Raw genomic sequence first — 56,860 nt, forward strand, 5'->3', positions numbered from 1 at the left:
TGCGCTTCCGATCTCTCGTTAGCGGGAGGCGAATTCTACAGCGTTACACGCTGCTGTCAACACCTCTTTTTCTCCGCTTTCGACCGAGAAGATCGAACCGTTGAAAGCGCCAAACAGACCGGCATTTCCAACTCCTTCCAGGCCTCGATAAACTGAAGCGACCCGCTTCGAAACTTACTTAACTCATTGAATCTCAAGGAGTTTTCCGTTTCGACTGCGCCGGAAGTGGTGCGAATTATAGAGACTCAGAATCTGCCGTCAACCCTTAATTTCATAAATCTGTCATATCGGTCAAAAAAGCCCCGAAACGCGAAGGCCGACCTTAAAGGTCGGCCTTCCTTGCACTGCCCTTCTACTTACAAGCTAGGGAATGCAAACTGCGAAGCCTCATGGCTCGCACGCTGTGGCCAGCGCTGAGTGATCGCCTTGCGACGAGTGTAGAAGCGAACACCATCGGGACCATAGGCATGCAGGTCGCCGAACAGCGAACGCTTCCAGCCGCCAAAGCTGTGGTAAGCCACCGGCACCGGCAGTGGAACGTTGACCCCGACCATGCCGACTTCGATCTCGTCGCAGAACAGACGCGCCGCTTCACCGTCACGGGTAAAGATGCAGGTGCCGTTGCCGTATTCGTGATCGTTGATCAGCTGCATCGCCTCTTCCAGGCTGTTCACCCGGACGACGCACAGCACCGGCCCGAAGATCTCTTCTTTATAGATGCGCATTTCAGGCGTGACGTTGTCGAACAGGCAACCACCGAGGAAGAAGCCTTCTTCATGACCGGCAACGCTCAGACCACGACCGTCGACCACCAGGGTCGCGCCCGCCGCCACGCCGTCTTCCACATAACCGCTGACCTTGTCGCGCGCCTGACCGGTGACCAGCGGCCCCATGTCCAGACCACACGAAGTACCGGCACCGATTTTCAGCGCCTTGATCTGAGGAACCAGTTTGGCCACCAGTGCGTCCGCCACCTGATCGCCCACACACACAGCTACCGAAATCGCCATGCAGCGTTCGCCGCAGGAACCGTAAGCCGCGCCCATCAGTGCGCTGACCGCGTTGTCCAGATCTGCATCCGGCATCAGTACCGCATGGTTCTTTGCGCCGCCCAGGGCCTGAACGCGTTTACCGCGCTTGGTGCCTTCGGCATAGATGTATTCGGCAATCGGCGTCGAACCCACGAAGCTGAGCGCTTTGACTTCCGGCGCTTCGATCAGCGCGTCCACCGCAGTCTTGTCACCGTGCACTACGCTCAGCACGCCTTTCGGCAGACCGGCTTCCAGCAGCAGTTGCGCGATCAGCAGGGTCGAGCTCGGATCACGCTCGGACGGCTTGAGGATGAAGCAGTTACCGCAGACGATCGCCAGCGGATACATCCACAGCGGCACCATCGCCGGGAAGTTGAACGGCGTAATGCCGGCCACCACGCCCAGCGGCTGGAAGTCCGACCACGCATCGATGTTCGGGCCGACGTTGCGGCTGTACTCGCCCTTGAGGATTTCCGGCGCTGCGCAGGCGAACTCGACGTTCTCGATACCGCGCTTCAGTTCACCGGCAGCGTCTTCCAGGGTCTTGCCGTGTTCTTCGCTGATCAACTGCGCGATGCGCGCTTCGTTCTGCTCCAGCAATTGCTTGAAACGGAACATCACCTGGGCACGTTTGGCCGGTGGCGTGTTGCGCCAGGCCGGGAACGCAGCCTTGGCGGCATCGATGGCATGCTGGATGGTTTCACGGCTGGCCAGCGGCAGCTTGTGGATAGCTTGACCGGTGGACGGGTTGAACACATCGACCGCGCGACCGTTCTCGGTCACCAGTTCGCCATTGATCAAATGCGGGATAACGCTCATCGGGGAACTCCTGAATTCTTGTGCGCAGACGCCCGCAAGGGGCGCCTGCCATTGGCGTATCTATATAGAAGGAAAAATCAGTCGAGCTTGTTCAGCACTTCGCCGACCGCGTCGAACAGACGATCAAGGTCTTGCGGCTTGCTGTTGAAGGTTGGGCCGAACTGCAGGGTGTCGCCACCGAAGCGCACGTAGAACCCGGCTTTCCACAACGCCATGCCGGCCTCGAACGGGCGCACGATGGCGTCGCCGTCACGGCCCGCAATCTGGATCGCACCGGCCAGGCCGAAGTTACGAATGTCGATGACATTCTTCGCGCCTTTCAGACCATGCAGGGCATTTTCGAAATGCGGTGCGACTTCGGCCACGCTCTGTACCAGGTTTTCCTTTTGCAGCAGGTCGAGTGCCGCAAGACCTGCGGCGCAAGCCACCGGGTGTGCCGAGTAAGTGTAACCGTGCGGGAATTCCACGGCGTATTCCGGGGTCGGCTGGTTCATGAAGGTCTGGTAGATCTCGGAGCTGGCAATCACCGCGCCCATCGGGATCGCGCCGTTGGTGACTTGCTTGGCAATGCACATCAGGTCCGGGGTCACGCCGAAGGTGGTGGCGCCGAACATGGTGCCGGTACGGCCGAAGCCGGTGATCACTTCGTCGAACACCAGCAGGATGTTGTGCTGATCGCAGATTTCACGCAGACGCTTGAGGTAACCCTGTGGTGGAACCAGCACGCCAGCGGAACCCGCCATAGGCTCCACGAACACCGCTGCGATGTTCGACGCATCGTGCAGTTCGATCAGCTTCAGCAGCTCATCGGCCAGGGCGATACCACCCTGCTCCGGCATGCCACGGGAGAAAGCATTGCTCGCCAGCAAAGTGTGCGGCAGGTGATCGACATCCATCATCGCCTGACCGAACAGCTTGCGGTTGCCGTTGACGCCGCCAAGGCTGGTGCCGGCGATGTTCACACCGTGATAGCCACGGGCGCGGCCGATCATCTTGGTCTTGGTCGACTGGCCTTTCAGGCGCCAGTAAGCACGGACCATTTTCACCGCGGTATCGGCGCACTCGGAACCGGAGTCGGTGAAGAACACGTGATTCAGGTTGCCCGGCGTCAGGTCGGTGATTTTCTCCGCCAGCTGGAACGACAGCGGGTGGCCGTACTGGAAGCCCGGCGAGTAATCGAGGGTGCCCAACTGCTTGGCCACCGCTTCCTGGATTTCCTTGCGGGTATGCCCGGCACCGCAGGTCCACAGACCGGACAGCGAGTCGTACACCTTGCGGCCCTTGTCGTCGATCAGCCAGCTGCCTTCGGCACCAACGATCAGGCGCGGGTCGCGCTGGAAGTTGCGGTTGGCGGTGTACGGCATCCAGTGCGCGTCCAGCTTCAGTTGGCTGGCCAGTGGCGACGGCGCGTTTTCAGGCATGTTCATCGGGCAAAACCTCTCAGGGCAATAAGCTTCAGAGCGATAGAAAGCGTTGTTGCAGCTAAATTGCCACGGGGATAAAGTCGGTGAAATTCAACTCTTCTAACCTTCAGTTAGAACTCTGCTAAACAATGAGAACGACAGCATGAGCAGCCGCCGCCCCGATCCGCTGGCCCAGGTCAGTGACTTTGACATTCGCCTGCTGCGAATTTTTCGCAGCGTGGTGGAGTGCGGCGGCTTCTCGGCGGCGGAAACCGTGCTCGGCATCGGTCGCTCGGCGATCAGCCAGCAGATGAGCGATCTGGAACAACGCCTCGGCCTGCGACTGTGCCAACGCGGGCGCGCCGGTTTCTCCCTGACCGAAGAAGGCCGCGAGGTCTATCAGTCGGCTTTGCAGCTGCTGAGTGCATTGGAAAGTTTCCGCACCGAGGTCAACGGCCTGCACCAGCACCTGCGCGGTGAATTGATCATCGGCCTGACCGACAACCTCGTCACCCTGCCCCACATGCGCATCACCCATGCACTGGCGCAGTTGAAGGAGCGCGGGCCGGACGTACAAATCCAGATCCGCATGATCGCCCCCAACGAAGTCGAACAAGGTGTGCTCGACGGTCGCCTGCATGTCGGCGTGGTGCCGCAGGCCAGTGCGTTGTCGGGGCTGGAATACCAGCCGCTGTACAGCGAGCGCTCGCTGCTTTACTGCGCGGTCGGCCATCCGCTGTTTTACGTCGACGATAAACAGCTGGATGACGAACGTCTGAACAGTCAGGACGCCATTGCCCCGACCTTCCGTTTGCCGGCGGAAATCCAGGCGCACTATCAGGCGCTCAATTGCACCGCCAGTGCTTCCGACCGTGAAGGCATGGCGTTCCTGATTCTGACCGGGCGCTACATCGGCTACCTGCCGGATCACTACGCCAGTCTCTGGGTTCAACAAGGTCGCTTGCGCGCGCTCAAGGCCAGTACCCGCTTCTATGATTTGAGCCTGGCCTCGGTCACCCGCAAGGGCCGTCGCCCTCATCTGGTCCTGGAAAGTTTTCTCGAAAGCCTGGCCGCCACTCGCTGAGGACCGGAGTTTTATTTGATCGGGGCTTGTCCCGCGCCGGTGGTTGCGCTATCAACGCAACTGGTTGCACCCCACAGACCAACCCGGAAGTGCCTATGACCTTTGAAGTCCCCGCTCACGGCGGCAAACCTGCCAGCCGCATTCGTCAAAAGAATGAAGAGACCATCATCAAAGCCGCCGAAGACGAGTTCGCCCGTCACGGGTACAAAGGCACGAGCATGAACACCATCGCCACCAAGGCCGGGCTGCCAAAGGCGAATCTGCATTACTACTTCAACAACAAACTCGGGTTGTACGTAGCGGTGCTGAGCAACATTCTTCAATTGTGGGACAGCACCTTCAACTCTCTCACGGCCGAGGACGATCCGGCCGAAGCGCTGACCCGCTACATCCGCGCGAAAATGGAATTCTCCCGTCGCCAGCCGCAAGCGTCGCGGATCTTTGCAATGGAAGTGATCAGCGGCGGCGAATGCCTGACCGAATATTTCAACCAGGATTACCGCGCCTGGTTCCAGGGCCGCGCCGGCGTGTTCCAGGCCTGGATCGACGCGGGCAAAATGGACCCGGTCGACCCGGTGCACCTGATCTTCCTGTTGTGGGGCAGCACCCAGCACTATGCCGACTTCGCCACCCAGATCTGCCGGGTGACCGGTCGCAGCAAATTGACCAAACAGGACATGGAAGACGCCGGCAACAATCTGATCCGCATCATCCTCAAAGGCTGCGGCCTCACTTCTTCTATATAAGTCGCTTTATGTCCTTCACCCTCAGCGGCTTTTGCGAGTTCCGCGAAGAAATCCGCAAAAGCCGTTTCATCACCTTCGCCGCGCCGATCACCAGCCCTGTCGAGGCGCAAGCCTTCATCGAGCAGCACAGCGACTTGAACGCCTCGCACAATTGCTGGGCGTGGAAACTCGGCGATCAGTACCGCAGCAACGACGACGGTGAACCCGGCGGCACTGCCGGGCGGCCGATCCTCGCGGCCATCGAAGCGCAGGACTGCGATCAGGTCGCGGTACTGGTGATCCGCTGGTACGGCGGCATTCAACTGGGCACCGGCGGTCTGGCCCGGGCCTATGGCGGCGGTGCCAACAAATGTCTGCAGGCTGCGCCGAAGATCGAATTGATCAGTCGCGTGCCCGTGCGTTGCGCTTGCGCCTTTGGCGAACTGGCGCTGGTGAAGCTGCGGGTCGCGGATCTGGGCGGATTGGTGGTCGAGGAAAACTTCACCGACAACGGCGTCGAATTGCAACTGGCCGTGGGCGAAGCGCACATCGAGCTGTTGCAAAACCAGTTGGCCGATCTGAGCCGTGGGCGCATCCTGCTGCAACGTTGAAGCCCCGCCATGTTTTAGGGCACAAGCCGATTTGCTTATACCCGTGACTTGCCCACATCCGCTGTGCACCCGGCTGTGGATAACCTGAGCACAGGATGCTGTAACCCTTCTGTCACGTGGCTTTGCGGGATTTGTTCACTTTTCGTCCAATCGCCCATCGCGACAAACAATTTCACGTAAAAACAATCGCTTAGCGTCGTTTATCGCCTTTAGAAGAAAGCCAGGCAGTGCTTATGCCCGGGATTTTGTCTTGCGCACAAATACTGTGGAGCAACCTGTGGATAAGCCGTTCATGGCTGGCGCAGTCGCAGGTTCTGCATGGCTTCGACGAGGTTGCTCGTTTTTTGATCAGCCAGATGCGGGCAAAACTGGAGCCTGATCAAAGGCTTTGCCCCCAAGTGGTGCCGTGCAGGCAACCGAATTCGATTCACAGGCTCTGCGCCAAAGGCTGGCAAACAGCAGCAGCCTGCGTTCCTGACTCAATGGCCAGGAAATTGCTTTATCCACAGGCACAACTCCAAGCGACCCGAGCCTGTCATGTCAAACCCCACGCCCATACCGCGCCTGCAACTGCGCCATATCAGCAAACGTTATCCCGGTTGCCTCGCCAATGACGCCATCGACCTCAGCATCGCTCCCGGTGAAATCCATGCACTGCTCGGTGAAAACGGTGCAGGCAAAAGCACCTTGATGAAGATCATCTACGGCGTCACCCAAGCCGATTCAGGCGAGATGCTCTGGCAGGGCCAACCCGTGAGCATGCGCAACCCGGCCCAGGCGCGGCAGTTGGGCATCGGCATGGTGTTCCAGCATTTCTCGCTGTTCGAGACTCTGAGCGTGGCGCAGAACATCGCACTGGCGATGGGCGCAGCGGCCGGTTCGCCGAAACAGCTGGAGGCGAAAATCCGTGAAGTGTCGCGCCGATATGGCATGGCGCTTGAGCCCCAGCGACTTGTCCACAGCCTGTCGATCGGCGAGCGGCAACGGGTCGAGATTGTTCGTTGCCTGATGCAGGACATTCGCCTGCTGATTCTCGATGAGCCGACCTCGGTGCTCACGCCGCAGGAAGCCGACGAGTTGTTCGTCACCCTGCGCCGACTCGCGGCCGAGGGCTGCAGCATTCTGTTCATCAGCCACAAACTCGGCGAGGTGCGCGCCTTGTGCCACAGCGCCACGGTGCTGCGTGGCGGGCGAGTGGCCGGGCATTGCGTACCGGCCGACTGCACTGATCGGCAACTGGCGCAATTGATGGTGAGTGACGCCGCGACATTGATCGGCGACTTTACCAAGGTCACCGGTGGCGCGGCGTTTCTGCAGGTCAGCGGTCTGAACTGGCACAACCCTGACCCGTTCGGCTGCTCGCTGTGCGACATCGATCTGCAAGTACGCAGCGGTGAAATCGTCGGCATTGCCGGCGTGGCGGGCAACGGTCAGGACGAATTACTGGCCTTGCTCAGCGGCGAACAGACACTGCCCCTCGAATCAGCGGCAACCATCCGTTTCCGAGAACACGCCGTAGCCGATCAGCGCCCGGATACGCGACGCAAACTCGGCCTGGCGTTCGTCCCCGCCGAACGCCTCGGGCATGGCGCAGTGCCGGACATGAGCCTGGCGGACAACGCCCTGCTCACCGCCTTTCAACAAGGCCTGGTCAGCCACGGTTTGATCGAGCGCGGCAAGGTCGAAGCCCTCGCCCAAACGATCATCCAGCGCTTCGGCGTGAAAACCCCGGACACCCAGACCGCCGCCCGCAGCCTGTCCGGCGGCAACCTGCAGAAATTCATCCTCGGCCGGGAAATCCTCCAGCAACCGAAACTGCTGATCGCCGCGCACCCGACCTGGGGCGTGGATGTCGGCGCGGCGGCCACCATTCACCGGGCGCTGATTGCCCTGCGCGATGCCGGGGCGGCGATTCTGGTGATCTCCGAAGACCTCGACGAACTGTTCCAGATCAGCGACCGCCTCGGCGCGCTGTGCGGCGGGCGCCTGTCGGCGTTGCAGGACACGGCGCAAACCCACCTCAGCGACGTCGGCGGCTGGATGGCCGGCCAGTTCGTCCCCCCTCAATCACAACCGGCCACGGTTTAACGGAGTTTTTCCATGTTGCTTTCCCTCGAACCCCGTGGCCGGCAATCGCGCCTGATGCTGTGGTGCTCGCCGGTGCTGGCGGCGGCGCTGACACTGGTCTGCGGATCTTTGCTGTTCGTCGCCCTCGGTCACGACCCGTTGAAAACCCTGCACACGTTGTTGATCGCCCCGATCAGCGACCTGTATGGCGTCTCCGAGCTGCTGGTCAAAACCTTGCCGATCCTGTTGTGTGCGTTGGGGCTGGCGGTGGCCTATCAGGCGCGGATCTGGAACATCGGCGCCGAAGGCCAGTTGCTGCTCGGCGCCCTGGCCGGCAGTGCGCTGGCGGTGAACATCATCGATCTGCAAAGCCGTTGGGCGCTGGTGCTGATCCTTCTTACCGGCACCTTCGCCGGCGCTGCCTGGGCCGGGCTCACCGCCTGGTTGCGCACACGCTTCAACGCCAACGAAATCCTTACGAGCATCATGCTCAATTACATCGCGCTGAACCTGTTGCTGTTCTGCGTACACGGGCCGCTGAAGGATCCGGCCGGATTCAACTTTCCCGAGTCGGCAATGTTCAGCGACGCCAGCCGCCTGCCACTGTTGATGGAGGACGGTCGGGCACACATCGGCGTGTATTTCGCCTTGCTCGCGCTGGTCGCGGTGTGGGTGTTGCTGCAGAAAAGCTTCGTCGGTTTCCAGATCAAGGTGTTGGGGCTGGACAAGCGTGCGGCAGGGTTTGTCGGGTTTCGCGAGAAGCGGCTGATCTGGCTCGCACTGTTGATCAGCGGTGGATTGGCCGGGCTTGCCGGTGTCTGCGAAGTCACCGGGCCGATCGGTCAACTGGTGCCACAGGTCTCGCCGGGCTACGGCTACGCGGCGATCACCGTGGCGTTTCTCGGCAGGCTCAATCCGATCGGCATTCTGTTTTCCAGCCTGTTGATGGCGCTGCTGTACATCGGTGGCGAAAGCGCGCAGATGACGCTGAATCTGCCGCAGGCAATCACTCAGTTGTTCCAGGGAATGATGCTGTTTTTCCTGCTGGCCTGTGACGTGCTGATCCTCTATCGGCCACGTCTTAACCTGCGCTGGGTGCGGCGCACTTCTACCACCGCCGTAACCGCCGGAGCGCTGTGATGGATATCGATCTGCTGAGCAATATTTTCTACGCCATGGTGCGCTGCGGTACGCCACTGCTGTTGGTGGCGCTAGGTGAATTGATTTGCGAGAAGAGCGGCGTACTCAACCTTGGCCAGGAAGGCATGATGCTGTTTGGCGCGGTGATCGGTTTCATCGTCGCGTTCAACAGCGGCAACCTTTGGTTGGGCGTCGTGCTGGCGATGCTCGCCGGGATGCTGCTGTCGTCGCTGTTTGCGCTGGTGGCGCTGGTGTTCAACGCCAATCAGGTGGCCACCGGGCTGGCGCTGACGATTTTCGGCGTCGGCCTGTCGACCTTTGTCGGCGCGGCGTGGGTCGGCAAACCGCTGGCGGGATTCGAGCCGCTGGCGATTCCATTCTTGAGTGAAATCCCGCTGATCGGTCGGATGCTGTTTGCCCAGGATCTGCTGGTGTACCTGTCATTCGCGCTGTTTGCGCTGGTGGCGTGGGTGATCGTGAAAAGCCGTGTCGGGCTGATCATTCAAGCGGTCGGCGAGAACCCCGATGCGGCCAGTGCCATGGGCTTGCCGGTGCTGACCGTGCGCACACTGGCGGTGTTGTTCGGCGGGGCGATGGCCGGACTGGCCGGCGCTTATCTGTCGCTGGCTTACACGCCGATGTGGGCCGAGAACATGACCGCCGGACGCGGCTGGATTGCCTTGGCGCTGGTGGTGTTCGCCAGTTGGCGGGTGTGGCGCTTGCTGCTCGGCGCGTATCTTTTCGGACTCGCCAGCATCCTGCACCTGGTGGCGCAGGGGTTGGGGCTGGCGATTCCTTCGAGTCTGCTGGCGATGTTGCCGTACGCCGCGACGATTCTGGTGCTGGTGTTGTTGTCGCGCGATGCAGTGCGTACACGGCTGTATGCGCCGGTATCACTGGGGCAGCCGTGGCAGGCCGGGCACTAAGCCGTTACGGCTCGCGACAGCGACCGAACCGGCAACGCCTGAGCAATGCCCCACGCCACTTCGAGAATCAGGAATCCCACCACCAACGAGCTGGCGCCGTGGGCCACTGCATACGTCATCCAACCGGCGAACAGAAACCTCGTCACCGCGTCATAGCGCCCATAAACCGGCTGCGGATCACGAATCCGCAGCACCGCCCACATGCACACCACCGAACCGAACAAATTGGCTATCAACAGGTGCGCAGGTTCGAACGGCGGCAGCTCGCCGGGCAGCTCCAGCGCCTGACTGAGCGCCGTCAGCAACCCATGCAACACAGCAAAACTCCACGGCGTGACAAACGCCGCCGTCACGATCAAGTCATACCAGGCGCTGCCGCGCACCACCTGCCGATACTGCGTTGAAGTCCACATCATCCTTGCTCCAAAAATTCAGGGAGCAACCACGGTAAAGCCTGGAGTATGCTCCAGGGTCAAACACTTTCGAGACCTGCAAGATGCGCATCGGTGAGTTGGCCCAGGCCTGCGATGTCAGCCGTGACACGCTGCGTTTTTACGAGGAGCGCGGATTGATCGCGGCGCAACGCAGCGCCAACGGTTATCGCGACTATCCGCCGGAGATGGTGCAACTGGTGCTGTACATCAAGACGGCGCAACGTCTGGGCTTTACCCTTGGCGAGATCGGCAACAGCGTTGGCGCGTTGTGGCACTCGCCAAACCCCGACACCACCGTCACGCAACTGCTGCAAGACAAACTCAAGCTGGTCGAAACCCGCATGGCTGAACTCGGTGAGTTGCGCCAGGAATTGCAACATCGGCTCGGTCAACGTTGTCCATTGAACCCGTGATCTTTCAACTTTCAAGGAAAGCCAATCATGTCCGCACTTAATCCTGCCAAGCACGCATTGATCATCGGCGCCTCCCGGGGCCTGGGCCTGGGACTGGTGAAAACCCTGCTGGCCGACGGCTGGCAAGTCACCGCCACGGTTCGCAATCCTTCCAATGCCGAGGCTCTCGAAGCACTGGGCAACGTGCAAATCGAAAAACTCGACATGGACGACCAGCAAGCGGTGATCGCCCTGAGCCAGAAGCTCAAGGGCGAGACCTTTGACCTGCTGTTCGTCAACGCCGGAGTCAAAGGCCCTGACGTGCAAACTCCGGGCGGCGCGACGCTGGCGGAAGTCGGTCAGTTGTTCTTCACCAACGCGGTGGCACCGATCAATCTGGCCCAGCGCTTTGTCGGGCAGATCCGCGACGGCAGCGGCGTACTGGCGTTCATGAGTTCGGTGCTCGGCAGCGTGACCATGCCCGACGCGCCGGAACTGGCGCTGTACAAGGCCAGCAAAGCGGCGCTGAACTCGATGACCAACAGCTTCGTCACGCAGTTGGGCGAGCAGAAACTCACCGTGCTGTCGCTGCATCCGGGCTGGGTGAAAACCGACATGGGCGGCGAAGGTGCCGACATCGACGTGGAGACCAGCACCCGTGGCCTGGTGGATCAGGTAGATGCGTTCGCCGGCAAGGGCGGCCATCATTTCGTGAACTACAAGGGTGAAACCATTCCCTGGTAATCACTGGACCCTGTGGGGGGCTTGCCCCCGCAGGGTTATCCCGGTGTCTGGTCGGGTTGGGCTTGCCCGTCGCAACATTTTGTTCGAAACTCCGCACATCGCCCCTCGCGGCGACCCTGGATCAGCAGACAGGGCAACACTGAGCTGGCAACCCTGAACCCAACTTTCAGAGGAGCCGGCCGCAATGCCTGCGACCCGTATCTGGTTAAAAAATCCCCTCGCCATTTTCACGGCCAACGGTCTCGATGCCCGTGGCGGTCTGGTGCTGCAAGACGGTGTGATCACCGAAGTGCTCGGCGCCGGCCAGCAGCCATCGACCCCATGCAATCAAGTGTTCGATGCCCGTGAGCACGTGATCCTTCCGGGCCTGATCAACACCCATCACCACTTCTATCAGACCCTGACCCGCGCCTGGGCGCCGGTGGTCAATCAGCCGTTGTTCCCGTGGCTGAAAACCCTGTATCCGGTTTGGGCGCGCCTGACGCCTGAAAAACTTGCCCTCGCCAGCAAAGTCGCACTGGCCGAGTTGCTGTTGTCGGGGTGCACCACCGCTGCCGATCACCATTACCTGTTCCCGGATGGCCTGGAAAACGCCATCGACGTGCAAGTCGAAACCGTGCGTGAACTGGGCATGCGCGCCATGCTCACCCGCGGTTCGATGAGCCTCGGCGAGAAGGACGGCGGCCTGCCTCCGCAGCAGACCGTGCAGGAAGGCCAGGTGATTCTCGACGACAGTCAGCGGCTGATCCACGAGTACCACGAACGTGGCGATGGCGCGCAAATCCAGATCGCACTGGCGCCGTGCTCGCCTTTCTCGGTGACCCCGGAAATCATGTCCGCCAGCGCCGAACTGGCGAACAAACTCGATGTGCGTCTGCACACCCACCTCGCCGAAACCCTCGACGAAGAAGACTTCTGCCTGCAACGCTTCGGCCTGCGCACCGTGGATTATCTGGACAGCGTCGGCTGGCTCGGCCCGCGCACCTGGCTGGCCCACGGCATCCATTTCAACCCCGACGAAATCGCCCGCCTCGGCGCGGCCGGCACCGGCATCTGCCATTGCCCGAGTTCGAACATGCGTCTGGCCTCCGGCATCTGCCCGAGCATCGAACTGACCGATGCCGGCGCACTGTTCGGTCTCGGCGTGGATGGCTCGGCGTCCAACGATGCGTCGAACATGATCCTCGAAGCGCGTCAGGCCCTGTACATCCAGCGCCTGCGTTATGGCGCCGAGAAGATCACCCCGGAACGTGTGCTGGGTTGGGCGACCAAGGGTTCGGCGAGCCTGTTGGGCCGTACCGATATCGGTGAACTGGCGGTGGGCAAGCAGGCGGATCTGGCGTTGTTCAAGCTCGATGAGCTGCGCTTCTCCGGCAGCCATGACCCGATCTCGGCGCTGCTGTTGTGCGGCGCGGATCGTGCGGATCGGGTGATGGTCGGCGGCAAGTGGCGCGTGGTTGACGGGCAGGTTGAAGGGCTGGATCTCAAAGGTCTGATTGCCGATCACAGCCAGGCGGCTCGGCAGTTGATCGCCGGCAACTGATCCAAGCGGAAGTCTCTGATCGTTCCCACGCTCTGCGTGGGAATGCAGCCATGGACGCTCTGCGTCCGACGTTGGGACGCAGAGCGTCCCGGTATGCATTCCCACGCGGAGCGTGGGAACGATCTGTCGGTGCTGGTCGCTCTCAGAGGCCCAGCAGCGACAACATGATGAACGTCGCAAACAACACAAAGTGGGTCATGCCCTCAATGGCATTGGTCTCGCCGTCATTGAGGTTGATCGCACTGACGATCAGCGTGATGAAGATCATCACCGTCTGCACCGGCGTCATCGCCATCTGAAACGGCTGCCCGGTATAAAGCGCCATCGCCTCCATCACCGGCACCGTCAAAATTACCGTCGATAACGAAGCGCCCATCGCAATGTTGACCACCGACTGCATACGATTGGCCAACGCCGCGCGCAACGCCGTCAGAATCTCCGGTGCCGCCGAAATCGCCGCCACCAGAATCGCCGTGATCACCGGCGGTGCGCCCGTGCCTTCCAGGCCCAGATCGAGAGTCTTGGACATCACCTCGGCCAGTGCGCCAATCACCACCACACCGAACACCAGAATGCCGACCGACAGCGCCAGGCTGACCGGTTTCGGCTCCTGTTCCACGGGCTCTTTCCTGCGGCGTTTGTCCGGGTAGCTGTAGCTGAAAAAGTAGCTGTGCGGCCCGACCTGCATGCGCAGGAACAACGCATAAAGCAGCACCATCGCGCCAATGGTGAACGCCGAATAGATTTTCCAGTTAGCCTCGGGGATGAACTCCGGCACCACCATCGACACGCCCATGGCGGTGAGAATCATCACGCTGTAACTGCGGGCCGAATCATCGTTGTAGGACTGCTCGCCATGCTTGATCCCGCCCATCAGCGCGGCGAGGCCGAGGATGCCGTTGATGTCGAGCATCACCGCCGAATAGATCGTGTCGCGCACCAGAGTCGGCGAGGCTTCGTTGCTCATCATGATCGCCAGGATCACCACTTCCACCAGCACGGCGGCGAGGGTCAGGATCATCGTGCCGTACGGGTCGCCGACTTTTTCCGCAAGCAATTCGGCCTGATGGGCGACGCGCATCGAGGCGGCGACGATGAACGCGATCAGCACCAGCCCGGCCGTCAGCGCGACGATCTGGCCGCTGTGCAGCAACCAGTGCTCCAGTGGATACGCGACCAGGGCGGCGATCAGGGCCAGCAGCAGAAAGCTTTCTTGCTTGAGGATGGTGAGCATGGCGGGCCTTTTTACCGAAGAGTGCGAATGAGCTACTGACTGCGGGGCGGCGCTAATGGTTCGTTACACCTTAGCGCACCAGCCGATGGCAGCTTTATCTACGCCTGCACTTTTATTGGCCTTTACGGCCTCTTCGCGAGCAAGCCCGCTCCCACAGGGATCGCGGCGTTTTTGTGGGAGCGGGCTTGCCCGCGATGGGCGCGCCTCGGTTTCAAGCCAGATTGTTGTCCGCTTGGTCAGCCTTTTGCATTGCCCTCCCCACACACAACAAAAGGGAGTACGCGTTCATGCAAAAACGTCCACTGCAAACACTGCTGTCCATCGCCATGGGCCTTGGCCTCAGCCTGAGCGCCAGTGCCGCCGATCCACTGAAAGTCGGCTTCGTCTACATCGGCCCCATCGGCGACCACGGCTGGACGTATCAGCATGAACAGGGGCGCAAGGCGCTGGCGGAAAAACTCGGCACGCAGATCACCACCAACTACGTGGAAAATGTCGCCGAAGGCGCCGACGCCGAGCGGGTGATCCGCAACATGGCCAAGGACAATTACGACCTGATCTTCACCACCTCGTTCGGCTACATGAACCCGACGGTGAAAGTCGCCAAACAGTTTCCCAAGGTGACCTTCGAACACGCCACCGGCTACAAGCAGGACAAGAACCTCGGCACCTACCTGGCGCGTACCTACGAGGGTCGTTACGTCGGTGGCTTCCTCGCGGCGAAGATGACCAAGACCAAAAAGATCGGCTACGTCGCCTCGTTCCCGATCCCGGAAGTGATCCGTGACATCAACGCCATTCAACTGGCCTTGAACAAGTACAACCCCGGCACCGAAATCAAAGTGGTGTGGGTCAACTCGTGGTTCGACCCGGGCAAAGAGGCCGACGCCGCCAACGCGCTGATCGATCAGGGCGTGGACGTGGTGTTCCAGCACACCGACAGCCCGGCGCCGATCCAGGCTGCCGAACGACGTGGTGTGTATGCCGTGGGCTACGCTTCAGACATGGCGCACTTCGGCCCGAAAGCGGTGCTGACCTCGATCGTCAACGACTGGGCGCCGCACTATATTCAGGCGACCCAGAGCGTGATCGACCACAACTGGAAATCCCAGGACTACTGGGGCGGCCTGAAGGAAGGCACAGTCGAACTGCCGATCAGCGATCTGGTGCCGGCACCGGTGAAGGCCGAAGCCGAGCAGATCATCGCTGACATCAAGAGCGGCACCCTGCAACCGTTCACCGGGCCGATCAAGGATCAGGCCGGGGCCGAGAAAATCCCGGCGGGGGTCAGCGCCACCAACGCCGAACTGGCGTCGATGAATTACTACGTCGAAGGCATGAAGGCCGAGATGCCGAAGTAAATTCCAACATCTACCCTGTGATCGTTCCCACGCTCCGCGTGGGAATGCAGCCGGGACGCTCCGCGTCCCTGCCGAAAGCGGACGCGGAGCGTCCATTGAGGCATTCCCACGCAGACGGTTCGACGCCTCGACGTGGGAACGATCCCCCTTATACCTTTCAAGGATTGTGTATGGATCAGCTTCCGATCATCGACATCTCGCCGCTCTACTCCGACGACCAGAACGCCTGGCCGGCCGTCGCCGAACAGATCGACCACGCCTGCCGCGAATGGGGCTTCTTCTACATCAAGGGTCACCCGATTTCTGCGCAGCGCATTGCATCCCTGCTCGATCACGCGCAACGCTTCTTCGCGCTGCCGGAAGCAGAAAAGCTCAGGATCGACATCACCCAGACCCGTCATCACCGCGGCTACGGGGCCATCGCCACCGAACAGCTCGACCCCGACAAACCCAGCGACCTCAAGGAAACCTTCGACATGGGCCTGCACCTGCCGGCCGATCATCCCGAGGTGCTGGCAGCAAAACCCTTGCGTGGCCCCAACCGTCATCCGGCGATTCCCGGCTGGGAAACGTTGATGGAACAGCACTACCTCGACATGCAAGCGCTCGCGCAAACCCTGCTGCGGGCCATGACGTTAGCGCTGGGCATCGAGCGCGACTTCTTCGACACGCGCTTCAACGAGCCGGTCAGCGTGCTGCGGATGATCCACTACCCGCCGCGCCACACCGCCAGTTCCGCCGAACAGCAAGGTGCGGGTGCGCACACCGATTACGGCTGCATCACGCTGCTGTATCAGGACGCGGCCGGCGGCTTGCAGGTGAAAAACGTCAAAGGCCAGTGGATCGACGCACCGCCCATCGACGGCACCTTCGTGGTCAACCTCGGCGACATGATGGCGCGCTGGAGCAACGACCGTTATCGCTCGACCCCGCACCGGGTCATCAGCCCGCTCGGGGTGGATCGCTACTCGATGCCGTTCTTCGCCGAACCACACCCGGACACCCGTATCGAGTGCCTGCCCGGTTGCCAGGACGCACAGCATCCGGCGAAATATCCGACCACCACCTGCGCCGAATTCCTGCTGTCGCGCTTCGCCGATACCTACGCCTATCGACGGGAGCAGGAAGCGGTGTGATGGATCGGTTGGTCAGGTTTTGCCAATTGTTTCGGCGGGCATCTGTAGAATGCTCGCCATTGCACCTGATGAGAAAAGAATATGTACGACTGGCTCAACGCCCTGCCCAAGGCTGAACTGCACCTGCATCTCGAAGGTTCGCTGGAGCCCGAGCTGCTGTTCGCCCTGGCCGAACGCAACAAGATCGCCCTGCCGTGGAGCGACGTCGAAACCCTGCGCAAGGCTTACGCCTTCAACAACCTGCAGGAATTCCTCGACCTGTATTACCAGGGCGCCGACGTGCTGCGCACCTCCCAGGATTTCTACGACCTGACCTGGGCCTACCTGCTGCGCTGCAAAGAACAGAACGTGATTCACACGGAGCCGTTCTTCGATCCGCAGACCCACACCGACCGTGGCATCCCGTTTGAAGTGGTGCTCAACGGCATCGCCGCCGCGCTGAAGGATGGCGAGCAGCAACTGGGCATCACCAGCGGTTTGATCCTGAGCTTCCTGCGCCACCTCAGCGAAGACGAAGCGCAGAAAACCCTCGACCAGGCGCTGCCGTTCCGTGATGCGTTTGTTGCGGTAGGCCTGGACAGTTCCGAAATGGGCCACCCGCCGAGCAAGTTCCAGCGCGTGTTCGACCGTGCCCGTCATGAAGGTTTCCTGACCGTGGCTCACGCTGGCGAAGAAGGCCCGCCGGAGTACATCTGGGAAGCCATCGACCTGCTGAAAATCCAGCGCATCGACCATGGCGTACGTGCTATCGAAGACGAGCGCCTGATGCAGCGGATCATCGATGAGCAGATCCCGCTGACCGTGTGCCCGCTGTCGAACACCAAGCTCTGCGTGTTCGATCACATGTCCCAGCACAACATCCTCGACATGCTCGAGCGTGGCGTGAAAGTCACGGTGAACTCCGATGACCCGGCGTACTTCGGTGGTTACGTGACCGAGAACTTCCATGCGCTGCACACCCACCTGGGCATGACTCAGGATCAGGCCAAGCGTATGGCGCAGAACAGCCTGGATGCGCGCCTGGTAAAACCATAAAGAGCAATACAAAAACTGTGGGAGCGGGCTTGCCCGCGATGAGGCCATCACTTCCAACATCAATGTTGACTGACGGTCCGCCATCGCGGGCAAGCCCGCTCCCACAGGGTGCTGTATTCAGCTGAGCATCTCGGTTTCAGTCAGCTCTTCCAGCGTCTTGCCTCGGGTCTCCATCCCGAACAGCCACACCACTCCCGCCGCAATCGCAAAGCACAACGCCCCCAGCGCAAACACCCCGCCCTGCCCGGTAATCGGAAACACCAGCCCGGTGACCAGCGGCCCAAGCAACGACCCCACGCGCCCGATGGCCGAGGCAAACCCCGAGCCGGTCGCTCGCGCCGAGGTCGGATACAACTCCGGCGTGTAGGTGTAGAGCACCGCCCACATCCCGAACAGAAAAAACTGCATCAACAGACCGGTGCCGATCAGCAGCGCCACGTTACCGCCGAACACTGCGCTCTGCCCGTAAAGAAATGCCATCACCCCACCGCCGAGCAACGTGACGATACACACCGGCTTGCGTCCCCAACGCTCCACCAGCCAGGCCGCCATCAGGAAGCCGGGAATCCCGCCGAGGGAAATCAGCACCGTGTAATATACCGACTGGGTCACGGCAAAACCCGACTGTTGCAGCAACGCACTGAGCCACGAGGTCAGGCCGTAGAAACCGAGCAGTGCGAAAAACCACAGGCTCCAGATCATCGTCGTGCGTTGGCGATAAAGCGGCGACCAAATCTGCTTCAGCGCCGAAAGGAAATGCCCCGGAGGTGTCACGCTCCGTGGCAGGCGAACCGGTTCCGGCAATGCGGCACCGCCGAGCGATGCCTTTACCCGCGCCTCAATGCCGCGCAATACCTTGTCCGCTGCGTCATGCTTGCCGGCCTGTTCCAGCCAGCGCGGCGACTCGGGAATGAAAAAGCGGATCGCCAGCACGAACACCGCCGGCACCGCCAGCACCAGAAAGATGTCGCGCCAGCCGATCAACGGCAGCAGGAAATACGACAGCACACCCGCTGCGACAAAACCCAGCGGCCAGAAACCGTCCATCAGCGCTATGTAGCGCCCCCGACGCTGGGCGGGGATCAACTCCGACAACATCGACTGGGCAATCGGAAACTCCATGCCCATGCCGATTCCCAGAAGGATGCGAAACAGCGTCAGGCTCTCGACCGTCTGCGCCGTGGAACACAGGTAACTGGCCAGCCCCCACAGGACGATGCTCCACTGGAACACCGGTTTGCGACCGAACCGATCCGCCAGTAATCCGGACAGCGACGCCCCCAGCACCATGCCGAAAAAGCTTGAACTGGCCAGCAGACCGGCCTCGGCACTGCTCAGGCCGAACTCGGCTTTGATCGAGCCGAGCAGGAAGGTCATCATCGCCAGATCCATGGAGTCGAAGAAGAACGCCAGGGCAATGATGATGAAGATGATCCGGTGATAACTGCTGACTGGCAGACGCTCCAGTCGATCCGCCGCGCTGAAGTTACCCGTGTCCATGCCACCTCCTCAATCCGAAAAATCTCCGGATCGAGTGTGCGCGATAGCGGTTGCGCACTTGTGCCAGATGCGACTTTTCCGCAGCCGTTGACGACGTTCAACAGCGAATCTGTGGAAGAAGGCGCTCTACAACGCCATTTCCAGTTCGGTTTCACAGGCAAACCGATGAATTTCCCGCTGGCCTGCCGCCGTCAGTTGCAGGGCTCGGGAATCGTTGGGCAGCACCAGCCAGCCCGACTGCATGAACAACTGCAGCAGCGCGGCCCCCAGCGATCCGCCCATGTGCGGGCGACGTTCGCTCCAGTCCGGACAGGCACAAGCCACTTGCGCATTGCGGTGGGCCAGCGCCTGGATGTACACGCCGCGCCCGGCCAGTTGCGTCGAGCCTTTGTGTGTCACGACCACCCGGTTTTCAAGCTGCTCGATCCAGCCGGCGTCGAGCAGTCGCTGGTACAGGTCGGCGGCCAGCGTTCCCCCCAGATGGTCGTCGCAGAACCGGGCGCGCAGCAGTGACGAGGGCGCGGCCTGGGGTCTGAAGACGGGCGAGGCACGCTTGAATACGTCGGGAATTTCTCGCGGAGCACTGGCCAGTGTGGCGCTGGCCAGGGCTTCGATGGCCGCGCCGATTTCGGGAGCCGCCAGGCGGAAGAAGCGTTTGCGACCGCGCGCCTCGACCTTCAACAGACCGCCAGCGGACAAACGCCCCAGGTGCGCACTGGCCGACGACGGCGAAAGCCCCGCCAGCAACGCCAGTTCCTCGGTCTGCCGGGCCGAGCCATCCATCAACGCCCACATCATCGCGCTGCGCTTGGGATCGGCCAGCAACGTGGCGATCTGGCTGATGCAAGGTGCATGTTCCATGTATTCACTCCCTGTTGAATCGTATCGTCTACTGCTCATAGACATCTTGACCAGTAATCTGTCGTCGGCCAAGGCGCGCAAAATGCCTTGAGTCGAGGCGAGGCAGCGCGCCACGGCAAGGAAACCGCAGCGTTGTCGCGACCATCGTCCCTACCCCGCCGGTGCGGTCTGATTGTTCTCGTGTCAGCCTTTTGGTGCGGGCATCAGGCGGTCGCTAGTATAAGCGGGTTGTTCGCCGAGTCCTGCGCCGGAGCGGTCGTGGCTGGTGATTGTTCCTGAGAGAAATTTCGCTATTTACCTGCGACTAATGATCAGTCGCCGGGAAAACGGGAAATCGGCTACTCAATTCAGCGCAACGACTGGCGAGCATTTCCCTCAGAAGGTTCACCGGCTTACTCAATTGTGCGCGATGGGCGCACAGCAAATTCAGCGGAGCGCGTTCGCAAAGCAGCTCCGGCAACAGCACTTTCAGCCGTCCCGACAGCACATCGCCGGCCACATCCAGCCACGACTTGTAGGCGATCCCCGCTCCCGCGACCGCCCACAGACGCACCACGTCGGCGTCGTCACTGAAGCGATCGCCACTGACGGTCAGGCTGACCTCACGCTTGCCGTCATGAAAACTCCAGTGGTCATGCACCCGGCCGCCGAGCATATACAGCAGGCAGTTGTGCTGAGCGAGCTGTTCCAGATGCAGCGGCTCGCCGTGCCGGGCCAGATAGGCGGGGGACGCGCACAACACCCGGCGGTTGTGCGGGGCAATCGGCAACGCCACCAGACTCGAGTCCTCCGGCTCGCCGTAGCGCAAGGCGATGTCCACCGGCTGGCGAAACAGATCGGCGATACGGTCGCCCAGCAGCAGACGCACCGTCAGTTTCGGGTGTTCGCGCTGAAAGTCGTCGAGCCATGGCAACAGCAGGTTGCGACCGAAATCCGAAGGCGCCGACAGCTGCAGAATCCCGCTGACCTGATCCTGCCCGCTGGCCAGCAGGCGGCGCCCCTCATCGAGGTTGCTCAAGGCAGCGCGGGCGTATTCAAGAAACCCTTCACCTTCGGCCGTCAGCCGCAGACTGCGGGTGGAGCGCGCCAACAAACGCGCGCCCAATTGCTGTTCGATCCGCTTGAGCGCGGCACTGGCCACCGCGGCGGACATGTCCATCACCCGCGCAGCCGCCGACAGACTGCCCAGATCCGCCGCCCGGACAAATAACTGCAAGTCATCAAAACGCAGCATCCTGAGCCTCGATTATCAAAAAAATATTGAAAGAGACTGCTCTTTTAGCCGGTTTTATCTCCGACAGAAATAGCCAATCATGCCATCCATCGAATTCATCCCGTCCCGGAGTCGAACATGTCCCAGCCTTTCACCGCCATCGCCACCCTGATTGCCCGAGCTGGCCAACAGGACGCCCTCGAACAGCACCTGCGCGCCCTGATCGAACCGACCCGCGCCGAAGCCGGTTGCGGTCAGTACGAACTGCACCAGGATCTGGCCAATCCGCTGGCCTTCTACATGATCGAGCAGTGGGCCAGCGACGAAGCCCTGCAAGCCCACGATGCCAGCGCCCATATCCAGCATTTCCGCAGCCAGGCCGAGGCGTTCCTCGAACATTTCGAACTCAAGCGCCTGCGCGTCATCGCCTGAAGCCTTCCTTTATTCACTTTCGGAGTTCTCCATGAAAGCTATCGCCTATTACGCCTCGCTCCCGATCAGCGACGAAAAATCCCTGCAAGACATCGAACTGCCGGAACCGGTTGCCGGCCCGCGCGACTTGCTCGTCGAAGTCAAAGCGATTTCGGTCAACCCGGTCGACACCAAGGTTCGCCAGAACGTCGCGCCGGAAGGCGGCGCCGCCAAGGTGCTGGGTTGGGACGTGGCCGGTGTGGTCAAGTCGGTCGGCAGTGAAGTGACCCTGTTCAAGGCCGGCGACAAAGTGTTCTACGCCGGCTCCATCGCCCGGGCCGGTGGCAACAGCGAATTGCACGTGGTGGATGAGCGGATTGTCGGCCATATGCCAAAAACCCTCGGTTTCGCCGAAGCCGCCGCCCTGCCACTGACCGCCATTACGGCCTGGGAGTTGTTGTTTGAACGCCTGCAGATTCGCGAAGGCAATACCGATGAGGGCCAGAGCCTGCTGATCGTCGGCGCGGCCGGCGGTGTCGGTTCGATCCTCACCCAACTGGCCAGCCAGTTGACCGGGCTCAAAGTGATCGGCACCGCCTCCCGCCCGGAGACCCGCGATTGGGTGAGCGAACTGGGGGCAGATCGGGTGATCGATCACAGCCAGCCGCTGAGCGAAGAACTGAAACGCGCCGGTGTCGCTCACGTGACCCATGTCGCCAGCCTGACCCAGACCGAACAACATCTGGACCAACTGGTCGAGGCCCTGGCGCCGCAAGGCAAACTGGCGCTGATCGACGATCCGAAGGCGCTGGACGTGACCAAGCTCAAGCGCAAGAGCCTGTCGCTGCACTGGGAGTTCATGTACACCCGCTCGCTGTTCGAAACGCCGGACATGATCGAGCAGCACAAACTGCTCAACCGGGTGGCGGAGCTGATTGACAGCGGGACATTGAAAACCACGGTCGGCGAGCACTTCGGCACGATCAACGCGAGCAACCTGCGCCGCGCCCATGAATTGCTGGAAAGTGGCAAGGCCAAGGGGAAAATTGTTTTAGAAGGTTTCTAAAACCCGCAAGACCGCAGCCTTCGCCAGCGCCAAAAATGTCTGGCCCGGGGGCTGCGGTGTTTTTTTGCCGTCAGTCAGATGCTTGACCCTTGTCACAATTGCGATCGTATTCAGGTCTACAATCGAAACCTCTGCGATGCAATCTTTTACGTACGGGAGGTCAGCAATGAAGATCCTGATAAAAGAAGTGGCAAAGTCCCAATGGCAAGTTCGTCTTGACCAGCACGCCGTGACCTTTCGCAGTGAGGCCGAAGCCAGGGCCTTCACCCGCACCCTCGAAGCGCGTATTTGCGCGCCCCATCAGATTCCCGACCTCGGCCAGCAACGCGCTGTCGGCTGAGGCTTTCGTTACTGGATTTCGGCCTGCGCCTTTGCCAGCGCCCGGGCATTCTGCATGCGCCGGGTGAGTGTCGCCGCGCAGACGACCAACAGACCGCACAGGCTGATGACCATGGCCATCGGCACGGCGCTGCCATCGTGCAGGATGCCCACCAGCGCCGAAGCCCCGGCGGCGACGCTGAATTGCATGCTGCCGAGCAACGCTGAAGCACTACCGGCGCGACCGCCCTGCCCGTTCATCGCACACGCCGCCGCATTGGGGCTGATACAGCCAAGGCTGGCCACGCAGATGAACAGCGGAATCAGCAGTGGCCACAACGCCGCGGTGTGCAAGGCGCTGACCGCGAGCAGCGTCAGCCCGGCGGCCAGGTAAACCCAGACCGCCCGTGACAGCAGAAAGGCCGGACCGCGCTTGGCCAGCAGGCGCGCATTGACCTGTGCGACCAGAATGAACCCGGCCGCGTTGGTGCCGAACAGCCAGCCGAAATGCTCGGCCGGTACGCCATACAGCTTGATGAAAATGAACGGGGAGCCGGCGATGTAGGCAAACATCCCGGCAATGGCGATGCCGCCGGTCAGGGCATGCCCCATGTAGACCGGATCGGCCAGCAGCCGACCGTACTGACGCAGGGCACCGGACAACGGCTGACGCGGAACATGCGCCGGCAGACTTTCCGGCAGGCCGAGGGCCACCGCCAGCCCGGCGAGGGCACTGAACGCCGTCAGCACCAGGAAGATCGACTGCCAGCCCGTGGTGTTGACCAGCAGACCGCCGAGCATCGGCGCCAGAATCGGTGCCAACCCCATCACCAGCATCAACTGTGAGAAAACTTTCGCCGACCCCACCGCGTCGCACTTGTCGCTGACCACCGCCCGGGCAATCACCATCCCCGCGCAACCGCCCAGCGCCTGCACAAGCCGCGCTCCGATCAGCCACTCCAGGTTCGGCGCGTAGGCGCAGGCCACTGACGCCAGCGTGAACAGCGTCAGACCGATCAGCAACGGAATCCGCCGTCCGAAACGATCCGCCACCGGCCCGTAAGCCAGTTGACCAATGGACAGACCGAAGAAGTAAGCCGACAGCGTCAGCTGAACGTCTTTCTCATCGGTGCCGAACGCCAGTGCCATGGTGGGAAAGGCGGGTAGATAGAAGTCGATCGCCAACGGACCGAAAGCGGTCAGGGCACCGAGAATCAGAAGGGTACGGAAGTTCATCAGGCGTCCAGGTCTGGCAGGCAGTTGGGGAGCACTTCGATGGAGTGCAGCCCGACAGTCTAGCCGCGCGAGGACGCCTTGAACATTCCGGTAGCTCGCTAACTATTAAAAAGATCAGGCGAGTTTGATGGCGTAACCTTCTTCGCTGATCGCCTCGATCACCTGCTCGGCACTCAGCGCACTTTCGACGCCGACTTCCTTCGCCGCCAGATCGACCCGCACGCTGGCGGCCGGATCCTTGCTCTGCACCGCCTGAGTGACGGCTTTGACACAGTGACCGCAGGACATGCCTTCAACAGTGAACACTTGCATGGAATGACTCCTTTGAGTGAGGTTGCCGGCAGTTTCGGGCTTGCCACGATGGCAAGGTCAAGTTCTGCAAAAAACTGCCGGGCTGGCAATCGGCGCCGCGCTCGGCCAAGCTGCGTGCATCAATGACTTGAATTCAGGAGATTCAGCCATGCGCTGGTCAGCTTTCAGCCTGTTTGGCGTACTCAGCCTTTTTGCCGCAATCCCTTCGGTGCAGGCCGCCGGGGAAGATTACGGGGTGCTGATCATTTCCCGCGAGCGCCTGGAAGTCGCGACTTCCTGCGAAATCGGCGTTTACATTCAGGATCAACTGTCGGCGCGCCTGTTCCAGGAGCAAAGCACCTCGTTCAACCTGCCGCCGGGCAATGTCTCGCTGCGCCTGAAGCTGCTGCCGGGGCAAATGCCGGGCTGCAACCCGGGCATGCTCGCGCCGGGCTCGCAGGAGATCAAACTGCATGCCGGCGACATCCTGAAATTCCGCATCGCGATGAACCAGGAAGGCATGTACCTCAAGCCGACCGGCCTCGGTTATTGAATACCGCTCGCTGATCGTTCCCACGCTCTGCGTGGGAATGCAGCCCGGGACGCTCTGCGTCCCAAAGCGTGACGCAGAGCGTCACAAGAGGCATTCCCACGCAGAGCGTGGGAACGATCGGGTACGAGGGCGGTGGCGGGTGGCGGGTGGCGGAAACTGGCGCTTGACCTTGCCAGCATGGCAAGGTTGATCCTGTAGGCCTCTTCTACAGGGAGTACGACCGATGTCCGATTCCATCACGTTCGATCTGCCCATCAGCGGCATGACCTGCGCCAGTTGCGCCGGCCGTGTCGAGCGGGCGTTGAGCAAAGTCAGCGGCGCCACTGCCGTCAGCGTCAACCTCGCCACCGAACAGGCCCGGGTGCAGGCACCCGGCGACAGCCTGCCGGCGCTGATGGAGGCGGTCGAACGCGCCGGTTACAGCGTGCCGCAGCAAACCGTGGAATTGAATATCGACGGCATGACCTGCGCTTCCTGCGTCGGCCGCGTCGAACGCGCCCTGAACAAAGTACCGGGGGTGAAGAGCGTCAGCGTCAACCTCGCCAATGAACGTGCTCATCTCGAATTGCTCGGCGCGGTCGATCCGCAAACCCTGATCGCCGCCGTGAGCAAGGCCGGCTATTCGGCCAGCCTCTTCGAACTCGAACACCAGACCGACAATCGCCAACAGCGCCTGAACCATGAGCGCTGGGCGCTGATCTGCGCGATCGCCTTCGCCTTGCCGCTGGTGCTGCCGATGCTGGTGCAACCATTCGGCATTCACTGGATGCTCCCGGCCTGGGTGCAATTCGCCCTCGCCACCCCGGTGCAATTCATCTTCGGTGCACGCTTCTACGTCGCCGCTTGGAAAGCCGTACGCGCCGGGGCCGGCAACATGGACTTGCTGGTAGCGCTGGGCACCAGCGCCGGTTATGGCTTGAGTCTCTACGAATGGGCCACCGCCGCCGGGCGCATGCCGCACCTGTATTTCGAGGCCTCGGCAGTGGTCATCGCGCTGGTGCTGCTCGGCAAATACCTGGAAAGCCGCGCCAAACGCCAGACCGCCAGCGCCATTCGCGCACTGGAAGCCTTACGGCCGGAGCGGGCAATTCAAGTCATCGATGGCCGTGAACAGGACGTCGCCATCAGCGCCCTGCGTCTTGGCGACCGAGTTCTGGTCAAACCCGGTGAACGCTTCCCGGTGGACGGCGAAGTGCTGGAAGGCCAGAGCCATGCCGACGAAGCGCTGATCAGCGGCGAAAGCCTGCCGGTGCCCAAACAGCCGGGCGACAAGGTCACCGGCGGTGCGATCAATGGCGAAGGCCGCTTGCTGGTGAGCACCACGGCGCTCGGTGCGGAAAGCGTGCTGGCGCGGATCATCCGTCTGGTGGAAGACGCCCAGGCCGCGAAGGCTCCGATCCAGAAACTGGTAGATAAAGTCAGTCAGGTGTTCGTGCCGACGGTTCTGCTGCTGGCCCTGGCCACGCTGATCGGCTGGTGGCTGTACGGCGCGCCGCTGGAAACCGCGCTGATCAACGCCGTCGCGGTGCTGGTGATCGCCTGCCCTTGTGCCCTCGGTCTGGCGACGCCCACCGCGATCATGGCCGGCACTGGCGTGGCCGCGCGGCACGGAATTCTGATCAAGGACGCCGAAGCATTGGAGCGTGCCCATGAAGTCAGCGCTGTGGTATTCGACAAGACCGGCACCCTGACCTCCGGCACGCCGCGCATCGCGCATTTCAGTGCGGTCGACGGTGACGAAAATGCCCTGCTGACAGCCGCCGGTGCACTGCAACGCGGCAGTGAACATCCGCTGGCCAAAGCGGTGCTGGATGCCTGCGCCGAACGCAATCTGACGGTGCCCGATGTCAGCGACAGCCAGTCCCTGACCGGGCGCGGCATCGCCGGCAGCCTCGACGGCCGGCGCCTGGCCCTGGGCAACCGGCGCTTGCTGGAGGAAAGCGGTCTTGACGCCGGAAACCTGAGCGAATCCGCCAAGGCGTGGGAAACCGAAGGCCGCACGCTGTCGTGGCTGATCGAGCAAAGTCCGGCGCCCCGCGTACTCGGCCTGTTCGCCTTCGGCGACACCCTCAAGCCCGGCGCGCTGCACGCGGTGCAACAACTGGCCGCCCAGCACATCCACAGCCACCTGCTGACCGGCGACAACCGCGGCAGCGCCCGGGTGGTCGCCGAAGCGCTGGGCATCGAAAATGTCCACGCCGAAGTGCTGCCGGCGGAAAAAGCCGCCACCGTCGCCGAGCTGAAAAAAACCGGCGTCGTGGCCATGGTCGGCGACGGCATCAACGACGCCCCGGCACTGGCCGCTGCCGACATCGGCATCGCCATGGGCGGCGGCACCGACGTGGCGATGCACGCCGCCGGCATCACCCTGATGCGCGGCGATCCTCGGCTGGTGCCGGCGGCGCTGGAGATTAGCCGCAAGACCTATGCGAAGATTCGCCAGAACCTGTTCTGGGCCTTCGTCTACAACCTGATCGGCATTCCGCTGGCGGCGTTCGGCTTTCTCAATCCGGTGCTGGCCGGCGCGGCAATGGCCCTGTCGAGCGTCAGCGTGGTGAGCAATGCGCTACTGTTGAAAACCTGGAAACCCGAGGACCTGGAGGACAACCGATGAACATCGGCCAAGCGGCCCGCCATAGTGGCCTGAGCGCGAAAATGATCCGGTATTACGAGTCGATCGGTCTGCTCAAGGCTGCCCATCGCACCGACAGCGGCTATCGCATCTACGGCGATGACGACCTGCATACGCTGGCGTTTATCAAGCGCTCGCGGGACCTGGGTTTTTCGCTGGAGGAAGTCGGCAAGCTGTTGACCCTCTGGCAGGATCGCCAGCGCGCCAGCGCCGATGTGAAGGCCCTGGCGCGACAGCACATCGACGAGCTGAATCAGAAGATCCGCGAACTCGGCGAACTGCGCGACACCCTGCAGGATCTGGTCGAGCACTGCCACGGCGACCATCGTCCGGACTGCCCGATCCTCAAGGAACTGGCGTCGGGTTGCTGCGCGCAACCCGCGCGTGCCTGAGCAACAGGGCTTTCATCGACAGCACAGTGGCGAGGGGAATGCCGTGGAACAACAGCACCACGGCACCCGGCGTCCACCACTCATAGAACGGCGCGGCGATCAGCATGCCGACGCCGAATCCGGTCATCTGCAACAGCGTCAGGAAACTGAAGATCGGCAGGCGCAAGGGCTCCGGCTCCCGTTGCAGGCGTGACATCAGGCCGACTTCCGAGAACCCGTCACCCAATCCGGCCGGCAGCGAAAACAGCAACAGACCGACAACGCTGTGCTGCTGGAACATCAGGATGAAGCCGCAGGACATCAGCAGCACGCCACCGAAATAGCGGCGCTCCAGATGAACGTTTTCCGAGCCGTTCAGGCGACTGGCGATCCGCGCGCCGAGCAGTTTGCCGGCGGCCCACACCGCGAGCATCAGGCCCAGCGTGGTGCTCGCCGAGTCCGGCGTCAGCAGTTTGGAGATGATCGGAAAACCGACGTTGTGCGCAGCGCTGCCAAGGGTGTCGGCCATGGTCACCGCCAGCATCGCCGCCACCACCGGAGCGCTGCGCAAGCCCTGGACCAACGCTGACCATTCGCTGCGCTCATCGCTTGATTCGGCCAAAGGCTCCGGTGCACTGAACCGCAGCGGAGCAATCAAGACTGCCGCCAACAGATAGGTCAGCGCATTCAGCGCGAACACCGTTTCAAAACCAAATCCCGCGACCAGCAACCCGGACACCAGGCTGCCACCGACCATCGCCATTGACGAGGCGGAGGTGATCCAGGCGTTGGTCTTGAGCAACTGCGCCGGCTCGATCAAGCGCGGCAACTGGCTGTTGAGGCCGATGGCGAACATCGAATTGCCAAAGCCAAGGCCGAACGCGATCAGCGGCAGCAACAACGCCTGCTGACCGACCGGCACGATGAGCAACAGCCCGAGCACAGCGGCGCGCAGCAGATCGAAGGCAATCAACGGCAGACGGCCACTGCATCGACGATAGAACGCGGTGCCGATCAGACTCGCAAAGATTCCGCCGCCCACGCGACTGGCGAGAAAAATCCCCACGCTCATCGCGCTGTTGCTCAGCAGGTAGACATAAGTGGCCAGCGCAACCATGTTCAGGAAAGCGCCGAAATCGGAAATCAGCCGCGCCGTGATGATCAGCCGGGCATTGCGGGAGGTGGTGGTCACAATCATTCCTTGAATGTGTAAAACCCGGCCGAAGCCGGGTTTTCCCTTTCAGATGCTCACTGCATCCACGGTGGCGGAGGCGGTTCGTCGGACTTGCCCTTGGGCTCGTCGTCCGCCGCGCGGATGGCTTGCTTGCGCTCCTCATCCAGACGCGCCGCTTCGATCTCGCGCAGCACCCCGCCGACATCGGCCAGGTCCTCGGGATCGTCGAACTCGCCGGTCAGCACGCTGGCCGGGTGCAACGTACCCGCTTCGTACAGCGCCCACATTTCCTTGGCGTATTTGGTCTTCTTCAACTCCGGGGCGAAGCGACCGAAGTACGAAGCCATGTTGCCGACGTCACGTTCCAGCATGCTGAACGCGTGGTTGTTGCCGGCGGCGTCCACCGCTTGCGGCAGGTCGATGATGACCGGGCCGGTTGGCGTCAGCAGCACGTTGAACTCCGAGAGGTCACCGTGCACCAGACCGGTACACAACATCAGCACGATCTGCGAAATCAGGAACGCGTGATATTCGCGGGCCTGATCCGGCTCCAGCACCACGTCGTTCAGACGCGGCGCGGCATCGCCGTATTCATCGGCCACCAGTTCCATCAGCAGCACGCCTTCGAGGAAGTCATACGGCTTGGGCACCCGCACTCCGGCATTGGCCAGGCGGAACAGCGCCGCGACTTCGGCATTCTGCCAGGCGTCTTCGGCTTCCTTGCGCCCGAACTTGGAGCCCTTGGCCATCGCCCGGGCCTGTCGGCTGTTGCGAACCTTGCGGCCTTCCTGATACTCGGCCGCCTGGCGGAAACTGCGTTTGTTCGCCTCCTTGTAGACCTTTGCGCAACGTAACTGATTGCCGCAGCGCACCACATAAACAGCTGCTTCTTTGCCACTCATGAGTGGACGCAGCACTTCGTCGACCAGACCGTCCTCGATCAGGGGTTCAATGCGTTTTGGAGTCTTCATCAGCTTTTATTGTGGGTCCTTTATTACCAAACACGCGAATGTCACTCGTTATACGGCAATCCTCGCATCGCGGGGAGGGGTTGCCGACCTGTGAACCTGAAGATGCACACACTGTGCCGGATAAACCGGGCCGATCCGCCTCTTTATCGACCGCTGCGAATCATAGCCGAGGCTGCCGAAGTTGTTGGCGACAGGACTTGAGGGCATTTGCGACAGAATCTGACATCCCGATGCACGCAGCTCGTAAGAATTTTCTCTTTCGGCCTCAATTTCCCCCTCCAGCAGCCGAATTCCTCAGAGACAGAGGAATTTGTCCGACAATCGTTCCAAAAAAAACTTCGATGTCGCACTCAAGGAACCGGGTGGAAAACAACGTTTTTCGGCTGCCAATAACCGCGAGTCATCTGCACTGCGTGGGCCTACAAGAAAATCTGGAGCGCGGATGAACATCAAACAGAAGTTGACCTGGGCGTTTGCAATCATCGCCTGCTTGCCCGTGGTGCTGGTCGCCACGCTGGTGGTACTGAACCTGCGCAGCGATGCCCGGGACGATTTTGTCGACAGTAGTGGGCGCGAGATCCGTCAGGTCAGCAACGCCATGCAGCTTTTCTTTGACGGCATCAGCCAGAACGTCGATTACCTGGCGGCGCAACCGCTGATCAAGAACACCGACGACAGCCTCAAGACCTACATGAGCGCCAACGCCGAAAGCATTCCGCAGGGCGAGATGGACAAGAAGGTCTTCGCCTTTCTGCAGGACCTGGGCAACAGTCACCCGGCCTACGCCTACGCAATCGTCGGCACCGCTGCCGGCGGCTACGTGTCCTGGCCCGACGATCCCAAGCTGAGCAACTACGACCCGCGTCAGCGCCCGTGGTACAAGGCCGCCCAGGCCAAGCCCGGCAAGCCGTTCCGCACCGCCGCCTATTACTGGGCGCAGGACGATGCGACCTATGTCAGCACCGTACGCACCATCGACAACAAGCTCGGCAGCAACGGCGGCGTGGTCAGTATCGACGTCACGCTCAAGCAGCTCACCGAGATCGTCAAACAGATCAAACTCGGCGAAAGCGGTTACCTGATGCTGCTGGAAAACAGCGGCACGGTGCTGGTCGACCCGAAGCAGCCCGAGCACAACTTCAAGCCGCTCGACAGCCTCGGCGAGGGTTACGCGCAACTGGCCAAGGCCGGCAAAGGGCTGGTGGAAGTCGAGCTCAACGGCGAACGCTACATGGCCAATGTCTGGCCGTCGGAGCAACTGGGCTGGACCTTCATCGGCCTGATCAAACAGAACGACGTGATGAGCTCGGCCACTAAACTCACCTGGCTGATCGCAATCATCGCTGCCGTGCTGGCGGTGATCTTCGCGGTGGTCGGCGCCAGTTTCGCCAGCCTGATCGTGCGGCCGATCCGCAGCGTGGCCAGCGGACTGGAAGGCATCGCCCAGGGCGAAGGCGACCTGACCAAGAACCTCGACATCCGTGGCAGCGACGAAACCGCGCAACTGGCCAACTGGTTCAACCAGTTCCTTACCGCGATCCGCAGTCTGATCCAGCACATCGGCGGCGCGGCCGGGAAAATCCTCGCCACCTCGCAGAGTTCGACCCGGGTTTCCGGCGACATGGCCGAAGCCGCCGGGCGCCAGCGCGAAGCGGTGGACATGGTCTCGACCGCGTTCCACGAAATGGTCGCCACCGCCAACGAAGTCGCCCGCTCGTGCAGCCAGGCGGCGGAGTCGGCCGACAGCGGCCAGCGCCAGGCCCGCGAAGGTCAGCAGCAGATCGATGCGGCGGTGCACAGCGTCGATCAACTGAGCCAGGAGCTGGAGCAATCGGCGCAGTCGATGCAACAACTGGAGCGCGACAGCAACGACATCCAGTCGATCCTCGGCACCATCCGCTCCATCGCCGAACAGACCAACCTGCTGGCGCTCAACGCGGCCATCGAAGCAGCGCGGGCCGGTGAGCAGGGGCGTGGTTTTGCGGTGGTGGCCGACGAGGTTCGCGCACTGGCCAAACGCACGGCGGATTCGACGGCGGAAATCGACGGGCTGCTGGGCAATCTCGCCAAGCGCACCAGCGCGGTGACCCAGCAAATGCGCGCCAGTCTTGATGTGTCGCAGCAATCGGTAGCGCGGATTGGCGAGGCGCGGGAGAGCTTTGGGCAGATCCGTGAGTCGGTGGATGTGATTCGCGATATGAACACACAGATTGCTACGGCGGCGGAAGAGCAGCATCAGGTGGCTGAGGACATCAATCGGCATATCAGCCAGATTCATGGTGATGCGCAGTTGGTGGCGGAACTGGCGAATTCGGCGCGGCTGGATTCGCAGAGTCTGGCGGGGTTGTCGAATGAGCTGGATGGGTTGGTGCGCAGGTTTCGTACCTGAGTAACCTTTGGAATTCCCTCTTCCTTTGGGAGAGGGAATTCCTGTTCGTTCAGCGCTCGATGATCGCCGTCACACCCTGTCCGCCCGCCGCACAAATCGAAATCAACCCCCGCCCCTGCCCCGCCGCATCCAGCAACTTCGCCAGGTTCGCCACGATCCGCCCGCCCGTCGCAGCAAACGGATGCCCCGCCGCCAGTGAGCTGCCCTTGACGTTCAAGCGGCTGCGATCAATCGACCCCAGCGGCTGGTCCAGCCCCAGCCGGGTCTTGCAGTATTCCGGATCTTCCCAGGCCTTCAACGTGCACAACACCTGCGCAGCAAAGGCCTCGTGGATTTCGTAGTAGTCGAAGTCCTGCAAGGTCAGCCCATTGCGTGCCAGCAGGCGCGGCACCGCATAGACCGGAGCCATCAGCAGCCCTTCGGCGCCGTTGACGAAATCCACCGCCGCTGCTTCGCCGTCGCGCAGATACGCAAGGATCGGCAAACCACGCTCCTTCGCCCACTCTTCGCTGCCCAGCAACACCACCGACGCGCCATCGGTCAGTGGCGTCGAGTTGCCGGCGGTCAGCGTGCCCTTGGCGCTTTTCTCGAAGGCCGGTTTCAGGGTCGCGAGTTTTTCCAGGGTCAGGTCCGGGCGCAGGTTGTTGTCGCGGGTCAGGCCGAGGAACGGGGTCATCAGGTCGTTGTGCCAGCCTTCGCTGTAGGACGCCGCCAGTTTGTGGTGGCTTTCGAAGGCCAGTTGATCCTGTTCCTCGCGGGGGATGTTCCAGGTCTGCGCCATCAATTCGCAGTGCTCTCCCATCGACAGGCCGGTGCGCGGTTCGCCGTTGCGCGGAAATTCGGGGATCAGGTGTTTAGGGCGTAATTGCAAAAAGGTCTTGAGCTTGTCGCCGGTGGTCTTGGCGCGGTTGGCCTGCAGAAGGATTTTGCGCAGGCCTTCGCTGACGCTGATTGGCGCGTCCGACGTGGTGTCGACGCCGCCGGCAATACCGCAATCAATCTGGCCGAGGGCGATCTTGTTCGCCACCAGCAACGCCGCTTCCAGGCCGGTGCCGCAGGCCTGCTGAATGTCATAGGCCGGGGTGGCCGGCGACAGGCGCGAGCCGAGTACGCATTCGCGGGTCAGGCTCATATCCCGTGACAATTTCAGTACCGCCCCTGCGACCACTTCGCCGATGCGCTGGCCGTGCAGGTTGTAGCGTTCGATCAGGCCTTCGAGGGCGGCGGTGAGCATCACCTGATTGCTGGCGGTGGCGTAGGGCCCGTTGGAGCGGGCGAACGGAATGCGGTTGCCACCAATGATCGCGACGCGGCGCAGCTGACTCATGAAATGCTCCTTGTTGATTCAGACTCATGGAAATCCCTGTGGGAGCTGGCTTGCCAGCGATAGGGCCGGCACATCCAACACCTTCGGTGGCTGACACTCCGCCATCGCGGGCAAGCCCGCTCACACAGGGTCGGTGGTGTATTTGCTATGTGTTCGGCCACAAAAGCGCCGAGGGCAAACTACTCTGCTGTTCTAGCGTAGGCCTTATTGCGTGGATCGAACGATTGATTGCCCTTCGCAGTCCACACTTTGAACCCCATCTTCTGGAGAGCGTTCCATGTCTGACCGCTATATCGACTTCGCCAACTCGTCCATCGGCCACCGTCTGGTCGGAGCCCTGGGCCTGCCGTCGCCGGTGCGGCTGGAACGCTGGCAGGCCGGGCGCCTGCGGCCGGTGGAAGGTGCGCTGCTGATCGGCGGCGGGCCGCTGGCCGAACGGGTCAGTGCATTCGCCAATCGCCTGACCGACGCGATCTACCGCTACGGCGACCAGCCGGCGACCGCCATTCAATGGATTCCCGGCCATGGCCCGAAACTCAAGGCCGTGGTGTTCGACGCCAGCGATCTGCAGCACACCGACCAGCTCAAGCAACTGCGTGAATTTTTCCAGCCGTTGATGAAGAACCTCGACAGCAGCGCGCATCTGGTGATCCTTGGCCGTGCCCCGGAAACCCTGCGCGAACCGTTCGCCGCCAGCGCACAACGGGCACTCGAAGGCTTCTCCCGCTCGCTGGCCAAGGAGCTGCGCAGCGGCGGCACGCTGCAACTGATCTACGTCGGCGAAGGTGCCGAGGATCAGCTCGAAGGACCGCTGCGGTTTTTCCTCTCGCCGAAAAGCGCTTTCGTCTCCGGGCAAGTAATTCGTCTGACGGCCTGCGCCACTCAGGTCACCGACTGGACGCGCCCGCTGGCCGGGCGCAAGGCGCTGGTCACCGGTGCGGCTCGCGGCATCGGCGCCTCCATCGCCGAAACCCTGGCCCGTGACGGCGCCGAAGTGATCCTGCTCGACGTACCGCCAGCCAAGACCGATCTCGAAGCCCTGGCCGCGCGCCTCGGCGGTCGCGCCATCACCCTCGATATCTGCGCCGAAGACGCCGCCGCGCAACTGATCGAACAGCTGCCGGACGGCCTCGACATTCTGGTGCACAACGCCGGCATCACCCGCGACAAGACCCTGGCCAACATGACCCCGGAGTTCTGGGACGCGGTGCTGGCGGTCAACCTCAACGCACCGCAAGTGCTGACCAAGGCCCTGCTCGACAGCGGCACCTTGCGCGATAACGCCCGGATAGTTTTGCTGGCATCGATCAGCGGCATCGCCGGCAATCGCGGGCAGACCAATTACGCGGCGAGCAAGGCCGGGCTGATCGGACTGGCCCAGGCCTGGGCGCCGACACTGCTCGAACGCGGCATCAGCATCAACGCCGTGGCGCCGGGGTTCATCGAGACCCAGATGACTGCGCACATTCCGTTCGGCCTGCGTGAAGCCGGGCGGCGCATGAGTTCGCTGGGCCAGGGCGGCCTGCCGCAAGACGTCGCCGAAGCCGTGGCCTGGCTGGCACAACCGGGCACCGGCGCGTTCACCGGACAAGCGCTGCGGGTGTGCGGCCAAAGCGTTCTGGGGGCCTGAACATGACGATCGAATGGCACACGCTGCACCACGAGCCGAGCCTGCCGGGGCTGTATGCCCGGGCGGCGAGCCGACGCAAAATCACCGGCACCACCCTGCCCACCAGCGGTTTGCGTTGCGCCGTCGAGGTGGAGGGCAAACGGCTGGCGGCCTATCGCAAGATCTGCGGTTTCGCCGATGACGGCCTGCTGCCGCCGACCTATCCGCATATCCTGGCGTTCGCCCTGCAGATGCAGTTGCTGACAGCCAAAGAGTTTCCGTTCCCGTTGCTGGGGCTGATTCATCTGAGCAATCGCATCCGCGTATTGCGGCCGATGGGCGGGATCAGTCGTGCGCAAGTCAGCGTCCGGGTGCATAACCTGCAACCCCATCCCAAAGGCGCGACCTTCGATCTGCTGACCACCCTCGACGATCAACTCGGCCCGTTGTGGGAAGCCGAAAGCCAAATGCTCTGTCGCGGCGTGAAGCTTGAAGGTGAACCGGTCGAACAGGCCTGGGAGCCGGCGCTGCCGCTGATGCAAGTGGCGCAATGGAAGGCGCCGGCGGACATCGGCCGGCAGTACGCGAAAGTCTCCGGCGACTACAACCCGATCCACCTGAGCGCCGCCAGCGCCAAGCTGTTCGGTTTCCCAACCGCCATCGCCCACGGTCTGTGGAATAAAGCCCGCACGCTGGCGGCACTGGCGGATCATCTGCCCAAGGCCAACCTTGAGGTCACCGTGCATTTTCGCAAACCGGTGCGCCTGCCGAGCGAGGTGAGCCTGTTCGCCAGCGCTGCCGGTTCCAGCGGTGAGTTGCGCCTGATCGGCGCCGGGGATCTGGAGCACATGGTGGGCAACTGGCAGCCGGTGGCCTGACATCAAGGCCGAAAAAACCTGCTCAATTGTGTATATATCACTTAAGTTTTCCCGCGCCGCCCACACCGCACTCTTGAAAACCCAGCCTTGATTTTCAAGGCTTTTTTTTGCGCGCCTATATCCTCGGTATTAGTCGTTAGGCCGCACTCGCAGCCCCCTGCATAAAGGCGTTAATACCAACTTGAGAATGGCGTGGATCCGGCCTTGCGACTGATATGAGCACAACGGACGAAGGCACTGCCGGCAACAGAATCGGCGGGCCATCGAAGACAACAAACGTTGTGACAGGTGCAAGGAATAACGCTCATGAAAACTCAGATGAAAGCTCATGCGGCATGGTGCAAATCGGCAACGGCACTGGCCCTCATTCTCTCCCTCGGTCTGGCCGGTTGCAGCAGTGGCGGCGGCGGTCATCACAGCAGCTCCGGCAGTTCTTCTCCAGACAGCTCGACTGCCGGTACGGGTGGCACGGGCGGTACCGGTGGCACAGGAGACACGGCAGGCACTGGCGGTACCGGTGGCACTGGCGGAACCGGCGGCACGACAACCCCGACCAATCCCACCGACCCGACGGATCCGACCAACCCAACCAACCCGAGTACACCGACACCTCTGGTTACCACCACCCTGGTGCAGGACGTCGGCAATACCGTCAGCGGCGTCGGCGATGGCGTCGGCCAGGTCGGTGACTCCCTGAGCGGCGTGCCTGTCGTTGGCGGCGTGGTGCAAAGCGCGGCCCGGACTGCCGGCAACGTAGTGACCACGCTGGGTGACGGCGTAGCCAACGGCATCGGCAAACTGGCAACCACCGACAATGGCCTGGGCGTCACCGCTTCGGCGGTCGGCGGCGTGGTGCAGGATGTGGGTAACGGCGTGTCCGACCTGAGCGGCAAACTGGCCACTGCCTCGGGCAGCGTTCCCGTGGTCGGCGGTGTGGTGACCAAGGTCGCCCCAGTGCTCAACGGGGTCGGCGAAAAGGTCACCATGCTCGGCGACACCCTAAGCACCGCCACCACCACCGGCCCGCTCGGCTCGGTTACCAAAGAAGTCGGCAGCAAACTGGTGCCGGTGATTGCCATGGTCGAAAGCACCACGGACAAACTCGGTACGGCTACAGGGCTGGGCGCGCCGTTGAACGGTTTGGTCCAGAAGGTCGGCAGCACGGTTGACGGCGTGGGCGACAAAGTCACCGACGCCGGCAACGGCAACGCCCTGACCAACACTGTCGGCGGTGCCTTGAGCAATGTCGGCACCGCTGTCGGCAAGGCCGGCGGGCTGGTGGATAACGGGACCGGTTCCGGAACGGGCGTCGGTGGCGGCCTGGGCAGCAATGGCCTGCTGCAAACCGTCGGCGGCGCCGTGGTCAACGTCGGCGCCGGCTTGAGCAGCGGCAATGGCACCCTCGCCGCACCGGGTGGCGTGCTGGCGGCGGCCGGTAATACCGTGGCCTCGCTCAACACCGTGCTCGGCGGTTCGGGCTCGCCGATCACCAGCCCGACCACGCCCCTGGCAACCCTGGGCAACAACGTGGGTGCCGGACTTGCGCCAGTCACCACGGCGGTCACCAGCCTGACCCAGAACGTCGGCGCCGCCACCGGGCTCGGTACTCCGGTCGCCGGTCTCACCGGCCAGGTCGGCGGTGCCGTCGGCAATCTCGGCAACACGATTGCCAGCACCAACAGTAATCCGGTCGTGGCGGCGGTCGGTAACACAGTCACCACAGTGGGCAATACGGTCACTGCGGTCGGCGGCCTGGTCAACGGTGGCACCGCCACCGGAACCGGCGGCGGACTGGGTGGCGTCCTCGGTGGTCTCACCGGGACCCTGGGCGGCAACAATCGCTGAATTGCACCTGGCCGATTCGACGGCCGAACCTACAGCGCCTACGCTTGGTTGAGGGCGGAAGATTCCCACGAGTCTTCCGCTTTTTTCTTGGGAGAAAACCCGCCCGGTGCCGGGGGTTGAACATGGAGTGTCCTATGCGCGTTATGGCATCCCTGCTGTTTGTCAGTCTCAGTTCCACAGCCCTCGCCGATACCCTGCCCAGCTTTCTCAACAGCAACGAAACCATACGCAATCTGCCGGTGCCCAATTTGCCCGCCGACGCCTACCGGCCGAATGCCGCGCCGCTGCAAGTGCCGGAGCCAGGGGCCGCCGCCGAGCCGTTGATGATGAGCACCAAGATCAAACTCAACACTGTGCAGATCGAAGGCGGCACGCTTTACCCGCTGAACGAACTGGCAGAAATCTACAAACCCCTGATCGGCCGCGAGAGCAGCCTCGCCGACCTGATCGAGGCCACCCGCACGATCACTCGACGTTATCAACAGGACGGCTATCTGCTGTCATACGCCTTCCTGCCACAGCAGACCTTCGATGACGGCGTGGCGCGCGTCGTACTGGTGGAAGGCTATGTCCGCGACGTGCAGATCGCGGGCGACGTGGGACGGGTCAAAGCCCTGCTCGACCGACTGGCCGCCAAGCTCCAGGCCGAGCGCCCTCTCACACGCAAGACGTTCGAGCGCTATACCACACTGATGACCCGCATTCCCGGCGTGACGATCCAGGCCCAGGTGCCACCGCCTGGCACCACCGATGGCGCAACCACGCTGATCGCCCAGGCCAGCCGCAAACCGTTCACCAGCACCCTGAGCACCACCGAAGACAACCGTAACGGCACTCAGGCCCTGCTCGGGGTCAGCAGCAATTCACAAACCTCGATGGGCGAACAATTGACGTTCAGCGGCCTGTTTCCACCGGGGGATGATCACGAGCATTACTATCGGCTGGACTACAACCAGTTCATCAACGACGAGGGTGCGCAACTGAGCCTGTCGGCCTCACGCTACCGGGCCGATCCCGGCACCAACGTGCTGCTGAACAACGGCCTGGAACTCAAGCCGCATCGCGAAAACGACCGTTACTCGCTCGGCTTCAGCCTGCCGCTGATTGCCGCTTCGGATGAATTGCTGACCGCCGGATCGCGCCTGTACGCGGTCAACGACAAGACCCGCTACAACGTGATCGGCTACCCGTTGAGCGTCGAAGAGCGCACCGACATCCGCGCTCTCGCCTTCGAAAGCGACTGGCGCAAGGCCGATCCCCGGCAACTGCGCATTCTCAGCGGCGGCGTGTATCAGGGCTTGGACAGCCTGGGCGCGCGCACCAACAACAATGCCATCGACCTCGATTTTTTCCGGGTGCGTCTGTCGGGAGTGCAAAGCGACAAGTTCCTTGATAACTGGCAAGGCGTACTGTCAGCCGCGTTGTATTGGAGTGACGACACCCTGCCCGACAGCGAGCGCGCCGTATTCGGCGGCCAGAACTTCGGCCGCGGCTATCCCGACGACCAGGCGTCCGGCGACAAGGGCTGGGGCGTGGCTTACGAAATCAACTACAGCTTCAACCGCGACGGCAACTGGGTGCGCATCCTGCAACCGTACTTCGTGCTCGACCGCTCACGCAGCTGGTTCAATGAATTGCCGGTGCAGGCCAACAACCTGTCATCGGCGGCGGTCGGCCTGAGATTCGGTGACGCCAAGTACTACAACATCGCCCTGGAAGCCGCCAAGGCGATGTCCGATGAAGCGCTGGATACGTTCAACCGCAGACCACGCTACAGCATCAGTTTCAGTTACCAGTTGTAAGCCGCTTGATCGCCGGCGAATCCCAGATCGGAACGCAGAGCGTCCCAGGCTGCATTCCCACGCAGAGCGTGGGAACGATCAAACAAAAGCAGTCCGCTTATCGCTTATCGCTCCTCACCACTCAACACAATGAGCGTTAGCTCGAGTACCGCTTTTGATCTACGGGCGACGTCGGAAGGCTGAGTGGAGGGATTCATCCGGGGGTGGGAGCGCAGCGACCGTTTGGCGAAGCCAAACACATCGAGAGGAGGTGCAGCGAAGCAAACCGTAGGCGATGCCCCCGGATGAAACCCGGAACGAAGGAACCCCGAGCCCCAGCGAGCGGGCCGAACGCAGGAGCAAGCGTTTTTTTGCTTACTTTTTGACTGGGCCGGCACTCCGGGCGTTTGTCAAAAAAGTGAGTCGCCGTAAGGGCGAAACCGCCAGCAGGCGCACCCGCAGAAACGGATATTCACCCAAAACCCCAACAACATGGTCGGCCCAAAGGCCGCCAAGTCAAACCCTCAAGAAACATTCACCCGAGGCTTGGGAAACAGATTATCCAGCGTCTCAAGCAACCGAACGTGATAAATCGGCTTGCGAAACAGATCCAGCACCTGCAACCGCAACATGTCACTCACATCCTCCATGTCCGCATGCCCGGAAGTCACAATCACCGGTAAATGCTGGCGCGAGGTGTGTTCGCGCAATCGCTTTATCAGCGACATGCCGCTTTCCTCCGGCATGCGCAGATCGGTAATCACCAGCGCGATATCGGGATGCCGGGTCAAATGATGCAGGGCCAGTTTCACCGAGGTCGCGGTATGACAGACAAAGCCCTCCCCCTCCAGCAACTCCGCCAGTTCCAGCAGTGCGTCCTCCTCGTCATCGACCAGAAGCAACTGTTGGCGGGGCGTATGGGAGAAAGACATAGGGCGATTCCTGCGATGGACTAAGCGCTGACGTTAGAACCCCTTGGGCGCATTCGCAAGTTGCCGGCCATGGCTGCCTACCCGATCAGAGTGCGGCCTGAATGGTGTTGAACATCGTGGTAATGGCGTTCGAGATCGGTGTCACGAATGCCGCCAGCGCCACCGCCACCATCCCGGCGATGATCGCGTATTCGATACCCGAAGCTCCTTCGGTGTCCTTGACCAGGCCTTTGTAAAAAGTGATCTGGGACTTGATTGTCTGCACGGTTTTTTTTGCGAAGGACATGACTGATTCTCCTTGAAGGCACCGGGTGTTATGCGTTCGCAACATGATTTCCCCGTGCCAGCATCAGCATTGTCGGCAAAGTCCGGACCTACAACTGTAAGAACGGATTAACACCAAAGTACTAACTACTAAAACAACGGGAAAAAACCATGTTTGGCGCTTTAGTCCCCTGCTTTCGGCGGATATTTCGGCCCGCGTAATGGCATTTTGTTCGGGCTGCGCTACCGTCAAATAGCGAAATAGTTACTCGTTCATAGCTGCCTGATTGCGAAGTTATCTCGTTGGACGTCACGGGTTGTTGCAAGAGACAGAGCGCAGCGGGAAAGGGAGAGCCGTCATGAACAGTCGCGTCACTCTGGGTCTGGCCGGCATTTTGCTGCTGGGTGCCATCATCGCCGGTTACTGGGGGCTCACTTTGAGTCGCCAGGCCCCGGCCGCCGAACCCGTGGTTGCCGCCCCTGATACCCCCGTCGCCACCCCGGCACCGGTGGAAGATCCGACTCGCCAGCCGGTGGTGGTGCTGGTGCGAGATATTGCACCGTTCGTGACCATCACCGCCGCCGATGTCGCCGTGGAAAAACTGCGCACCGCCCCCGCCGGCAGCCTGGCCAGCGTCGATCAGGTGATCGGCCGCACACCCTGGCGCGCCCTGTCCGCCGGCACCTGGCTGACCCAGGAAAGCTTCGAGGCCGGCAGCCCGCTGGCGCGGATGATTCGCCCCGGCGAACGCGCACTCGCAGTGGCGGTCGATGAAGTGATCAATGCCGGCGGGCAACTGGCGCCGGGAGACTACGTCGATGTGCTGCTGTTCTTGCGCAAGGATGAGAACAACCCGCAGCCGAGCGCCCAACTGGTAGTGCCTGCCGTGCGGGTGCTCGGCGTGGGTAATCAGATGGGCCTGACCAACAGCGGCCAACCCGCCAGCCCCGCCCACAGCGAAGAAGAAAGGCTCAAACAGGAACAATTGCGCGCCGCCGCCCGCAGCGTCGTGCTCGCGGTGCCTGAACCGTTGCTCAACCGCCTGATGCTGGCCTCCAGCGCCGGCGTATTGCGGCTGGCCGTGCGCAGCGCCGACGAGCAGCAACTGGCGCGCTACTGGGCCGGCGACAACAACGTCGCCGCTAGCCTCGACAGCCCTCGGCGCGCGTTGATCGAGTTCAGCCAACTGTCGTTGACGCCGCCACCCAAACCCTTGGCGGTCGCCAGTCAGACCGTTCCAGGAAAACCGGCCGTGGAAGTGATTCGCGGCGCCGAATCCGCCGAACCCACGCACTGAATCGAGCAAGGATGCACCTCCATGCGCAAACGCTTTACGCCCCTGTTCCACTGGCTGCAGTTTTCCTTGCTGAGCGTGGCTTCGATCGGCAGCGCGGCCGCCGCTACCGGCAACTGCGCTGCGCTTGCGCCGCTGCCGGCCGTGCTGGAAATCGGCGAAGGCCTGCAACAGGCCGTGCAATCGCCGGTGGCGATCACTCGGGTGGCAGTGGGCGATCCGAAGATCGCCGATGTGCGCGTGACCGGCGATCAGGGTGTGTTGCTCACCGGCGTCGGCCCCGGCGCCACCACGTTGATGATCTGGACCGCCTGCGCCAGCACACCGCGTCAAAGCATGGTGTTCGTGCAGGGCAAGGCCAGTGCGGCGATGACTGCGGCGGCGCTGCCGTCCAGCAGCGAACCGAACCTGCCCTCGCAAGTGCAGACCGACATCCGCTTCGTCGAAGTCAGCCGCACCAAACTCAAGGAAGCGGGTACGTCGATCTACGGCAAGGGCTCCAACAACTTTCTGTTCGGCGCGCCGGGCACCGTGCCGAACACCGGGGTCACGCCGGGCGTGGTTCCGCTGCTCAACATCGATCCCCGTATTGCCGCGCCGAGCATCCCGCTGGCCAACGACATGTTTAACATCGTCTGGGGCGGTGGCAGCAGCAAGTTCCTCGGCATCGTCAACGCGCTGGAAGGCAGCGGTTTCGCCTACACCCTCGCGCGGCCAAGCCTGGTTGCACTGAGCGGACAAAGTGCGAGTTTCCTCGCCGGTGGCGAGGTACCGATCCCGGTGCCCAGCGCCAACAGCAACAGCTACTCCATCGAGTACAAGGAATTCGGCATCCGCCTGACCCTGACCCCGACCGTGGTCAGCAACGACCGGATCGCCCTCAAGGTCGCCCCGGAAGTCAGCGAGCTGGATTACAACAACGGTGTCACCATCGGCGGAACAACCGTGCCGGCGTTCACCATCCGCCGCACCGACACCAGCATCTCCCTGGCCGATGGCGAAAGCTTCGTCATCAGCGGCCTGATCAGCACCCGCAACGCCTCGGAGGTGAACAAGTTTCCGGGGCTGGGCGACATCCCGGTGCTTGGCGCGTTTTTCCGCAACTCGTCGATCAACCGCGAAGAACGCGAACTGCTGATGATCGTCACCCCGCACCTGGTGCAGCCGCTGGCCGTCAACGCGCCATTGCCGTCGTTGCCCGGCGAGAAACTGCGCAACTACGACCCGAACTGGTATCGCCTGTACTTCCTGGAAAACGGCAACTTCGATAAACGCAGCGGGTTATCGCAATGAGCCAGAGCCTGAGCCAGACCTTTCTCGCCATCACTCGCAACACCACTGATCTTGAGTGGCTGCAAGGCGCGCTGGCGCCCCTGGGCCAGGTGGTCAGTGCCGGTGGCGGCAGCCTCGACGAACTGCTGGCGCTGGTCGACGTGACCTTCGCCAGCCTGGTGTTCGTCGGCCTCGACCGTGAACATCTGGTGGCCCAGAGTGCGTTGATCGAAGGCGTGCTCGAAGCCAAGCCGATGCTGGCGATCGTCGCCCTCGGCGACGGCATGGACAATCAATTGGTGCTCAACGCGATGCGCGCCGGTGCCCGGGATTTCGTGGCCTACGGCTCGCGTTCCAGCGAAGTCGCCGGCCTGGTGCGACGGCTGAGCAAACGCCTGCCGGCGGTCACGCCGAACACCCAGCTCGGCGGATTGACGGTTCTGTACAGCATCCAGAACAACGCCGACGGTGCGCTGCTGGCCAATCACATGGCGCTGGTGGTGCAGAAGAGCGGCCAGCAGACCTTGCTGCTTGACCTTGGCCTGCCGCGCGGCGACAGCCTCGCCCTGCTGGGGCTGGAGAGCTCGTTTCATTTCGGCGATGCGTTACGTCACCTGCGCCGCCTCGACGCAACCCTGATCGACAGTGCCTTCACCAGTGCCGAGGCCGGGTTGCGCATTCTCGCCTACGCCCCCGGCGACGAACCGCTGGAGCGCACCAGCGCCGCCGAGCTGTACATGTTGCTCAGCGCCCTGCGCCAGCACTTCCAGCACATCGTGGTAAACCTCACCGGCCAGCCCGACAGCGAAGCGCTGCGCACCTTCGTCAGCCATTGCGACAAGCTGCTGTGGTACACCGACCAGAACGTCCTCGACTGCCGACGCAATCTCGCGGTGCTCAATCTGTGGCGCGAAAAAGGCATGAAGCTCGACCACGGCCGGCTGCTGGTTGATCGCTACCTGCGCAATGTCGCGCCGGACTCCGACACCCTCGGCAGGACCTTCGGCCTGGAAGTCATCGCAGTGCTGGCCTACAGCCCGGAAGTGCGCCTGAATGCCAAGAACCAGGGCGTGACCCTGTTCGAACTGGCCCCGCGCGAAGCCATCAGCCAGAGTCTGCGCGCCCTCGGCGAACGGCTGGCCAAGCGTTCCGAAGGCCTGGCCAAACCCAAAGTCACCTGGTTTGATCGCTTGCGAGGCAGCTCATGAGCAGCGAGCAATTGTTCGGCGGACCACAGCGCAACACCACCGGCAACACCGACCACGACGGCCTGAAACTGGTGCTGCACCGCTACATCATCGACGCCATCGAAGAGTCGGGAAAAAACCTGCTGGAAGGCTCGCGGCAAGTGTTATCGCAGTTCGTCATCGACAAGGTCGGCGAATATATCGCTCGTCTGCATCTGGCGATTTCCCGTTACGAAATGGAGCGTCTGGCCGAAGAAATCGTCGACGAACTGACCGGTTTCGGCCCGCTGGAAGTGCTGCTGCGCGACAGCGCCGTGACCGAGATTCTGGTCAACGGCCCACACCGGGTGTTCATCGAACTCGATGGCGTGCTGCACCTGAGCGACCTGCGCTTCATCGATGCGCACCACGTCGAACGGGTGATGCAGCGCATCCTCGCCCCGCTCGGCCGGCGCCTCGACGAGTCGTCGCCGATGGTCGATGCGCGCCTGCCCGACGGCAGCCGGGTCAACGCGATCATCCCGCCGATTGCCCTCGACGGCCCGTGCCTGTCGATCCGCAAATTTCGCAAGGACATGCTTAAAAGCACTGACCTGATGGCGATGCAGACCATCGATCAGGCGATCTTCGACTTCATCGCCGAAGCCGTCGGCAAGCGCTGCAACATTCTCATCAGCGGCGGCACCGGCACCGGCAAGACCACCTTGCTGAACATTCTCAGCCAGCTGATCAACCCGCACGAGCGGCTGGTGACCATCGAAGATGTCGCCGAATTGCAACTCGGCCATCCGCATGTGGTGCGCCTGGAAACCCGCCCGCCGAATGCCGAGGGCCACGGCGAAGTGAAGGCCAGCGACCTGATCCGCAACGCCCTGCGGATGCGCCCCGACCGGATCATCCTCGGCGAGATTCGCGGGGTCGAAGTGGTCGACGTGCTGACGGCGATGAACACCGGCCACGACGGCTCGATGAGCACGGTCCACGCCAACAACGCCCAGGACGCGCTGCTGCGCCTGGAAACCCTGGTGGGCCTGACCGGACGCACCATTGCCGAACGCACCCTGCGCCAGATGATTTGCGCGGCACTCGACGTGATCATTCAACTGACGCGCATGCCCGACGGCCGCCGCTGCGTCAGCGAAGTGGTGGAAGTGGTCGGGGTACGCGACGACGTCTACGTCACCAACACCCTGTTCCGTCTCGACCGCCGCACCGGTTTCGGTTTTCTGCGTGAAGCAGTCAACCCGGCCGGTGACAAGTTGCGCCGCGAACCGGCGCTGTCACCGTGAGGACCACGACATGCTCAAACCGCTGTTGCTGATCCTGATCTGTATGGCGTTGCTCGGTCTGTCGCTGCGCCTGTTCTACAACGGCTGGCGCCAGAGCGGCACCGAACGGGTACTGGACCGCTTGAATCAGGGACAACCGCGACTGCTGGCGGAGAAACCGCGCTGGGCGGGACTGGAGCGCGCCTTTTTGCGGGCGGGTCTCGGTCACCCGGATCGTCTCGAATTGTGGTTGCTGCTGTGGGCCTTCGGCAGCGTGATCGGCCTGGTCATCGGCGGCTGGATCGGCTTTTTGTTGCTGCTGGTGCTGCCACCGCTGGCGCTGCGCGTTTACGTCATTTGGCGCTATCAGCGACGGTTGCGACGGATGATCGAACAACTGCCGCAACTGCTCGACCACACGGTGCGCAGCCTGAAATCCGGACGCACCCTGGCCGACGCGGTACTGGGCGCGATCGACGCCAGCGAAGACCCGCTGAAAAACGCCATGGGCCGGGTACAGCGCAACGTGCAATTGGGGGTGAGCCTGCCGGAGGCCGTGGGCGATGTGGCCGAGCTCTATGAAAAGGACGAATTGCGCCTGTTCGCCGTCGGCCTCAAGGTCAATCACCGCTACGGCGGCAACGCCAGCGAACTGCTGGAAAACCTGATCCGGATGATCCGCGAACGTGACCAGGCGTCCCGCCAGTTGCGCGCCATGACCGGCGAAACCCGCATCACCGCCTGGGTGCTCGGCCTGCTGCCGGTGGGGCTGGCCGGGTACTTCCTGCTGTCCAATCCCAAATACCTGATCGCCATGTGGAACGACCATTCCGGCCAGATGATGCTCGCCAGCGCCTTCGGCCTGCAGGTGATCGGCAGCCTGTTGCTCTGGCGGATGTTGCGCAGCCTATGACCATGCCTCTGATGATCAGCGCCCTGTTGATGCTGGGCGCTGCACTGTTGCTGATCAGCGGCCTGCTCGACCGCCGTCGTCGCGCGCGGCAGGTCACGCGGCGGCTGGAAGGTGCGCTGCTGCGGGACAATCGTTTCGGTAACCTGCTGCAGGTGCTCGGCAGCAGTACCCTCGGCCAGCGCGCGGTCAAACTCGACAACGAAACCCAGACCCTGCTCAACCGCCTCGGCTGGCGCAGCGCCCGCCAGCGATCACTGTTCGCCGCCTGCCAGATCGGCTCGCCGCTGCTGTTGCTGACCGTGGCGGTCTTGCTGCAAGGGGTGCTGTTTCCTCACATCGAGCGTCAATGGATCGCCCCGCTGTTCGCCCTCGGCATCGGCTACCTGTTGCCCAAACGCCTGCTGGCGATGGCCGCCGCCCGCCGGCAAAAACAATTGGCCACGGAAATCTCCACCTTCATTCCTTTGCTGCGCATCCTGTTCGAAGCCGGCATGGCCGTCGAGCAGGCGTTGCGCGTGCTCAGCCATGAAGGCCAGACGTTGCTGCCGGTGCTGACCCAGGAATTGCGTCTGGTGCTGGCCCGTGTCGACTCGGGCCTGGAGCTGGGCGAGGAACTGAACAAGGCCACGCGCCTGCTGGCGGTGGACGAATTCACCGACACCTGCGTGATCCTTCAGCAACTGCTGCAACAGGGTGGGGGCGCGATGAAATCGCTGCTGGCGCTCAAGCAACTGCTCGATGACCGACGCCTGACCAGGCTGCAGGAATACATCTCGAAAATGTCCGCCAAAATGTCCGTCGTGATGATGATGTTTCTCTTCCCGGCGCTGTTGATCGTCCTCGCAGGCCCGGGCTTCAGTGCCCTGGCGCGGGCGCTGGGCTCATAAAGGAATCGCCATGAAAGCAATGATTGCAAGCTTGACCCTGCTGATGCTCGGCGGCTGCGCCAGCAACGGCCAGACGCCGTGGAGCGCCCTGAACCCGAACGCCGGTTGCGGCCCGTTGAGCCAGGAACAACAACTGTCGATGACCCTGGCCGACGACATGGCCAAGGACGGCAAACTGCACGCCAGCCTGGCGAACCTGCAAAACCTGCCGGACAACCTCGCCGACGTCCGCCTGCGCAAGGCCAAGGTCTATCGCCTGCTGGGGCGCAGCGAAGCCGAGCCGTTGTATCGCGGCCTGCTCGGCAGCTGCCTGGCCGCCGAAGCCGAACACGGCCTCGGCCAGCTCGCCGCCGCCCGCGCCGACTACGGCCAGGCCCAGGCTCACCTGCAACGCGCCGCCCGCCTGGCCCCCACCGACGAAAAAATCCGCAACGACCTGGGCGTGGTGTACCTCAACCAACTGCGCATCGAAGACGCCCGCTTCGAATTCCTCACCGCCATGGAACTCAAGCAAAGCGATTCGCTGGCCGCCCTGAACCTGGTAACACTGCTGCTCTACCAGGACGACTGGACCCGCGCCGCCGAACTGGTCAGCCGCCTGAACCTGAGCCCTGAGCAATTCAACGAGGCCCAGACCCGCGCCCAGAAACTCAAGACCCCAAGCCCCGTCACCGCAGCCGCCACCGCGATGCTCAAGTAAGGAGCCCCGCCATGAAAGCCACCGCGCTCTGCCTCACCCTCCTCGCCCTGCCCCTGACCACCCACGCCATCGACCCCGGCCCCGCCTCGGCGCAACAACAGGAAACCGAAGGCTGGCTGCTCCTGCAAAGCCGCAACAAAGCCGCCTCCACCAAACCCCAGACCAGCACCCCCACCGAACGCGAACTGACTATGCAACGCTGGCTGAAGAGCTACACACACGAGATTCCGGAATTCTTTGATCAGAAGCAGGGTGGGACTGTGGACAGTGGGTCGGGAGGATAAACGCGGCGCAAGCACACATTTCCAAACGTGTTTGTCGTCCTACAGATGGCGTGATTTTGGGGGATGTTTCCAACAACATGCCCACCGAACTGACGGTGAACCGAGTACTGGATAACGTCGAAGTACAGCGTCATCCAACCCACAGCCAAGCCGCTCTGACTGAACCGAGCTGCCAGCGACTGTTGCTGGCAGCTCGAATCGGGACGCGGAGCGTCCCGGGCTGCATTCCCACGCAGAGCGTGGGAACGATCAAGAAAAAGCAGTCTGCTGTTCGCTGTTCGCTTCCCACCACTCAACACGATGAGCGTTAGCTCGAGTACCGCTCTTGACGTGCCGGCCCCATCGGCAGGCTGAGTGGAGGGATTTATCCGGGGGTGGGAGCGCAGCGACCGTGCGGCGCAGCCGCATGCATCGAGAGGAGGTGCAGCGAAGCAAACCGTAGGCGATGCCCCCGGATGAATCCCGGAACGAAGGAACACCGAGCCAAAGCGAGGTGCCGAACGCAGGGGCCCAGCGTTTTGGTTACTTTTGGCTGGGCCGGCATTCCGGCGTCTGCAAAAGTGACTCGCCGTAAGGGCGAAACCATAAGAAGCCGTTACCGCAGCAACGGATATACACCCAAAACCCCAAGAACCTGGCCGGCCCAAAGGCCGCCAAGGTCAATGCGCCGTAACCCCCCGCCGAACAGCAGAAGAACTCCCCGGCGCCAGAGCCAACGCCAGCTGCGTCCGATTATGCATATGCGTCAACCGCAAAACCTGCGACACATACAATTTCACCGTGTTCTCGGTAATCCCCAACTCACAGGCAATCTGATAATTGGTCTGCCCCTTGCCCACCAGCCGGGCCACATCGAGCTGGCGCGGCGACAACTGCTCGAAAATCGCCGGCATCTCTGCACTGTCACCCTCTGCCAAGGTCTGGGCAGCCGGCGCAGGCCCGCGCCGAACCTTGTCCAGATCCTGATACAAATCATCGATCGACGAAGAAAGATCCTGCAGCTTCTGATTCAGGTGCCCCAGTTGCAGGGTCTTCTGCCGCTCCTGCAGCACCGTTTCCTGACGCCGCAACCCCTCCAGCAACTCATCCAGATCCACCGGTTTCTGGTAGTAATCGGCAATCCCCGCGCGCAACGCCTTGATCACATCCTGCTTGTCGGCGCGGCCGGTAAGCATGATCGCTTCGAACGCCCGGTTCTTGCCGGACACCCGCTGCAGCGCCTGCACCAGCTCGATGCCGTCCATGTCCGGCATGTGCAGGTCGCACAACACCAGGCCGATGGCCAGGTCTTCACTGAAACGCGTGACCGCCTCGCTGCTGGACTCACAGGGCACGCAGCGATAACCGCTGCTCTCGAGAAACTCACAGAGCTCTTCAACGATCAGCGCCTGATCATCGACCACAAGGACTTTTACCGCCGACGTAAGCTTGTTCACGTGCCACTCCATGCCCGGGCCAAAGCTGGCCTTTCCTGTACTGCCAGCCTGTGGCTGTATAACTGCTTATTTGAAAGTAGACGCACTTTCCGACTATGTACATAGCAGTAGTGGCGGGTGGCGACTAATGGATCCAATAAAAAGTCAGGATTGTTCCAACCAGCACAAACGGCGCAAATGGCAGCTTTTTTGACACTTCAGGACTGAAATATCTAAGACGTTCTCTAACCCCTTGACTGACATGCAGCCAGACTTTTGGCACCAGCAGCATCCACATCACACTGCAAAAAGCGGCGCCGATGAACGCGCCCAGCAGGTGCTGACCGTCTGTCGCGAGAGCCAGGGCTGTCATTAGTTTCACATCGCCGCCGCCCATACGCCCCAGCAGGTAACCCGGCAGCGTGAGCGCCAGCGCCAGCAATACCGCCCAGCCGCCCTGCGCCGCCTCGGCCCCGATCCAGGTGGTGCCGCTGACCAGCAGCCAGACCAGCGCCAGCGCGCCGACACCGAGGGTCAGGCCGTTGCCGATGTGGCGTTCGCGGGCATCCTGCGCGGCGCAGAGTGTCAGCCAGATCAGTAGGACAAAGCTGTGCATCCGGTAAAAATCGTCCGTTTTGGCTGAATGATTCTATGCTGATACTACGCAGTGACTGTCAGGGTAGACGCACTCATGAAAACCGGCCTCCCCCGCAAGCAAAAAGGCGCCGCCGCCATCGAATTCGCCTTGGTGTTCGTCATCTTCTTTGCCGTGTTTTACGGGATCGTGAGCTACAGCCTGCCGATGTTGCTGATGCAGGCCTTCACCCAGTCGACGTCCGAAGCGGTGCGGCGTGGCGTGGCGCTGGATCCGGCGACCGCCAACTACGCCACCGCGATCCAGAACGTGGCACGCGCCGAACTGGCCCGACGCCTGGCGTGGCTGCCGCCGGCGCTGAACTTCAACGCAGCCACTGACGCGACAGTGACCTACGTGGGCGGCCTGCTGACGGTGCGCATCAACTACCCGACCAACAAGCTCAATCAGGCGTTACCGTTTCTGGTCTTGCCCGGTATCGGGGCGGTGCCCAATCTGCCTGCCAACCTGACCGCCAGCTCGAGCCTGCAATTTTGAGTTCCGGTGACAAGCTGTTCAACCGCCTGCTCAATCGTCAAACGTCCACACCGCCAGCGGTCATGGACAACCCCGCGGTATCCGGCGTCGGTTTGCAGCTGCATCTGGATGGCGAAGGCCAGGTCATCCACCTGACCGGACCGCTGCGCCATGTGCTGGCGCAACAACTGTCCGCCACTCGCACGCGGCATCTGCTCGATTACCTGCTGCCGCACAGCACGCTTGCGGTCGAAGGCGTGCCCGCCGACTGGCAGGGACAGTTGCTCGATCTGGATTTTTTCAGCCTCGCCGGTCCGCCGCTGCACTTGCGCGGCTGGGTGCAGCCGCAGGGGAATGGCTGGATCCTGCAATTGCTGGACATCGGTGACCTGTTGAGCGAAAGGCAGCAGGCGCGCAGTCGCGAACAATGCCAGTGGCTCGCCGCACACATCCGCGACCATTTGCGACTCTGTGGCCTGGCGCGCCTGCCGCAGGTGCTCGGTGAACAACTGCAGTGCCTGAGCCAGCGCTTTCAGGTGCCGTGCATCGCAGTGGCATTGCTGGATGAAGCAGCCCAGGGCTGGCAGATTCATCAGCATTACAGCGCACCCGACGCCCCGCGGCTGTGGGATATGGCGCAGCGTCTGGGCACCGGACTCGACAGCCTTAACGGCGCCGCACCGCAACGCGTGCTGCCCGCCGAGCATCCCCGCCTGAGCAGCGTATTCGGCCCCGCCGAAGGGTTTGCCGTGCCCTATCGCGATGCCCATGGCGTGGCGGCATGGCTGCTCTTCGGCTGCTTCAACGTGCAGCCACACACCGTCGACTTGAGCGATCACGACTGGCTGCAACTGGCCGCCGCCGTCGCCGCGCCGCTGCTGGAACGCCTGCGTGAACATCGTCACCACTTGCAGCTGGAACGTCTGGAAATCCTGCAAGGCCTGCTCGGCACCGGTTGGTGGGAGGTGTTCAGCGACAGCGCCGAAGTGCTGCTCGCCGATGCGCTGGCCGTCAACCTCGGCTTGAGCGCCGGGCGCCTGCCGATTCAGGCCTGGTTCGCCCGGGTGCACCCGGCCGACCGCGAAGAACTGCGCAGCCGCCTGCAAGCCTTGCAGGACGAAGGTCAGGCACTGGAGCTGTGCGTGCGCCTGCAACCCGTTGATCAAGCGCAGCCGCAGTGGTTCCGCCTGCAGGGCCAGTCACTGGGCATCGGCGCCGAGCGGCGTCTCGTAGGCTTCATGCTCGACATCAGCGACATCAAGAACCAGCAACAACAGGCGGCCGCGGCCCATGCGCGACTGGACAACCTGATCGCCAGCGCGCCAGCGGTGATCTACGTGCAGCGCTATGTCGAAGGCGCGCTGCAGCCGACGTTTTTCAGCGCCAGCCTGCAGCCATTGCTGGGCTGGAGCCTTGCCGACTGCGCCGACGGTGCGCTGGTGAATCATGTCCATCCCGACGATCGCGCGGCGTATTTCGAACGTACCCGGCAGTTGCTGCGCGAAGGTTCGGTGAGCACGCGCTACCGGATGCTCGACACCCAGGGCAACACCCACTGGCTGCTCGACGAAGCCAAACTGTTACGCGACGATCTCGGTCTGCCAGTGGAGGCCGTCGGGCTGTGGCTGGACGTTACCGACGCGACCCTCGCCGCCGAGCGGATCAAGACCAGCGAAGAACGCTATCGCATCCTAGTGGAAGATTCGCCGGCCATGATCTGCCGCTATCGCCCGGACCTGACCCTGACCTTCGGCAACCGGCCACTGGCGATGTATCTGGAGTGCGCCCCGGAACAACTGCCGGGGGTGAATCTGGGCAGCTGGATGTCGGACGAACAACGCGAGGCCTTCGTCCAGCGCCTGGCGCAACTGACTCCGGACGCGCCGGTGAGCAGTGCCGAAATCAACCTGCGCCTGCCGGGGCGCGAACATGCGTGGTGGATCTGGTCGGATCGCGGGGTGTTCGATGAACAGGGCCGTTTACTCGAAATCCAGGCCGTGGGCCGTGACAACACCGAGGTCCGGCGTTCGCAGCAGCAACTGACCCAGAGCGCAAAAATGGCCACCCTCGGCGAGATGGCCACGGGGCTGGCCCACGAGATCAATCAGCCGCTGAACGTGATGCGCATGGCCATCGTCAACGTGCTCAAACGCCTGGGCAACGGCGATGTGCAGATCGATTACCTGACCGACAAACTCAACCGTATCGACACTCAGGTCCAGCGAGCGGCGCGGGTGGTCGATCATATGCGGGTGTTCGGCCGGCGCTCGGAAATCGAACAGCACCCGTTCAATCCGCTCGACGCCATCGAAGGCACCTTGTCGTTGCTGTCCGAAGGCCTGCGCGGCAAAGGCGTCGAGCTACGAATCGGCGAGGCGAACTTCCAGCTGCAGGTGCGCGGGTACGTCGATCAATTGGAACAGGTGTTGATCAACCTGATGGTCAACGCCCGGGACGCGCTGTTGAGCAAACGTGAATCCAATCGCGACTTCCAGCCGTGGATTGCCGTGCATGCCGAACACGACGAACACGTGGTGCGGCTGTGGGTCGAGGACAACGGCGGCGGCATCGATCCGCGTTTGCTGGAGCGGATTTTCGAGCCGTTCTTCACCACCAAACCGGTGGGCGTCGGCACTGGCCTGGGCTTGTCGGTGAGTTACGGCATCGTCGAGAACATGGGCGGACGCCTGAGCGTGCGCAACGGCGACGACGGCGCCCGGTTCTGCATCGAATTGCCGATCGCCCTCGACGATCAGATCACCAGCGTCGCCCGCCCCGACTGACAACTGAGATTGGCGCCGACATCGACCTGATTGAGGTTGATCCCCAGGGCCATCAACAGCGTGTTGATGAGGGTGTCGAGCAGCGGACTGAGCACGGTGTTGATGGTGGTGACCAGCAAGGTTTTCACTGAACTCAGAATTGCCCCCAGCCCGCTGACCAGACTGCCCGTCGGGCCATGCATGTTGAGGTTGAGGTTGTTCAGGGTGTCGCTCAGGCTGCTGACCACGTTGCTGGTGGTGTAGCTGTAATAGAACGGCGGCTGGTTGATCTCCGGCAGACTGGCAGCCGGCGGTGCGGAGTAGACATGGGGGATGTTGGCGTTCTGGCCGACGGTGGTGTCAGCCGAGATGTCGAGCCCGCCACCGACGGAAGGGATGCGCGGATCGCAACTGACCGGCAGCACCAGGAAGCGTCGGCAGGTCTTCACGCCGATATCGATCACCTTCAACGGCTGCACCACCACGGCCGGCGGCGTGACGTTATTGCCGAACACCGCTGCCGGATCCATCCGGCCGATTTTCAGGTTGGCGACTGAAGTCGTGGTGTTGGTGGTCAGGGTCTTGTTGGTCGGCGTCAGGCAACTGAATGCAGTGACGTAGCTGTTGGCCGCCGCCACATCCAGCGCCACGTCGAGACGAATCGGCCCGGGCAGCACCTCGATCGACGGTGTCTGGCAGGACGCACCGAGCGCGCACGTCAGCGAATCGATCACCCCCACCAGATTCAGGCTGAGCAAGGCATTCAACGTATTGGTCAACGGGCCGGCGAGATCGGCCACGGCATTGACCAGCGACAGAATCGTATCCAGCAAAGGCAGATTGACCGATAACAGAGTTCGCACCTGCGCGGTCTTCACATAAATCCGGTTCGGCCCCAAGGGGTTGGCGGCTGCCAGCCGAGGGTTGCCAATAGCCGACAATTGCGGCGGCTCCAGCACCTGCACGCTCGCGGTAATTTGTGCCACGCCAAGGTTGATCGTCTGGTTGGCCACCAGGCCGTTCTGCTTGTTGGCCAGTTGCACGAAGCCCTGAATCAGATCGAACGCCCGCACGTCCACCGCCAGTGCCGTGGCCTGGGTGCCAGCCTGTACCTTCAGCAGGTTGCCCAGCACCACTTGGGTCGCGCCGGCCGCTGCCTTGATCGCCTGCAAGCCGAGGATGGTTGCCGTGGCACTCAGGGTGCCGTTGGGGTCGAGGACGTTGATCGCGGTCTGGACCAGTTGACTGACGGCGATGGTGTTGCCGAGCACTTCACTGTAGCCGCCCGCACTGAGACCGATATCGACCTTCAACCGGTCGAGATAACCGAGCAGATTGATATTGGTGTTGACCAGGCCATTCCAGCTCGCGGCACTGAGCGAGAGGTTGCCGCCCAGCAAGCCACCGAACAACGCATTGAGCACGGCTGACCGCCCCGTATCGACGCTCAATGCGGTGCTGCGGATGGTCAGGGATGCCAATGGTGGCGGCACCGCCGCGACTGCCGTGGCGCTGAGATTGATGGTTGCATTGCGGCCCGCGCCGCCGAAGAGTCCGCCGATGGCACCGGCAAAGCTCTGAGGCACGGTATGACTGACGACGACACGGATCGCTTCGGTGCTGGCGGCATTGACGGCAAACACCCGCAGATTGCTGGCGTCCAGACTCAATGATCCGCAGGCGACCGCCAAGGCTCGACCGGCACTGGGAATCGGGAAATTGTTGCGCACGACGCTGGCCTGCGCATAGGCGTTGGCCGTGGCCCCGGCGCCGCAGTTGCCGCCACGGGTCGCGGCTTCAAGGGCGGCGACATCGGCGATCTGTTGCAGGTGACGACGCTCGAGATACAGGCGGCCGCTGTCGACCACCACCAGGATGAACACCAGGGCCATGCCCAGGGTCAGCGCCGCCATCAGGCCGATGGCTCCCCGCTGCCGGGCTGGCCCGCCGCACTGCGAATGACGCGACATGGCGCACTCCTTTGCCGGCGCACGGCCGGGCGCAACCTCCATGGATGGGTATGAGTGTAGACACGCGCAGGCAACGCTGCTGGCAAGACGCCAGTTTTACCCGCCCATAAACAACGGGAGCCATTTGGCTCCCGTACTTTTTCAACAGATTAACGCGGTGGATAGTTGGACAGGATCCGCGCCACCGTCTCGCGGATGGCATTGCTGCGATCCGCCGGATTCGGCGTGCGGCTGAGCATCTGCTCGTCGCTGCCGCGCCACACCAGTTTGCCGTCCTTGCCGTCGAGCAGATCGACCTGAATGGTCGCTACCTTATAGGTGATGTTGCGGGTTTCGTTGTACATCGGGGCGCCCCAGTAACCGTTCCACGGGCCGCCCCAACCGCCGCCGTAGTTGGTGGTCACCTGTTGCTGACGGTCCTCGACGATCAGGTAGGTCTGCACAAACAGATCGCCTCGGGCGCCCGAAGCGGCCGGGCGCAGGCCACGC

At 62.3% G+C, this 56,860-nt stretch carries 51 protein-coding genes and 1 pseudogene (1 of these 52 cut by a window edge); 34 read left to right on the forward strand and 18 right to left on the reverse strand.

The window, feature by feature from the left end; genetic code table 11:
* Positions 1 to 356: 356 nt before the first annotated feature.
* Positions 357 to 1,850 (reverse strand): CoA-acylating methylmalonate-semialdehyde dehydrogenase, encoded by a 1,494-nt coding sequence (locus CAF77_RS24740; RefSeq protein ID WP_011332326.1) that lies wholly within the window; start codon positions 1,848 to 1,850, stop codon positions 357 to 359.
* Positions 1,851 to 1,927: 77 nt separating this feature from the next.
* On the reverse strand, positions 1,928 to 3,277 hold the full coding sequence (locus tag CAF77_RS24745) for an aspartate aminotransferase family protein (protein ID WP_011332325.1): 1,350 nt from the start codon (positions 3,275 to 3,277) through the stop codon (positions 1,928 to 1,930).
* A 139-nt stretch (positions 3,278 to 3,416) separates the two neighbouring features.
* Here CAF77_RS24745 and CAF77_RS24750 point away from each other — a divergent pair, with 139 nt between their 5' ends.
* The 6 genes from CAF77_RS24750 (at position 3,417) to CAF77_RS24775 (ending at position 9,806) form a co-directional block, all read left to right on the forward strand.
* Entirely contained in the window at positions 3,417 to 4,337 is a 921-nt protein-coding gene (locus tag CAF77_RS24750) for a LysR family transcriptional regulator (RefSeq protein WP_007958517.1), read from the forward strand.
* A 95-nt stretch (positions 4,338 to 4,432) separates the two neighbouring features.
* Positions 4,433 to 5,083, forward strand: coding sequence for a TetR/AcrR family transcriptional regulator (locus CAF77_RS24755; RefSeq protein ID WP_064379312.1), 651 nt, complete (start codon positions 4,433 to 4,435; stop codon positions 5,081 to 5,083).
* A gap of 8 nt (positions 5,084 to 5,091) precedes the next feature.
* Entirely contained in the window at positions 5,092 to 5,673 is a 582-nt protein-coding gene (locus tag CAF77_RS24760) for a YigZ family protein (RefSeq protein ID WP_085655546.1), read from the forward strand.
* Positions 5,674 to 6,210: 537 nt separating this feature from the next.
* Positions 6,211 to 7,761: an ABC transporter ATP-binding protein gene (locus tag CAF77_RS24765; RefSeq protein WP_085655547.1), complete on the forward strand. Its 1,551-nt coding sequence runs from the start codon at positions 6,211 to 6,213 to the stop codon at positions 7,759 to 7,761.
* Positions 7,762 to 7,773: 12 nt separating this feature from the next.
* A complete protein-coding gene (locus CAF77_RS24770; protein ID WP_085655548.1) occupies positions 7,774 to 8,880 on the forward strand; it encodes an ABC transporter permease in 1,107 nt (368 codons plus the stop codon).
* The gene (locus CAF77_RS24775) at positions 8,880 to 9,806 is read left to right on the forward strand and encodes an ABC transporter permease (RefSeq protein WP_064379304.1); all 927 of its coding nucleotides are present in this window, start codon (positions 8,880 to 8,882) and stop codon (positions 9,804 to 9,806) included. The genes CAF77_RS24770 and CAF77_RS24775 overlap by 1 nt, the downstream gene beginning before the upstream one ends.
* On the opposite strand, the gene CAF77_RS24780 is transcribed toward CAF77_RS24775, so the two are convergent.
* Complete coding sequence (locus tag CAF77_RS24780; RefSeq protein ID WP_064384042.1) at positions 9,803 to 10,219, reverse strand: hypothetical protein; 417 nt, start codon at positions 10,217 to 10,219, stop codon at positions 9,803 to 9,805. The two genes, CAF77_RS24775 and CAF77_RS24780, sit on opposite strands and share 4 nt — an antisense overlap.
* A gap of 83 nt (positions 10,220 to 10,302) precedes the next feature.
* Here CAF77_RS24780 and CAF77_RS24785 point away from each other — a divergent pair, with 83 nt between their 5' ends.
* The 3 genes from CAF77_RS24785 to CAF77_RS24795 all read left to right on the forward strand — a co-directional run bounded on the left by CAF77_RS24785 (position 10,303) and on the right by CAF77_RS24795 (position 12,919).
* Complete coding sequence (locus tag CAF77_RS24785) at positions 10,303 to 10,653, forward strand: MerR family transcriptional regulator (RefSeq protein ID WP_011332318.1); 351 nt, start codon at positions 10,303 to 10,305, stop codon at positions 10,651 to 10,653.
* 27 nt (positions 10,654 to 10,680) lie between these two features.
* Entirely contained in the window at positions 10,681 to 11,376 is a 696-nt protein-coding gene (locus tag CAF77_RS24790; RefSeq protein WP_064379301.1) for an SDR family oxidoreductase, read from the forward strand.
* Between the two features lie 184 nt (positions 11,377 to 11,560).
* On the forward strand, positions 11,561 to 12,919 hold the full coding sequence (locus CAF77_RS24795; RefSeq protein ID WP_085655549.1) for an 8-oxoguanine deaminase: 1,359 nt from the start codon (positions 11,561 to 11,563) through the stop codon (positions 12,917 to 12,919).
* A gap of 142 nt (positions 12,920 to 13,061) precedes the next feature.
* On the opposite strand, the gene CAF77_RS24800 is transcribed toward CAF77_RS24795, so the two are convergent.
* The gene (locus tag CAF77_RS24800; RefSeq protein ID WP_064379298.1) at positions 13,062 to 14,153 is read right to left on the reverse strand and encodes a calcium:proton antiporter; all 1,092 of its coding nucleotides are present in this window, start codon (positions 14,151 to 14,153) and stop codon (positions 13,062 to 13,064) included.
* A 287-nt stretch (positions 14,154 to 14,440) separates the two neighbouring features.
* Between CAF77_RS24800 and CAF77_RS24805 the strand changes: the two genes are divergently transcribed.
* From CAF77_RS24805 to CAF77_RS24815, 3 genes are all read left to right on the forward strand, one after another.
* Positions 14,441 to 15,514 carry a BMP family ABC transporter substrate-binding protein gene (locus tag CAF77_RS24805; RefSeq protein WP_064379295.1) on the forward strand — a complete coding sequence of 358 codons (1,074 nt, stop codon included), beginning with the start codon at positions 14,441 to 14,443 and terminating at the stop codon, positions 15,512 to 15,514.
* 170 nt (positions 15,515 to 15,684) lie between these two features.
* Positions 15,685 to 16,650: an isopenicillin N synthase family oxygenase gene (locus CAF77_RS24810; RefSeq protein WP_064379292.1), complete on the forward strand. Its 966-nt coding sequence runs from the start codon at positions 15,685 to 15,687 to the stop codon at positions 16,648 to 16,650.
* 81 nt (positions 16,651 to 16,731) lie between these two features.
* Positions 16,732 to 17,685, forward strand: coding sequence for an adenosine deaminase (locus tag CAF77_RS24815; RefSeq protein ID WP_085655550.1), 954 nt, complete (start codon positions 16,732 to 16,734; stop codon positions 17,683 to 17,685).
* Between the two features lie 117 nt (positions 17,686 to 17,802).
* Here CAF77_RS24815 and CAF77_RS24820 read toward each other — a convergent pair whose 3' ends face one another.
* The 3 genes from CAF77_RS24820 to CAF77_RS24830 all read right to left on the reverse strand — a co-directional run bounded on the left by CAF77_RS24820 (position 17,803) and on the right by CAF77_RS24830 (position 21,280).
* On the reverse strand, positions 17,803 to 19,185 hold the full coding sequence (locus tag CAF77_RS24820) for an MFS transporter (protein ID WP_064379290.1): 1,383 nt from the start codon (positions 19,183 to 19,185) through the stop codon (positions 17,803 to 17,805).
* Between the two features lie 126 nt (positions 19,186 to 19,311).
* Positions 19,312 to 20,046, reverse strand: coding sequence for a helix-turn-helix transcriptional regulator (locus CAF77_RS24825; RefSeq protein ID WP_064379288.1), 735 nt, complete (start codon positions 20,044 to 20,046; stop codon positions 19,312 to 19,314).
* Positions 20,047 to 20,350: 304 nt separating this feature from the next.
* Positions 20,351 to 21,280 carry a LysR family transcriptional regulator gene (locus CAF77_RS24830; RefSeq protein ID WP_085655551.1) on the reverse strand — a complete coding sequence of 310 codons (930 nt, stop codon included), beginning with the start codon at positions 21,278 to 21,280 and terminating at the stop codon, positions 20,351 to 20,353.
* 117 nt (positions 21,281 to 21,397) lie between these two features.
* Here CAF77_RS24830 and CAF77_RS24835 point away from each other — a divergent pair, with 117 nt between their 5' ends.
* From CAF77_RS24835 to CAF77_RS29395, 3 genes are all read left to right on the forward strand, one after another.
* The gene (locus CAF77_RS24835) at positions 21,398 to 21,691 is read left to right on the forward strand and encodes a putative quinol monooxygenase (protein WP_064379284.1); all 294 of its coding nucleotides are present in this window, start codon (positions 21,398 to 21,400) and stop codon (positions 21,689 to 21,691) included.
* 31 nt (positions 21,692 to 21,722) lie between these two features.
* Positions 21,723 to 22,736 carry a zinc-binding alcohol dehydrogenase family protein gene (locus tag CAF77_RS24840; RefSeq protein WP_064379283.1) on the forward strand — a complete coding sequence of 338 codons (1,014 nt, stop codon included), beginning with the start codon at positions 21,723 to 21,725 and terminating at the stop codon, positions 22,734 to 22,736.
* Positions 22,737 to 22,902: 166 nt separating this feature from the next.
* On the forward strand, positions 22,903 to 23,076 hold the full coding sequence (locus tag CAF77_RS29395; protein WP_011332306.1) for a hypothetical protein: 174 nt from the start codon (positions 22,903 to 22,905) through the stop codon (positions 23,074 to 23,076).
* An 8-nt stretch (positions 23,077 to 23,084) separates the two neighbouring features.
* Here CAF77_RS29395 and CAF77_RS24845 read toward each other — a convergent pair whose 3' ends face one another.
* Positions 23,085 to 24,290: a multidrug effflux MFS transporter gene (locus CAF77_RS24845; protein ID WP_064379280.1), complete on the reverse strand. Its 1,206-nt coding sequence runs from the start codon at positions 24,288 to 24,290 to the stop codon at positions 23,085 to 23,087.
* A 114-nt stretch (positions 24,291 to 24,404) separates the two neighbouring features.
* Positions 24,405 to 24,602, reverse strand: a complete 198-nt coding sequence (locus CAF77_RS24850) for a heavy-metal-associated domain-containing protein (RefSeq protein WP_007958490.1) — start codon at positions 24,600 to 24,602, stop codon at positions 24,405 to 24,407.
* Between the two features lie 148 nt (positions 24,603 to 24,750).
* Between CAF77_RS24850 and CAF77_RS24855 the strand changes: the two genes are divergently transcribed.
* From CAF77_RS24855 to cueR, 3 genes are all read left to right on the forward strand, one after another.
* Positions 24,751 to 25,134 (forward strand): hypothetical protein, encoded by a 384-nt coding sequence (locus CAF77_RS24855; protein WP_064379277.1) that lies wholly within the window; start codon positions 24,751 to 24,753, stop codon positions 25,132 to 25,134.
* 223 nt (positions 25,135 to 25,357) lie between these two features.
* Positions 25,358 to 27,748: a heavy metal translocating P-type ATPase gene (locus CAF77_RS24865; protein WP_064379275.1), complete on the forward strand. Its 2,391-nt coding sequence runs from the start codon at positions 25,358 to 25,360 to the stop codon at positions 27,746 to 27,748.
* On the forward strand, positions 27,745 to 28,158 hold the full coding sequence (gene cueR, locus CAF77_RS24870; protein WP_011332302.1) for a Cu(I)-responsive transcriptional regulator: 414 nt from the start codon (positions 27,745 to 27,747) through the stop codon (positions 28,156 to 28,158). The genes CAF77_RS24865 and cueR overlap by 4 nt, the downstream gene beginning before the upstream one ends.
* Here the strand turns inward: cueR and CAF77_RS24875 are convergent.
* Together CAF77_RS24875 and CAF77_RS24880 are read right to left on the reverse strand one after the other, a co-directional pair.
* A complete protein-coding gene (locus CAF77_RS24875; protein WP_085655552.1) occupies positions 28,112 to 29,335 on the reverse strand; it encodes an MFS transporter in 1,224 nt (407 codons plus the stop codon). The genes cueR and CAF77_RS24875 overlap by 47 nt on opposite strands.
* Positions 29,336 to 29,385: 50 nt before the next feature.
* Entirely contained in the window at positions 29,386 to 30,282 is an 897-nt protein-coding gene (locus tag CAF77_RS24880) for a PA4780 family RIO1-like protein kinase (RefSeq protein WP_011332300.1), read from the reverse strand.
* Between the two features lie 442 nt (positions 30,283 to 30,724).
* On the opposite strand from CAF77_RS24880, the pseudogene CAF77_RS29805 reads away from it, so the two are divergent.
* Positions 30,725 to 31,813, forward strand: a pseudogene (locus CAF77_RS29805) (cache domain-containing protein); the annotation flags it as partial.
* 129 nt (positions 31,814 to 31,942) lie between these two features.
* A complete protein-coding gene (locus tag CAF77_RS29810) occupies positions 31,943 to 32,671 on the forward strand; it encodes a methyl-accepting chemotaxis protein (RefSeq protein ID WP_371320909.1) in 729 nt (242 codons plus the stop codon).
* 49 nt (positions 32,672 to 32,720) lie between these two features.
* Here CAF77_RS29810 and CAF77_RS24890 read toward each other — a convergent pair whose 3' ends face one another.
* Positions 32,721 to 33,998, reverse strand: a complete 1,278-nt coding sequence (locus CAF77_RS24890; protein WP_085655554.1) for an acetyl-CoA C-acetyltransferase — start codon at positions 33,996 to 33,998, stop codon at positions 32,721 to 32,723.
* A gap of 277 nt (positions 33,999 to 34,275) precedes the next feature.
* On the opposite strand from CAF77_RS24890, the gene CAF77_RS24895 reads away from it, so the two are divergent.
* The 4 genes from CAF77_RS24895 (at position 34,276) to CAF77_RS24910 (ending at position 40,132) form a co-directional block, all read left to right on the forward strand.
* Entirely contained in the window at positions 34,276 to 35,628 is a 1,353-nt protein-coding gene (locus CAF77_RS24895; RefSeq protein WP_085655555.1) for a 3-oxoacyl-ACP reductase, read from the forward strand.
* Between the two features lie 2 nt (positions 35,629 to 35,630).
* The gene (locus CAF77_RS24900; protein WP_085655556.1) at positions 35,631 to 36,485 is read left to right on the forward strand and encodes a MaoC/PaaZ C-terminal domain-containing protein; all 855 of its coding nucleotides are present in this window, start codon (positions 35,631 to 35,633) and stop codon (positions 36,483 to 36,485) included.
* Positions 36,486 to 36,791: 306 nt separating this feature from the next.
* Entirely contained in the window at positions 36,792 to 38,330 is a 1,539-nt protein-coding gene (locus CAF77_RS24905) for a collagen-like triple helix repeat-containing protein (RefSeq protein WP_139831633.1), read from the forward strand.
* A 134-nt stretch (positions 38,331 to 38,464) separates the two neighbouring features.
* Positions 38,465 to 40,132: a ShlB/FhaC/HecB family hemolysin secretion/activation protein gene (locus CAF77_RS24910; RefSeq protein ID WP_085655557.1), complete on the forward strand. Its 1,668-nt coding sequence runs from the start codon at positions 38,465 to 38,467 to the stop codon at positions 40,130 to 40,132.
* A gap of 503 nt (positions 40,133 to 40,635) precedes the next feature.
* On the opposite strand, the gene CAF77_RS24915 is transcribed toward CAF77_RS24910, so the two are convergent.
* Both CAF77_RS24915 and CAF77_RS24920 read right to left on the reverse strand, forming a co-directional pair.
* A complete protein-coding gene (locus CAF77_RS24915) occupies positions 40,636 to 41,043 on the reverse strand; it encodes a response regulator (RefSeq protein ID WP_011332293.1) in 408 nt (135 codons plus the stop codon).
* A gap of 85 nt (positions 41,044 to 41,128) precedes the next feature.
* The gene (locus CAF77_RS24920; protein WP_085655558.1) at positions 41,129 to 41,329 is read right to left on the reverse strand and encodes a Flp family type IVb pilin; all 201 of its coding nucleotides are present in this window, start codon (positions 41,327 to 41,329) and stop codon (positions 41,129 to 41,131) included.
* 337 nt (positions 41,330 to 41,666) lie between these two features.
* On the opposite strand from CAF77_RS24920, the gene cpaB reads away from it, so the two are divergent.
* The 8 genes from cpaB to CAF77_RS24960 are packed head-to-tail and all read left to right on the forward strand — an operon-like array spanning position 41,667 to position 49,113.
* Positions 41,667 to 42,605, forward strand: a complete 939-nt coding sequence (gene cpaB / locus CAF77_RS24925; protein ID WP_085655559.1) for a Flp pilus assembly protein CpaB — start codon at positions 41,667 to 41,669, stop codon at positions 42,603 to 42,605.
* Between the two features lie 21 nt (positions 42,606 to 42,626).
* Positions 42,627 to 43,895 carry a type II and III secretion system protein family protein gene (locus CAF77_RS24930; RefSeq protein WP_085655560.1) on the forward strand — a complete coding sequence of 423 codons (1,269 nt, stop codon included), beginning with the start codon at positions 42,627 to 42,629 and terminating at the stop codon, positions 43,893 to 43,895.
* Positions 43,892 to 45,082, forward strand: coding sequence for a pilus assembly protein (locus CAF77_RS24935; protein ID WP_085655561.1), 1,191 nt, complete (start codon positions 43,892 to 43,894; stop codon positions 45,080 to 45,082). The genes CAF77_RS24930 and CAF77_RS24935 overlap by 4 nt, the downstream gene beginning before the upstream one ends.
* Positions 45,079 to 46,350, forward strand: coding sequence for a CpaF family protein (locus CAF77_RS24940; RefSeq protein WP_085655562.1), 1,272 nt, complete (start codon positions 45,079 to 45,081; stop codon positions 46,348 to 46,350). The genes CAF77_RS24935 and CAF77_RS24940 overlap by 4 nt, the downstream gene beginning before the upstream one ends.
* Positions 46,351 to 46,360: 10 nt before the next feature.
* Positions 46,361 to 47,242 carry a type II secretion system F family protein gene (locus tag CAF77_RS24945; RefSeq protein ID WP_064379251.1) on the forward strand — a complete coding sequence of 294 codons (882 nt, stop codon included), beginning with the start codon at positions 46,361 to 46,363 and terminating at the stop codon, positions 47,240 to 47,242.
* Positions 47,239 to 48,129, forward strand: coding sequence for a type II secretion system F family protein (locus CAF77_RS24950; protein ID WP_085655563.1), 891 nt, complete (start codon positions 47,239 to 47,241; stop codon positions 48,127 to 48,129). The genes CAF77_RS24945 and CAF77_RS24950 overlap by 4 nt, the downstream gene beginning before the upstream one ends.
* Before the next feature lie 10 nt (positions 48,130 to 48,139).
* Positions 48,140 to 48,829 carry a tetratricopeptide repeat protein gene (locus CAF77_RS24955; RefSeq protein WP_085655564.1) on the forward strand — a complete coding sequence of 230 codons (690 nt, stop codon included), beginning with the start codon at positions 48,140 to 48,142 and terminating at the stop codon, positions 48,827 to 48,829.
* A gap of 11 nt (positions 48,830 to 48,840) precedes the next feature.
* Positions 48,841 to 49,113, forward strand: coding sequence for a DUF3613 domain-containing protein (locus CAF77_RS24960; RefSeq protein WP_085655565.1), 273 nt, complete (start codon positions 48,841 to 48,843; stop codon positions 49,111 to 49,113).
* A gap of 659 nt (positions 49,114 to 49,772) precedes the next feature.
* Here the strand turns inward: CAF77_RS24960 and CAF77_RS24965 are convergent.
* Both CAF77_RS24965 and CAF77_RS24970 read right to left on the reverse strand, forming a co-directional pair.
* A complete protein-coding gene (locus CAF77_RS24965; RefSeq protein WP_085655593.1) occupies positions 49,773 to 50,549 on the reverse strand; it encodes a response regulator transcription factor in 777 nt (258 codons plus the stop codon).
* A gap of 124 nt (positions 50,550 to 50,673) precedes the next feature.
* Positions 50,674 to 51,144 (reverse strand): prepilin peptidase, encoded by a 471-nt coding sequence (locus CAF77_RS24970; RefSeq protein ID WP_064379248.1) that lies wholly within the window; start codon positions 51,142 to 51,144, stop codon positions 50,674 to 50,676.
* Positions 51,145 to 51,219: 75 nt separating this feature from the next.
* Here CAF77_RS24970 and CAF77_RS24975 point away from each other — a divergent pair, with 75 nt between their 5' ends.
* Together CAF77_RS24975 and CAF77_RS24980 are read left to right on the forward strand one after the other, a co-directional pair.
* Entirely contained in the window at positions 51,220 to 51,660 is a 441-nt protein-coding gene (locus CAF77_RS24975; protein WP_064379247.1) for a TadE/TadG family type IV pilus assembly protein, read from the forward strand.
* Complete coding sequence (locus CAF77_RS24980) at positions 51,657 to 54,422, forward strand: ATP-binding protein (RefSeq protein WP_064379245.1); 2,766 nt, start codon at positions 51,657 to 51,659, stop codon at positions 54,420 to 54,422. Before CAF77_RS24975 ends, CAF77_RS24980 begins: the two co-directional genes overlap by 4 nt.
* On the opposite strand, the gene CAF77_RS24985 is transcribed toward CAF77_RS24980, so the two are convergent.
* Together CAF77_RS24985 and CAF77_RS24990 are read right to left on the reverse strand one after the other, a co-directional pair.
* Positions 54,392 to 56,371, reverse strand: coding sequence for a pilus assembly protein TadG-related protein (locus tag CAF77_RS24985; protein ID WP_064379243.1), 1,980 nt, complete (start codon positions 56,369 to 56,371; stop codon positions 54,392 to 54,394). The two genes, CAF77_RS24980 and CAF77_RS24985, sit on opposite strands and share 31 nt — an antisense overlap.
* A gap of 149 nt (positions 56,372 to 56,520) precedes the next feature.
* A protein-coding gene (locus CAF77_RS24990; protein ID WP_007951006.1) for a DUF4136 domain-containing protein crosses the window boundary here: on the reverse strand, positions 56,521 to 56,860 show its 3' portion. It continues 218 nt past the right edge of the window; 340 of the gene's 558 nt are visible here — the last part of the coding sequence; its start codon lies off the right edge, out of view; it ends in the stop codon at positions 56,521 to 56,523.

The organism is Pseudomonas sp. R15(2017) (genome assembly GCF_002112685.1).
Lineage (GTDB): Bacteria > Pseudomonadota > Gammaproteobacteria > Pseudomonadales > Pseudomonadaceae > Aquipseudomonas > Aquipseudomonas glycinae.

Coding starts and splice junctions, on each gene's coding strand:
- CAF77_RS24740 (WP_011332326.1), bottom strand. CDS start 1,850: ATGAGCGTTATCCCGCATTTGATCAATGGCGAACTGGTGACCGAGAAC.
- CAF77_RS24745 (WP_011332325.1), bottom strand. CDS start 3,277: ATGAACATGCCTGAAAACGCGCCGTCGCCACTGGCCAGCCAACTGAAG.
- CAF77_RS24750 (WP_007958517.1), top strand. CDS start 3,417: ATGAGCAGCCGCCGCCCCGATCCGCTGGCCCAGGTCAGTGACTTTGAC.
- CAF77_RS24755 (WP_064379312.1), top strand. CDS start 4,433: ATGACCTTTGAAGTCCCCGCTCACGGCGGCAAACCTGCCAGCCGCATT.
- CAF77_RS24760 (WP_085655546.1), top strand. CDS start 5,092: ATGTCCTTCACCCTCAGCGGCTTTTGCGAGTTCCGCGAAGAAATCCGC.
- CAF77_RS24765 (WP_085655547.1), top strand. CDS start 6,211: ATGTCAAACCCCACGCCCATACCGCGCCTGCAACTGCGCCATATCAGC.
- CAF77_RS24770 (WP_085655548.1), top strand. CDS start 7,774: ATGTTGCTTTCCCTCGAACCCCGTGGCCGGCAATCGCGCCTGATGCTG.
- CAF77_RS24775 (WP_064379304.1), top strand. CDS start 8,880: ATGGATATCGATCTGCTGAGCAATATTTTCTACGCCATGGTGCGCTGC.
- CAF77_RS24780 (WP_064384042.1), bottom strand. CDS start 10,219: ATGTGGACTTCAACGCAGTATCGGCAGGTGGTGCGCGGCAGCGCCTGG.
- CAF77_RS24785 (WP_011332318.1), top strand. CDS start 10,303: ATGCGCATCGGTGAGTTGGCCCAGGCCTGCGATGTCAGCCGTGACACG.
- CAF77_RS24790 (WP_064379301.1), top strand. CDS start 10,681: ATGTCCGCACTTAATCCTGCCAAGCACGCATTGATCATCGGCGCCTCC.
- CAF77_RS24795 (WP_085655549.1), top strand. CDS start 11,561: ATGCCTGCGACCCGTATCTGGTTAAAAAATCCCCTCGCCATTTTCACG.
- CAF77_RS24800 (WP_064379298.1), bottom strand. CDS start 14,153: ATGCTCACCATCCTCAAGCAAGAAAGCTTTCTGCTGCTGGCCCTGATC.
- CAF77_RS24805 (WP_064379295.1), top strand. CDS start 14,441: ATGCAAAAACGTCCACTGCAAACACTGCTGTCCATCGCCATGGGCCTT.
- CAF77_RS24810 (WP_064379292.1), top strand. CDS start 15,685: ATGGATCAGCTTCCGATCATCGACATCTCGCCGCTCTACTCCGACGAC.
- CAF77_RS24815 (WP_085655550.1), top strand. CDS start 16,732: ATGTACGACTGGCTCAACGCCCTGCCCAAGGCTGAACTGCACCTGCAT.
- CAF77_RS24820 (WP_064379290.1), bottom strand. CDS start 19,185: ATGGACACGGGTAACTTCAGCGCGGCGGATCGACTGGAGCGTCTGCCA.
- CAF77_RS24825 (WP_064379288.1), bottom strand. CDS start 20,046: ATGGAACATGCACCTTGCATCAGCCAGATCGCCACGTTGCTGGCCGAT.
- CAF77_RS24830 (WP_085655551.1), bottom strand. CDS start 21,280: ATGCTGCGTTTTGATGACTTGCAGTTATTTGTCCGGGCGGCGGATCTG.
- CAF77_RS24835 (WP_064379284.1), top strand. CDS start 21,398: ATGTCCCAGCCTTTCACCGCCATCGCCACCCTGATTGCCCGAGCTGGC.
- CAF77_RS24840 (WP_064379283.1), top strand. CDS start 21,723: ATGAAAGCTATCGCCTATTACGCCTCGCTCCCGATCAGCGACGAAAAA.
- CAF77_RS29395 (WP_011332306.1), top strand. CDS start 22,903: ATGAAGATCCTGATAAAAGAAGTGGCAAAGTCCCAATGGCAAGTTCGT.
- CAF77_RS24845 (WP_064379280.1), bottom strand. CDS start 24,290: ATGAACTTCCGTACCCTTCTGATTCTCGGTGCCCTGACCGCTTTCGGT.
- CAF77_RS24850 (WP_007958490.1), bottom strand. CDS start 24,602: ATGCAAGTGTTCACTGTTGAAGGCATGTCCTGCGGTCACTGTGTCAAA.
- CAF77_RS24855 (WP_064379277.1), top strand. CDS start 24,751: ATGCGCTGGTCAGCTTTCAGCCTGTTTGGCGTACTCAGCCTTTTTGCC.
- CAF77_RS24865 (WP_064379275.1), top strand. CDS start 25,358: ATGTCCGATTCCATCACGTTCGATCTGCCCATCAGCGGCATGACCTGC.
- cueR (WP_011332302.1), top strand. CDS start 27,745: ATGAACATCGGCCAAGCGGCCCGCCATAGTGGCCTGAGCGCGAAAATG.
- CAF77_RS24875 (WP_085655552.1), bottom strand. CDS start 29,335: ATGATTGTGACCACCACCTCCCGCAATGCCCGGCTGATCATCACGGCG.
- CAF77_RS24880 (WP_011332300.1), bottom strand. CDS start 30,282: ATGAAGACTCCAAAACGCATTGAACCCCTGATCGAGGACGGTCTGGTC.
- CAF77_RS29810 (WP_371320909.1), top strand. CDS start 31,943: ATGGTCTCGACCGCGTTCCACGAAATGGTCGCCACCGCCAACGAAGTC.
- CAF77_RS24890 (WP_085655554.1), bottom strand. CDS start 33,998: ATGAGTCAGCTGCGCCGCGTCGCGATCATTGGTGGCAACCGCATTCCG.
- CAF77_RS24895 (WP_085655555.1), top strand. CDS start 34,276: ATGTCTGACCGCTATATCGACTTCGCCAACTCGTCCATCGGCCACCGT.
- CAF77_RS24900 (WP_085655556.1), top strand. CDS start 35,631: ATGACGATCGAATGGCACACGCTGCACCACGAGCCGAGCCTGCCGGGG.
- CAF77_RS24905 (WP_139831633.1), top strand. CDS start 36,792: ATGAAAACTCAGATGAAAGCTCATGCGGCATGGTGCAAATCGGCAACG.
- CAF77_RS24910 (WP_085655557.1), top strand. CDS start 38,465: ATGCGCGTTATGGCATCCCTGCTGTTTGTCAGTCTCAGTTCCACAGCC.
- CAF77_RS24915 (WP_011332293.1), bottom strand. CDS start 41,043: ATGTCTTTCTCCCATACGCCCCGCCAACAGTTGCTTCTGGTCGATGAC.
- CAF77_RS24920 (WP_085655558.1), bottom strand. CDS start 41,329: ATGTCCTTCGCAAAAAAAACCGTGCAGACAATCAAGTCCCAGATCACT.
- cpaB (WP_085655559.1), top strand. CDS start 41,667: ATGAACAGTCGCGTCACTCTGGGTCTGGCCGGCATTTTGCTGCTGGGT.
- CAF77_RS24930 (WP_085655560.1), top strand. CDS start 42,627: ATGCGCAAACGCTTTACGCCCCTGTTCCACTGGCTGCAGTTTTCCTTG.
- CAF77_RS24935 (WP_085655561.1), top strand. CDS start 43,892: ATGAGCCAGAGCCTGAGCCAGACCTTTCTCGCCATCACTCGCAACACC.
- CAF77_RS24940 (WP_085655562.1), top strand. CDS start 45,079: ATGAGCAGCGAGCAATTGTTCGGCGGACCACAGCGCAACACCACCGGC.
- CAF77_RS24945 (WP_064379251.1), top strand. CDS start 46,361: ATGCTCAAACCGCTGTTGCTGATCCTGATCTGTATGGCGTTGCTCGGT.
- CAF77_RS24950 (WP_085655563.1), top strand. CDS start 47,239: ATGACCATGCCTCTGATGATCAGCGCCCTGTTGATGCTGGGCGCTGCA.
- CAF77_RS24955 (WP_085655564.1), top strand. CDS start 48,140: ATGAAAGCAATGATTGCAAGCTTGACCCTGCTGATGCTCGGCGGCTGC.
- CAF77_RS24960 (WP_085655565.1), top strand. CDS start 48,841: ATGAAAGCCACCGCGCTCTGCCTCACCCTCCTCGCCCTGCCCCTGACC.
- CAF77_RS24970 (WP_064379248.1), bottom strand. CDS start 51,144: ATGCACAGCTTTGTCCTACTGATCTGGCTGACACTCTGCGCCGCGCAG.
- CAF77_RS24975 (WP_064379247.1), top strand. CDS start 51,220: ATGAAAACCGGCCTCCCCCGCAAGCAAAAAGGCGCCGCCGCCATCGAA.
- CAF77_RS24985 (WP_064379243.1), bottom strand. CDS start 56,371: ATGTCGCGTCATTCGCAGTGCGGCGGGCCAGCCCGGCAGCGGGGAGCC.